Annotated in this window: 47 protein-coding genes and 1 pseudogene (2 of these 48 only partly in view); 21 read left to right on the forward strand and 27 right to left on the reverse strand. The window is 63.0% G+C overall.

Annotated elements, in window-relative coordinates; genetic code table 11:
• The 3 genes from U5A57_RS19240 to U5A57_RS19250 form a co-directional block, all read right to left on the reverse strand.
• Positions 1-340, reverse strand: partial view of a BMP family ABC transporter substrate-binding protein gene (locus U5A57_RS19240; protein ID WP_321913253.1) — the 5' end (the start) only. It extends 758 nt beyond the left edge of the window; the window shows 340 of its 1,098 coding nt (coding positions 1-340); its start codon is at positions 338-340; the stop codon falls past the left edge of the window.
• 46 nt (positions 341-386) lie between these two features.
• Positions 387-2,225: an allophanate hydrolase gene (atzF, locus tag U5A57_RS19245; RefSeq protein ID WP_321913254.1), complete on the reverse strand. Its 1,839-nt coding sequence runs from the start codon at positions 2,223-2,225 to the stop codon at positions 387-389.
• Between the two features lie 421 nt (positions 2,226-2,646).
• A complete protein-coding gene (locus tag U5A57_RS19250; RefSeq protein ID WP_321913255.1) occupies positions 2,647-3,906 on the reverse strand; it encodes a glycosyltransferase family 87 protein in 1,260 nt (419 codons plus the stop codon).
• Positions 3,907-4,303: 397 nt separating this feature from the next.
• Between U5A57_RS19250 and U5A57_RS19255 the strand changes: the two are divergent.
• The 4 genes and pseudogenes from U5A57_RS19255 to U5A57_RS19270 form a co-directional block, all read left to right on the forward strand.
• Positions 4,304-4,481, forward strand: a pseudogene (locus tag U5A57_RS19255) (integrase); the annotation flags it as partial.
• A gap of 146 nt (positions 4,482-4,627) precedes the next feature.
• Complete coding sequence (locus tag U5A57_RS19260) at positions 4,628-6,118, forward strand: transglycosylase SLT domain-containing protein (RefSeq protein WP_321913256.1); 1,491 nt, start codon at positions 4,628-4,630, stop codon at positions 6,116-6,118.
• A 294-nt stretch (positions 6,119-6,412) separates the two neighbouring features.
• Positions 6,413-10,036 carry an AAA family ATPase gene (locus U5A57_RS19265; protein WP_321913257.1) on the forward strand — a complete coding sequence of 1,208 codons (3,624 nt, stop codon included), beginning with the start codon at positions 6,413-6,415 and terminating at the stop codon, positions 10,034-10,036.
• Between the two features lie 57 nt (positions 10,037-10,093).
• On the forward strand, positions 10,094-10,351 hold the full coding sequence (locus tag U5A57_RS19270; protein WP_321913258.1) for a DUF4242 domain-containing protein: 258 nt from the start codon (positions 10,094-10,096) through the stop codon (positions 10,349-10,351).
• Between the two features lie 198 nt (positions 10,352-10,549).
• Here U5A57_RS19270 and U5A57_RS19275 read toward each other — a convergent pair whose 3' ends face one another.
• Entirely contained in the window at positions 10,550-10,852 is a 303-nt protein-coding gene (locus U5A57_RS19275) for a DUF4148 domain-containing protein (protein ID WP_321913259.1), read from the reverse strand.
• Positions 10,853-11,273: 421 nt separating this feature from the next.
• On the opposite strand from U5A57_RS19275, the gene U5A57_RS19280 reads away from it, so the two are divergent.
• Positions 11,274-13,190 (forward strand): kelch repeat-containing protein, encoded by a 1,917-nt coding sequence (locus U5A57_RS19280; RefSeq protein WP_321913260.1) that lies wholly within the window; start codon positions 11,274-11,276, stop codon positions 13,188-13,190.
• Positions 13,191-13,247: 57 nt separating this feature from the next.
• Here the strand turns inward: U5A57_RS19280 and U5A57_RS19285 are convergent, their stop codons facing one another.
• A complete protein-coding gene (locus U5A57_RS19285) occupies positions 13,248-13,994 on the reverse strand; it encodes a VC0807 family protein (protein ID WP_321913261.1) in 747 nt (248 codons plus the stop codon).
• A gap of 133 nt (positions 13,995-14,127) precedes the next feature.
• Between U5A57_RS19285 and U5A57_RS19290 the strand changes: the two genes are divergently transcribed.
• Positions 14,128-14,718 carry a cytochrome c gene (locus U5A57_RS19290; protein WP_321913262.1) on the forward strand — a complete coding sequence of 197 codons (591 nt, stop codon included), beginning with the start codon at positions 14,128-14,130 and terminating at the stop codon, positions 14,716-14,718.
• Between the two features lie 310 nt (positions 14,719-15,028).
• Here U5A57_RS19290 and U5A57_RS19295 read toward each other — a convergent pair whose 3' ends face one another.
• Positions 15,029-20,515 (reverse strand): AAA family ATPase, encoded by a 5,487-nt coding sequence (locus U5A57_RS19295; protein WP_321913263.1) that lies wholly within the window; start codon positions 20,513-20,515, stop codon positions 15,029-15,031.
• 143 nt (positions 20,516-20,658) lie between these two features.
• A complete protein-coding gene (locus tag U5A57_RS19300; protein ID WP_321913264.1) occupies positions 20,659-20,967 on the reverse strand; it encodes a DUF4148 domain-containing protein in 309 nt (102 codons plus the stop codon).
• A 272-nt stretch (positions 20,968-21,239) separates the two neighbouring features.
• Between U5A57_RS19300 and U5A57_RS19305 the strand changes: the two genes are divergently transcribed.
• Positions 21,240-21,845 (forward strand): glycine zipper 2TM domain-containing protein, encoded by a 606-nt coding sequence (locus U5A57_RS19305; protein ID WP_321913409.1) that lies wholly within the window; start codon positions 21,240-21,242, stop codon positions 21,843-21,845.
• Positions 21,846-21,887: 42 nt separating this feature from the next.
• On the opposite strand, the gene U5A57_RS19310 is transcribed toward U5A57_RS19305, so the two are convergent.
• On the reverse strand, positions 21,888-22,745 hold the full coding sequence (locus U5A57_RS19310; protein WP_321913265.1) for an oxidoreductase: 858 nt from the start codon (positions 22,743-22,745) through the stop codon (positions 21,888-21,890).
• A gap of 119 nt (positions 22,746-22,864) precedes the next feature.
• Between U5A57_RS19310 and U5A57_RS19315 the strand changes: the two genes are divergently transcribed.
• Complete coding sequence (locus U5A57_RS19315) at positions 22,865-23,836, forward strand: LysR family transcriptional regulator (protein ID WP_321913266.1); 972 nt, start codon at positions 22,865-22,867, stop codon at positions 23,834-23,836.
• A gap of 49 nt (positions 23,837-23,885) precedes the next feature.
• On the opposite strand, the gene U5A57_RS19320 is transcribed toward U5A57_RS19315, so the two are convergent.
• From U5A57_RS19320 to U5A57_RS19330, 3 genes are all read right to left on the reverse strand, one after another.
• Positions 23,886-24,605, reverse strand: coding sequence for a transposase (locus U5A57_RS19320; protein WP_321913267.1), 720 nt, complete (start codon positions 24,603-24,605; stop codon positions 23,886-23,888).
• 206 nt (positions 24,606-24,811) lie between these two features.
• Positions 24,812-25,189 (reverse strand): cupin domain-containing protein, encoded by a 378-nt coding sequence (locus U5A57_RS19325; RefSeq protein ID WP_321913268.1) that lies wholly within the window; start codon positions 25,187-25,189, stop codon positions 24,812-24,814.
• A 107-nt stretch (positions 25,190-25,296) separates the two neighbouring features.
• Complete coding sequence (locus U5A57_RS19330) at positions 25,297-26,139, reverse strand: AraC family transcriptional regulator (protein WP_321913269.1); 843 nt, start codon at positions 26,137-26,139, stop codon at positions 25,297-25,299.
• A 216-nt stretch (positions 26,140-26,355) separates the two neighbouring features.
• Between U5A57_RS19330 and tatA the strand changes: the two genes are divergently transcribed.
• Together tatA and U5A57_RS19340 are read left to right on the forward strand one after the other, a co-directional pair.
• The gene (tatA, locus tag U5A57_RS19335) at positions 26,356-26,583 is read left to right on the forward strand and encodes a Sec-independent protein translocase subunit TatA (RefSeq protein WP_321913270.1); all 228 of its coding nucleotides are present in this window, start codon (positions 26,356-26,358) and stop codon (positions 26,581-26,583) included.
• A 164-nt stretch (positions 26,584-26,747) separates the two neighbouring features.
• Positions 26,748-27,110 (forward strand): BON domain-containing protein, encoded by a 363-nt coding sequence (locus U5A57_RS19340; protein ID WP_321913271.1) that lies wholly within the window; start codon positions 26,748-26,750, stop codon positions 27,108-27,110.
• Between the two features lie 73 nt (positions 27,111-27,183).
• Here U5A57_RS19340 and U5A57_RS19345 read toward each other — a convergent pair whose 3' ends face one another.
• Both U5A57_RS19345 and U5A57_RS19350 read right to left on the reverse strand, forming a co-directional pair.
• Positions 27,184-27,504 carry a DoxX family protein gene (locus tag U5A57_RS19345; protein WP_321913272.1) on the reverse strand — a complete coding sequence of 107 codons (321 nt, stop codon included), beginning with the start codon at positions 27,502-27,504 and terminating at the stop codon, positions 27,184-27,186.
• 1 nt (position 27,505) lies between these two features.
• Positions 27,506-27,886: a DUF4267 domain-containing protein gene (locus U5A57_RS19350; protein WP_321913273.1), complete on the reverse strand. Its 381-nt coding sequence runs from the start codon at positions 27,884-27,886 to the stop codon at positions 27,506-27,508.
• A gap of 85 nt (positions 27,887-27,971) precedes the next feature.
• Here U5A57_RS19350 and U5A57_RS19355 point away from each other — a divergent pair, with 85 nt between their 5' ends.
• Positions 27,972-28,583, forward strand: a complete 612-nt coding sequence (locus tag U5A57_RS19355) for a TetR/AcrR family transcriptional regulator (RefSeq protein WP_321913274.1) — start codon at positions 27,972-27,974, stop codon at positions 28,581-28,583.
• 104 nt (positions 28,584-28,687) lie between these two features.
• Here U5A57_RS19355 and acnB read toward each other — a convergent pair whose 3' ends face one another.
• A complete protein-coding gene (gene acnB / locus U5A57_RS19360; protein WP_321913275.1) occupies positions 28,688-31,273 on the reverse strand; it encodes a bifunctional aconitate hydratase 2/2-methylisocitrate dehydratase in 2,586 nt (861 codons plus the stop codon).
• A gap of 355 nt (positions 31,274-31,628) precedes the next feature.
• Between acnB and U5A57_RS19365 the strand changes: the two genes are divergently transcribed.
• Positions 31,629-31,919, forward strand: a complete 291-nt coding sequence (locus U5A57_RS19365) for a hypothetical protein (protein WP_321913276.1) — start codon at positions 31,629-31,631, stop codon at positions 31,917-31,919.
• A 126-nt stretch (positions 31,920-32,045) separates the two neighbouring features.
• On the opposite strand, the gene U5A57_RS19370 is transcribed toward U5A57_RS19365, so the two are convergent.
• Entirely contained in the window at positions 32,046-32,837 is a 792-nt protein-coding gene (locus U5A57_RS19370) for an SDR family oxidoreductase (protein WP_321913277.1), read from the reverse strand.
• A gap of 148 nt (positions 32,838-32,985) precedes the next feature.
• Here U5A57_RS19370 and gcvA point away from each other — a divergent pair, with 148 nt between their 5' ends.
• Positions 32,986-33,954, forward strand: coding sequence for a transcriptional regulator GcvA (gene gcvA / locus U5A57_RS19375; RefSeq protein ID WP_321913278.1), 969 nt, complete (start codon positions 32,986-32,988; stop codon positions 33,952-33,954).
• Here the strand turns inward: gcvA and U5A57_RS19380 are convergent.
• Together U5A57_RS19380 and U5A57_RS19385 are read right to left on the reverse strand one after the other, a co-directional pair.
• Entirely contained in the window at positions 33,929-34,777 is an 849-nt protein-coding gene (locus tag U5A57_RS19380; protein ID WP_321913279.1) for an alpha/beta hydrolase, read from the reverse strand. The two genes, gcvA and U5A57_RS19380, sit on opposite strands and share 26 nt — an antisense overlap.
• Before the next feature lie 16 nt (positions 34,778-34,793).
• Positions 34,794-35,405, reverse strand: coding sequence for a LysE family translocator (locus tag U5A57_RS19385; RefSeq protein ID WP_415774065.1), 612 nt, complete (start codon positions 35,403-35,405; stop codon positions 34,794-34,796).
• Between the two features lie 218 nt (positions 35,406-35,623).
• Here U5A57_RS19385 and U5A57_RS19390 point away from each other — a divergent pair, with 218 nt between their 5' ends.
• Positions 35,624-36,508 (forward strand): oxaloacetate decarboxylase, encoded by an 885-nt coding sequence (locus U5A57_RS19390; protein WP_321913280.1) that lies wholly within the window; start codon positions 35,624-35,626, stop codon positions 36,506-36,508.
• Positions 36,509-36,651: 143 nt separating this feature from the next.
• Here U5A57_RS19390 and U5A57_RS19395 read toward each other — a convergent pair whose 3' ends face one another.
• The 3 genes from U5A57_RS19395 to U5A57_RS19405 form a co-directional block, all read right to left on the reverse strand.
• Positions 36,652-37,632: a helix-turn-helix domain-containing GNAT family N-acetyltransferase gene (locus U5A57_RS19395; protein ID WP_321913281.1), complete on the reverse strand. Its 981-nt coding sequence runs from the start codon at positions 37,630-37,632 to the stop codon at positions 36,652-36,654.
• A 215-nt stretch (positions 37,633-37,847) separates the two neighbouring features.
• Positions 37,848-39,152, reverse strand: a complete 1,305-nt coding sequence (locus U5A57_RS19400; protein ID WP_321913282.1) for an MFS transporter — start codon at positions 39,150-39,152, stop codon at positions 37,848-37,850.
• Positions 39,149-40,339 carry a M20 aminoacylase family protein gene (locus U5A57_RS19405; protein WP_321913283.1) on the reverse strand — a complete coding sequence of 397 codons (1,191 nt, stop codon included), beginning with the start codon at positions 40,337-40,339 and terminating at the stop codon, positions 39,149-39,151. The genes U5A57_RS19400 and U5A57_RS19405 overlap by 4 nt, the downstream gene beginning before the upstream one ends.
• 161 nt (positions 40,340-40,500) lie before the next feature.
• On the opposite strand from U5A57_RS19405, the gene U5A57_RS19410 reads away from it, so the two are divergent.
• The gene (locus U5A57_RS19410; protein WP_321913284.1) at positions 40,501-41,454 is read left to right on the forward strand and encodes a LysR family transcriptional regulator; all 954 of its coding nucleotides are present in this window, start codon (positions 40,501-40,503) and stop codon (positions 41,452-41,454) included.
• 57 nt (positions 41,455-41,511) lie between these two features.
• On the opposite strand, the gene U5A57_RS19415 is transcribed toward U5A57_RS19410, so the two are convergent.
• A complete protein-coding gene (locus tag U5A57_RS19415) occupies positions 41,512-42,219 on the reverse strand; it encodes a GntR family transcriptional regulator (protein WP_321913285.1) in 708 nt (235 codons plus the stop codon).
• Between the two features lie 163 nt (positions 42,220-42,382).
• On the opposite strand from U5A57_RS19415, the gene U5A57_RS19420 reads away from it, so the two are divergent.
• The 3 genes from U5A57_RS19420 to U5A57_RS19430 all read left to right on the forward strand — a co-directional run bounded on the left by U5A57_RS19420 (position 42,383) and on the right by U5A57_RS19430 (position 48,067).
• Positions 42,383-43,600 carry a pyridoxal-phosphate-dependent aminotransferase family protein gene (locus U5A57_RS19420; protein ID WP_321913286.1) on the forward strand — a complete coding sequence of 406 codons (1,218 nt, stop codon included), beginning with the start codon at positions 42,383-42,385 and terminating at the stop codon, positions 43,598-43,600.
• A 150-nt stretch (positions 43,601-43,750) separates the two neighbouring features.
• The gene (locus tag U5A57_RS19425; protein ID WP_321913287.1) at positions 43,751-45,037 is read left to right on the forward strand and encodes an MFS transporter; all 1,287 of its coding nucleotides are present in this window, start codon (positions 43,751-43,753) and stop codon (positions 45,035-45,037) included.
• Between the two features lie 6 nt (positions 45,038-45,043).
• On the forward strand, positions 45,044-48,067 hold the full coding sequence (locus U5A57_RS19430; protein WP_321913288.1) for an FAD-binding and (Fe-S)-binding domain-containing protein: 3,024 nt from the start codon (positions 45,044-45,046) through the stop codon (positions 48,065-48,067).
• On the opposite strand, the gene U5A57_RS19435 is transcribed toward U5A57_RS19430, so the two are convergent.
• Genes U5A57_RS19435 through U5A57_RS19445 form a run of 3 tightly spaced genes read right to left on the reverse strand, consistent with a single transcriptional unit; the run spans position 48,064 to position 51,938 of the window.
• Entirely contained in the window at positions 48,064-49,158 is a 1,095-nt protein-coding gene (locus U5A57_RS19435) for a serine hydrolase domain-containing protein (RefSeq protein ID WP_321913289.1), read from the reverse strand. The genes U5A57_RS19430 and U5A57_RS19435 overlap by 4 nt on opposite strands.
• Positions 49,159-49,198: 40 nt before the next feature.
• Positions 49,199-50,509: an MFS transporter gene (locus U5A57_RS19440; protein ID WP_321913290.1), complete on the reverse strand. Its 1,311-nt coding sequence runs from the start codon at positions 50,507-50,509 to the stop codon at positions 49,199-49,201.
• A gap of 10 nt (positions 50,510-50,519) precedes the next feature.
• Entirely contained in the window at positions 50,520-51,938 is a 1,419-nt protein-coding gene (locus U5A57_RS19445; RefSeq protein ID WP_321913291.1) for a M20 family metallopeptidase, read from the reverse strand.
• A 124-nt stretch (positions 51,939-52,062) separates the two neighbouring features.
• Here U5A57_RS19445 and U5A57_RS19450 point away from each other — a divergent pair, with 124 nt between their 5' ends.
• Positions 52,063-52,971: a LysR family transcriptional regulator gene (locus U5A57_RS19450; protein WP_321913292.1), complete on the forward strand. Its 909-nt coding sequence runs from the start codon at positions 52,063-52,065 to the stop codon at positions 52,969-52,971.
• Between the two features lie 6 nt (positions 52,972-52,977).
• Here the strand turns inward: U5A57_RS19450 and U5A57_RS19455 are convergent, their stop codons facing one another.
• The 3 genes from U5A57_RS19455 to U5A57_RS19465 form a co-directional block, all read right to left on the reverse strand.
• Positions 52,978-54,321, reverse strand: coding sequence for a type II toxin-antitoxin system HipA family toxin (locus U5A57_RS19455; protein ID WP_415764026.1), 1,344 nt, complete (start codon positions 54,319-54,321; stop codon positions 52,978-52,980).
• Entirely contained in the window at positions 54,318-54,740 is a 423-nt protein-coding gene (locus tag U5A57_RS19460) for a helix-turn-helix transcriptional regulator (RefSeq protein ID WP_321913293.1), read from the reverse strand. The genes U5A57_RS19455 and U5A57_RS19460 overlap by 4 nt, the downstream gene beginning before the upstream one ends.
• 323 nt (positions 54,741-55,063) lie before the next feature.
• Complete coding sequence (locus tag U5A57_RS19465; RefSeq protein WP_321913294.1) at positions 55,064-55,897, reverse strand: NAD(P)-dependent oxidoreductase; 834 nt, start codon at positions 55,895-55,897, stop codon at positions 55,064-55,066.
• 174 nt (positions 55,898-56,071) lie between these two features.
• On the opposite strand from U5A57_RS19465, the gene U5A57_RS19470 reads away from it, so the two are divergent.
• Positions 56,072-57,064 (forward strand): LacI family DNA-binding transcriptional regulator, encoded by a 993-nt coding sequence (locus tag U5A57_RS19470; RefSeq protein WP_321913295.1) that lies wholly within the window; start codon positions 56,072-56,074, stop codon positions 57,062-57,064.
• A 192-nt stretch (positions 57,065-57,256) separates the two neighbouring features.
• Positions 57,257-57,671, forward strand: partial view of a porin gene (locus U5A57_RS19475; protein ID WP_321913296.1) — the 5' end (the start) only. Its footprint extends 809 nt past the window's final position; 415 of the gene's 1,224 nt are visible here — the first part of the coding sequence; the start codon lies at positions 57,257-57,259; its stop codon lies beyond the right edge, outside the window.

Raw genomic sequence — 57,671 nt, forward strand, 5'->3', positions numbered from 1 at the left:
TCGGGTATTTGGCCGCCATCTTCAGCACATGCGGATCGAAATAGCCGAACGAGGTCGCGAAGATCAGCGTGGCGCCGTCCTGCTCGATCATCGCCTCCATCGTCTTTTGCGCGGCGACGGTCTCGGGCACATTCTCTTCCTCGACGACCTTCACGCCCGGCAGCTTCTTGATGACGGCTGCCGCCTGCGCCTGGGCCTGGTTGTAGCCGTAGTCGCCGCGCGAACCCACGTAGATCACGCCGACCGTGAGCGGTTCGGCGCCGAAGGCGAGGTCGAATGGAAAGGCGCTGCCAAGGGCGAGGGCGCCCGCGCCCTTGAGAAAATGACGTCGGTTTGTCATGGCTGGACTCCTCACGAATTGGATTCGTTAAATTTAGGTATGCATATCAAACGGATTTGTGTACCTCGACCGCGGTGGCGAGCCATGCGCGCCAGCCACCGAATTCGGTGATGTCGCGTGCGCCACTTCCCGGCCCGACAGCCGCAGGCTCGCAGATGAAGCCTTTGACGATCAACCCGTCGGCTGTCTGCACACTGCCGATGCCCAGCGGTGCCGGCACGCGGGCAACAAAGGCGCCGAAGGTGCGCAGCGGCACTTCCCAGAGTTCGATCTCGATGGGCTGGCCCGGCTCGTCCGGCGTACGCACCAGCGCCGGCTTGGCCGGTGTCGTGCCGGCGAGCGCATAGAGGCGGTACTGCAATGTGGTGCGGGTTGTCTGGATGAACCGCGCGCCCGCCTCGAGCAGTTGCCAGCAGAGGGGCTGCCCGCGCAGATGCGCGCCGACGACGGCGAGCGTCACCGTTGGCTCCTCGAAGGGCAGGGGTTTCGCGGCGATGCTGGCGGCGTCTTCGGCCGCGGCGTGAGGCACGAAAATCGCCTGGATCTGTGCAGCGAGTACGGCGAGCCGCTGGTCGGCCCCTGCGGGGGCGATAAGCGTGACGCCTGCCGGCAGGCCGTCCGCTCGACGCACACCGGGCACGGCAAGCGCACACAGGTCGAGCAAATTCACGAAGTTGGTGTACACGCCTAGCTGGCTGTTCGCGCCGATCGGGTCCGCGTGCACATCGTCGAAGCTCGGATGGGTGGGCGTGGTCGGCACGATGAGGACATCGATTTCCTCGAACATCGCTTCGACTTCGCGGCGTAACGCGGCGAGTGCGTATTGACCATTGAACGCATCGACGGCGCTATAGCTGTCGGCTTTGGCGATGACCTCGGCGACAACCGGATCGATATCGGCGCGATGCGCCTCGAAGAACGAACCGAGCGCGGCCCGCCGCTCTGCCACCCAGGGGCCGTCGTAGAGGAGAGCCGCGGTGCGCTGCATGGGCTCGAACGGCACGTGTACCGGCGTGAACGCAAGGCGCGTGGCAAGCGTGTCGAGCGTGGCGGCAAAGGCCTGCTGCGCCTGCGTGTCGCCGAAGAATGTCAGCGGCTCCGGCACGGCGAAGCGCAGCGCTGCATGGGGCAGCCCAAGCGATGGCACGCGGCGCGCGTAGTCATCGTGCCCGTCGTACTTGGCCATCTGCAACAGGACTTCCCAGGCGTCGCCGACGTCGTGCGCGAAGATCGACACACAGTCGAGGCTTCGGCACGCCGGAACCACGCCGCGCTTGCTCACGAGGCCCGGCGTTGGCTTCAGACCCACGAGTTCGTTGAAGCCCGCGGGTACGCGCCCCGAACCCGCAGTGTCCGTGCCGAGTGAGAACGCGACGAGCCCGGTTGCAACCGCGACCGCCGACCCCGAACTCGATCCGCCGGAGACGTATGCATCGGATTCGAACTGGCGCACCCGGCCGTAGGGCGAGCGCGTGCCGACGAGCCCCGTCGCGAACTGGTCGAGGTTCGTCTTGCCGACGAGGATGGCGCCCGCATCGAGCAGGCGGTCGACTGCAAAGGCCGACGTGCGAGGCGTGTAGGCGAAGGCGTCGCAAGCCGCAGTGGTGGGCATGCCGGCAACGTCGATGTTGTCCTTCACGGCGAACGGTACGCCGAAGAGCGGCATCCGCTCGAACACCGCAGCGCCGAGGCGCGCGTACGCTTCGTCGAGTTCGGCGGCGCGGCGGGCGAGGTCGTCCTCGCTCACACGCGACAACCAGACTTCCGGGCGCCTCGCGGCCGCGATACGGGCGATCAACGTCTCGACGACCTCGCGAGGCGTTGCGCTTTTGCGGGCATAGGAGTCGAGCAGGGCACGGACCCTGAAACGTGCGTCTTTAGACATGAGTTCAATCTTGAATACAAGTTTGAACTCAAGTTAGCAGTAACTGTGCCATCAAGCCGGTTGTTGCCTGAGGGGCTTGCGGGACAGGGGTTTCAGGGGGAAGAGGATGCCGGGCAGCGGGCGTGTGCTGAACCGGACTTGATCCGGAATGGGTCGCAAATGTGCCCGCGGTGGTGCATGCATCCCGCACATCGTGCAAGACCTTGCAAAGTCCTTCAAAGGCTGGAGAGGGGGCTCTTGCTGCACGGCTGTGGCGGTAGCGGCGATAAGCACCGCAGCGCTGGCGCGGATCAGGGCGCTGAAAACGCAAAGGCTTTGGTAATTGTGGTTCGGCTTGCCTCTTGGAGTCGCGTGTTCGCGGGAGGGCGGCCTCTCTTTGTGGGCGGGTTCCGAGGCAAGCCCGCGAAGCCAGACGAATAGCTTATGCATGCACCCTGTCCAATGCTAAGGAGATTCCCTCTAGCTCACGCTCTAAACGACACCTTCTCAAGAAGATTAACAAAAAAAGCAAGCAAACCAACGGTTCAATTGGTATCAATATTGGAAGGCCAGGACATTGAATTTTTATATAGTTATAAATCGGCATAAGCCACGCGAGCAAGAAAAGCGTTTGCTCCCATTTCAGCCAGCAGCTCCTTGCCGCCATAGAATAGAGACATAGAGAAGAAATCCCTAGCCATGTCAATTCATAGTGCCAGGCATACGGAGAGATGAGAAGAACAGACGCGGCCAGAGCGCCTGCCCGCAGGCAGCGATCTCGGGATTTTTTCCATACGTGAACTACGCCCATGATCGCGACAAGCGCGCATAACGCCCACGCGACATGTGCCATGCCTGCCGAAAATCCTGTCAACCGCAGTGCAGCCATAATACCGGGCGAGGCATGCCAATATCCCCAGCTGTTCTCAATCGTCAGATCCTGGAGTTGTCTGGAGGCCTTCCATGTAGCCATCAATGCCCCCCATCCTTCGACCGCAACACTGGTCGCCACGAGAACTATCGCGCTTGCCATTGCAACTAAAAACGCTTTCCAGGCCCGAGTGGCGGCCAACACGAATGGGAATGCCACAGCAAATTGTGGCTTGATTACCAGAAGGCCAACGCACAGTCCAGCCAAAACGGGAAACTCGCCGACCCACAAAACAGCGAGCATTGCCAAGCCACTTACCAAAAAGACATTCTGCGCCGTCAGCAAAGTTAAAAAGATTGGGGGGCTGAAAATGGCCGCGATTGCAAACTGTGAGCGGGTCAGCCCTGTCAGCCTCATGTCCGACACCCGGTAGACCGCGTAAAGCATCAATGCAAGCGTCAGGCCATCCCAAAGTGCACATGCGACCCAGAATGGGAAAAAGCCCAACGGAGTGACGATCATCAGGAAAACGGGGAGATAGCACCATGGCATATACCCGGCGCCATAAGGCATAGGACCAAAAAAATGTTCCTCGACCCAATGAAATGTACCGTAGTCGTACACGGTAAGACCCGCACCAGCCAACGCGACATGGGCGGCGGACCAGAACACGCGAAAATCACCGCCGGGCAGCAACCATTCCGATGATTGCTTGCCAGATTCGAGGACCCACTTAATATACTCCATCTGCCACAGGGCAATCGGGTAGAAACACAGTAGCGCAAAACGAACCAGGAATTTATTCGATACCCACATTTTTGCGTAATTCACCGCTCCTCCCCATTCACTCTGGCGCTTCCCGTTCGCCGGCTGCAGGTTGTCAGAACAGCGCAACTGCAATCAGGCGCCTTATGTATTCAGTGCATGTTCTCACGGCATCGCAGAAGGACAAGAGCAAAGTTCGAGCATTATTGCGGCGGATCGTTTGGTTCAGTTCTTCTAGACCTCGGCCGATTCATTGCCCCGTCTCCCCCCGGCTATTGGCCTTGTTCACTACGCACAGTGGGCGTTGCAAATTTGCTGCCTCTCTCGTCACGTTCAAATATTCCAGAACCTCGTAGCCCACTCTGTTCGGGCAAGCACATAGTTTTTACTTGCGTCCAGGAGTGCAACTGCCGTACAGGGGGCTTGATTGCGCACAGAATTGGTTGCGCGATCAAGGAAGCCGCTATTCCCGAGTCGACTGTATGTATCACCGCATGGTTCGACGCGGCAATACGCGTGAAGGGTCCCGCCGTCGGATCGCCTCCATCGGGCTTGATGATGCCGGGTACGGCACGCACGCGATGCGTCGCCCAAAAACGCCATTGATATACCGCCGAACAGGGAAACTTCGCGCGATGCAGTGACTGCCATGCTCGCCGCACGGAGGTTTGCCGCCATCAGGCGTACGTCTGCTCTTTTCCGGAAACGCGCGCATCATGAGCAATATACGTGGCCGCGCGCAGACGTCTGGACGGTCGAGAGTCGCCGCGGGGCATAGGAGGACACCATGTCTTTCGCACCTATGTTCAGGCTCATCGTCAGCCTTGTATGCGCGATCGCGCCGCTTGGAGAGGGATCGGCTGGTGCGTTGCAGCACTCGGCCCCGGCATCAGCGCTCCGGCCCACGCCCGTGCATCAGCTCAGCGTGCCCAGCATCCCGTGGCAGGGCGACTTCAATGCGATCCTCGAGCGGCGCCAGCTTCGCGTACTCGTGCCCTACAGCCGCACCCTCTATTTCATTGACAAGGGGCACGAGCGCGGACTGACCGCAGAGCTCATGCGTGACTTTGAACGCTATATCAACAAGACCTACGCGAACCGCCTTGGCAAGCGCCCTCTCACGGTGTTCCTGATTCCGACGACGCGCGACCGGCTGCTGCCTAACCTGAACGCCGGGCTGGGCGATATTGCCGCGGGCAATCTCACGGTCACCGACGAACGGTTGAAACTGGCCGACTTTTTTGTGCCACCCAACCGCAAACCGGTGCGCGAACTGGTCGTGACGGGGCCGCGCTCGCCGCGACTCGCAACGCTGGACGACATGGCCGGAAAGACAGTCCAGGTGCGGCGCTCGTCAAGCTACTATGAGAGCCTCACTGCACTCGACAGGCAACTGCGCGCGAGCGGCAAGCTTCCCTTAAAGATCGTGCTTTTGCCTGATGCGCTCGAAGATGAGGACGCACTTGAAATGCTCAACGCCGGTCTGCTGCAGATTCTGGTCGTTGACGAATGGAAGGCCAGGCTGTGGGCTCAGGTATTACCAAACATCAAGGTTCACAACGATCTTGCCGTGCGAACCGAAGGCTATACCGGCTGGGCGATGCGCAAAAACAGTCCGCAACTCCGGGACGCGATGGCGGACTTCTTTCTCAACCATGTCAAGAAGCAGAGCATCGAAGAGTATCGCCTGGAGAGGTACATGCGGCGCTTCAAGCAGATCCGCAACAACGATGAGTCTGAAGAGCTTCGGCGCTTCGAGCAGACGATCGCGATTTTCCAGACGTACGGCCGGCAATATGGCTTTGATCCACTGATGCTTGCCGCTCAGGGCTTTCAGGAGTCGCAGCTTAACCAGAGCGCCCGCAGCCGCGCTGGGGCAGTCGGCATCATGCAGATCACGCCTGCTACTGGCAGGCAGATGAACGTGGGCAACATCATGGTCACGGAGCCCAACATCCACGCTGGTGCGAAATACATGGATGAACTGATGACCCGCTATTTTCCGGACGCGCACTTCAGTGAGAATGACCGGTCGCTTTTTGCCTTCGCGAGTTACAACGCGGGCCCATCGAAGATTGCCAGAATGCGCGACGAAGCATTGAAGCGCCGGCTCGATCCGGACAGTTGGTTCAACAATGTCGAGATCGTCGTCGCCGGGAAGATCGGCATGGAGACGCCCACATACGTGCGCAATATCTATAAGTATTACGTATCGTATCGCTTGATTGCCGACGCCCAAGCCGCGCGCACGCAAGCGGTCGGGACTGTACGCAGATGAGCAGGGCCGCGCCGATGACCGCTAGCACCAGCTAGCTGCCATTGAAACACCTCTCCAATTAAACAATCGACCTTCGCACGGTGATCTACGCACGCAGAAAATAGCAGCGAAGTGGACGCGCGAGAAGACGACACTCGTCAAGTCACGAGGCGATGCAATGTTCGTCGCAACTACTTAATAAGTCCACTCGCACGCGAGCGTCCCCGCACCTGCCGCGAAGAGGTGTGAGCCGCATGGACAAGTTGCGCTACCTCGCCGATGATAAGGCTGGATGGGCATTCCAGAGATGCAGCAATGACCGACGATCTGACGACATGGTTAGCGCAGGTTGGCCTTGGCGCGCACGCTGCAAAGTTCAGGTCGCAAGGGATTGACTGGGATGTGCTCGGCGATCTTTCCGAGGCTGACCTGAAGGAGCTTGGCCTTACCCTTGGCGACCGGAAGCGGCTCGCAAAAGGACTTGCGGCGCTGACCGAAGCCCACGCACATTCGATTGTGCCGGTGGAGGCATGCAGAGCCTTGTCTTCGTCGCCGGCTTCCGAAGCCATCGATGCAGAGAGGCGGCAAATCACGGTGATGTTCGTCGACCTCATCGATTCGACAGCGCTAGCGGAGCGATTCGATCCAGAGGACATGCGACGTCTGCTAGGGGTCTACCATCAAGCTTGTGCACGCGCGATTGAAGCTCACGAAGGCCATATCGCTCACTATATCGGCGACGGCCTGGACGTCTATTTCGGCTATCCCGATTCGCACGAAGACGATGCCATACGTGCGGTGCTTGCCTCTCTCGCCGCCATAGCTGCGCTTCGTGAGGCCAACGAATTCATCGAGCCGGAGTACGGCGTGCGCCTGCAGGCGCGGATAGGGATCGAGACGGGACTTGTCGTAGTCGGCGCGATTGGCGCTGGATCTTCGCTCGTTCAGCGCTCGATCGTTGGAGAGGCGCCAATCATCGCCGCGAGGCTACAGTCGCTCGCCCCGCCCGATGCGATAGTCGTGGGACCGGCCACCCAGCGCCTGATCGAAGGATCGTTCAAGCTTGAAGACCTTGGATGCCATGAACTGAAGGGGGTCACGGGTCCGGTCCGGGTTCAACGTGTACTCGCGCAAGCGGATACGATCGACCGCTTCGAAATCAGGGCGGCCCAAGGGATCACACCGCTCATCGGCCGGACCGCGGAACTCGAGATGATCCGGCGGCGCTGGAAACAGAGTGTCGATGGCGAAATGCGCTGCGTGCTGTTGACCGGCGCGCCGGGAATCGGCAAATCTCGCGTGCTGCGGGCGCTCTGCGACGGCATGAGTGAAGATGCGCATACGATCATTTCGCTTCACTGTTCCGCGTACTATCGCAACAGCCCATTTTGGCCGGTACAACGCTGGCTTCAGCGCACGTTCGGCGTCGGCCTGGACGCTTCGAATGCATCGGATAGGGAGCGCCTGGCGGCCGGGATTGCAAGGCTCGGGGTCGATGCCGACGAGACGCTTCTTGTTCTTTCAAACTTGCTCTGGATGCCAAAAGGAGATCGCCGTCCGGCCGTTGACACCTCTTCCCCTTCCTTCAAGCGCCGGACGCTCGACGTGCTGGTGGCGATGCTCGAAGCGTCAACGCGCGTTCAGCCGGTACTTGTCGTTGTTGAAGACGCGCACTGGATCGATCCGTCATCCCTGGAGTTTGTTCGGCTTGCGGTTGAACAACTGGTGTCCGCCAGGCTAATGGTACTGGTCACCGCGCGGCCCGAGTTTGAGCCGGGATGGACTTACCCTCATCTCGTACAGATCAATCTCGATCGGCTATCGCGCCGCGATTGCGTTGCGATGATCAGGCGACTGACGGGTGGCAAACGGCTTCCGGATCTGGTACTCGATCAGATCGTCTCAAAGACGGACGGTGTGCCGCTTTTCGTCGAGGAGCTGACCAAGGCCGTGCTCCAGGGCGATCTGTTGCAGGATGCCGGCCTCAGCTACGAGTTGAAAGGCACGGCGCAGACGATCGCGATTCCGGACACGCTGCAGGGCTCGCTGCTGTCGCGGCTCGACCGGCTGGAGCCAGCAGTCAAGGAAACCGCGCAGATCGCAGCGACAGTGGGACGCGAGTTCGGCAGGAAGCTGCTTGGGTTGATTGCGTCGAGGCCGGAGGATGAACTTCAGCAAAAGCTCAATTGCCTGATCGCGGCCGAAATCATTATTCCAGCTTCAGGGAAACTCACTGGCGGGGACGCCTATTTATTCCGGCACGCATTGATCCAGGAGATTGCATACCAATCCCTGCTGCTTGCGCACCGTCGCCACTACCATGCGCTAATCGCCGCCGCTCTTGAAGAACATTATCCGGACGTCGTCGAGCGGCAACCCGAACTGATCGCTCAAAACTTCGCTGCAGCCGATCTGCCGGATCGCGCGATCGGCTATTGGCAGCAGGCCGGGCAGCGGGCACTTGCGGGTGCCGCCTACGACGAGGCGATCGCCCATGTGCGGCGCGGTCTTGAGCTGGTCAACCGCTGCTCCTGCAGCGAGCCGACTCGGTCCAGCCACCTGCTGACGCTGCTGCTGACAAGAGGCAGAGCAGAGCTCAGACTGGCGCAGCGCGAGGCGATCGCGACCTTCCGCGAGGCGGCCTGCATTGCCCGCGAACGGAAGCTGACGTCGCATCTCGTGCAGGCAGCGTTGGAGTTTGACACCGCCGAGACGTTCCTCGAAGGCTCCGGAGATGAATCGATTTCTCTGCTGGAGGAGGCGCTCACCCTGATCGGCACCGAGGAGTCGGTCGAACGTTGCCGCCTGTTGAGTCGCCTTGTTCGCACAGTTCATATGACCGGTGCACGCGAACATCGTAGTGAATTTTCGCTGGAGGTCGTCGATCTCGCCCGACGCCTGAACGATCTGCCGAGCCTGTTCGACGCATTGGCGTGCGAATTGATGCATGTCGGGGCTCTCCCGTTGCCTGCTAACCGGTTTGCGCAGCGAGAAAGCGTGTTGCTTGAGCTCAGGCAGATTGCGGAAGATCTCGGCGATGCCCATACCATCGGTCATGCGTGCGCCCGATGTCTTGCCGGCTATCTGGAGATCGGCGAGGTGGACAGTTTTGAGAGCGCGCTGGAACGGTATCGGGAGATTGCCGCCAGCGGACAGCACTTCGTCGACAAGTGGTGCGTTACGGGGGCCCAGGCAATGCGGGCCATACTCGTTGGCGACTTCGCTGAGGCGGAGCGCAAGACGCGCGACTCGTTGCAGATGGCGCAGAACGCTGACGCGAATCTCGCAACGGGCGTCTACGGCATGCAGATGTTTACGGTCCGCCGCGAACAGGGCCGGCTCGCTGAGGTAGCGCCGATCTTCAAGCGGTTTGTCGATGAGCATTCCGAGGACACTACGTGGCGGCCAGGATTCATGTTGATTTGCAATGATCTCGGCTTCGAAGCGCAGGCCCGTGACAATCTCGAACGGATCTCGGAATCGGAATCCGGTATCCCCGTGGACAGCAAGCGGCTTGTTACGTTGACCTATCTAGCTGAAGTTGCCGCGCGCCTGCGGGACGTCGAACGTGCCGAACGGATCTATGCCCTTCTCCTGCCATTCCGCGATCAGGTCGTCACGGTTCCAGTCTTTACGCTTTGCTGCGGATCTGCGGCACGGTTTCTTGGCATACTGGCCCATGCTCTCGGCGATTGGTCTGCTGCCGAACAGCATTTCGAATACGCGCTGCACATGGATGAGCGCTTGCGCGCGTGGCCCTGGCTGGCGCATGGCCGGCATGAATACGCGCTCATGCTGGCGGCGCGCAATGGCAGCGAAGATAGAGCACGAGCGCAAAATCTGCTGTCGATGGCCGCGGCCGCAGCCAAAAAACTCAAGATGTTCGCGCTCGTGGAGCGCATCGGCACCGCGCAGACAGAAGCTTGGCCCAGAAGATAGCACAGGCTGGCGCACCGTTTGACGCGCAATGATCCGCCGCTACTCAAGGAGAGTCACATGCCGCGCTTTATGATTGAACGCAATTTTGCAGAACAACTCGAGGTCACGGGAGAAAGTGCTGCAACTGTGAAAAGAATCAACGACGAGGAAGGCGTCGAGTGGCTTTTTTCGTTTCTCAGCGCCGACAAGAAGAAGACTTATTGCCTGTATGAGGCACCCAACGCCGACGCCATCCGCGCCGCCGCACGTCGGGCAAATCTGCCGGCCGATGTGATCATCGAGGTCAGCGACTTGCGGCCGGAAATGTTTACTTAGAAGGTGGGAGCACGGATGCAATGTCTGATGGCTGTCTATGCAACGACAGCATTGCCGCCAACGAAAGCTCGCAGCGGCGGCAATCCGCAAGTGGCGACCGACATTCGGCCGCCATCGCGGCGCACAGTACGACCTCCCACGCCGTCCCAACTACAGACGGCGTGCTCCACATCGCCCAGATCAATCAGACGAAAACGCTTACGACCCGCCAAAGAAAACCGGCTTCATCCCACTCGGGCTGGCCGGACGTCCCGTCTGGGACGACCCGTTCGTTGCAGGGCCATAGCCGCTGCTCTGGCCCGCAGCACTGGTCTCGTTGGCCTGCATATTGGCAGGAAAGTCGACGGTATTCGCATTCGCCGGATTGAAGCCGGCTTGTTGTAGCTGAGCGATTTCTGCTTGCACTTGCGAGCGCGTCAGCGCCCCGTCTGACTGCGCCGACGATGCAATTGGCATCGCAATAACGGCGACCGCGCAAACTGTGTGGACTAGCGGCTTCATGATTGCCCACCTCCAGGTGAGTGACTCCAGTTGATTCGGGCCGCAAACGGCCCGGACTTTCGTTCGACGTTTGCCGCACTTTATAGCGCTCAAACGTTGACGTTGTCGTTCATTTCAATCGTATGCGCGAGTGATCGTTTTGGCCTCCATCATTTGATGGAGGCCGTCCAGCGTGAAAACGAGACGCTGCCGTCTGCGCGTTCTATCGTGATGAAGTGGCTCGATAAGCCAGACTAACCCAGACGATCAATTTCGGATAACTAACCCACGGTGGCGTAAGCCAGCTCTGGACGCGAATGTCATGCTCATACGGGAGTTACTGGGCACGTTTCCTAACCAGGTCATGCCGCGCTCGCCACTATTTTTTGGCTGATTTTCGCCACACGACCTAAGCTGATAAAACCGAGCGAGGGTCGAATCCATGCATATCAGGCAAAACGTGACCTGCGCGCTGCTGCTTGCCGCGACGCTGGCTGCAGGTTGCAGCGGTGGTGGTGGAGGCGGCAACACCACGCCCGTGTCGGCGCCGGCCGGATTGACCGAACGCGACGTTGCAGTGGTCTACTCGCAGGGCGCTGAAATTGTTCCCGATACGCTCAGCATCGGCGGTGGCCCCATTACACAGTGCAGCATATCGCCGCCTTTGCCGGCGGGGCTATCGCTCGATCCTCAGACCTGCGCGATCAGCGGCACGCCAAATGGCGTTTCTCCCGACACGATTTACACGATCAACGCCAGCAATGCGGCGGGAAGCGAGTCCATCAAGGTCGAGATCGAGGTCAAGGCTGAAGTGGTCCCCCCGGAAAGCCTGAGCTACCTGAACGCCGCAGTGATCTATACGACCAACGCGGCAATCATTCCCAACACGCCGATCGCCACAGGCGGAGAAATTACCCTGTACAGCATTTCGCCGGCCCTGCCTGCGGGGCTTCAGTTCGATCCGCAAACAGGCGTCATTTCCGGCACACCGCTGGCAGTCAGTCCGCCGGCCGTCTACACGGTGACCGGCAGCAACAGTGCCGATTTTGTCGAGACTCAACTCACGATCGAGGTGCACGCAGTCACTCAGCCGCCGGCGAGCCTCAGCTATTGGGATCTCGCTCCCATCTACGTCGTGGGCCATCCAATCTCGTACGACGAGCCGCAGTCCACCGGCGATGAAATCACCTCCTTCTCGGTCTCGCCCGCGTTGCCTGCCGGATTGAGCCTGAATCCGCAGACGGGCGCGATCAGCGGGACGCCGACCACGGCGCAGCCGCCGACGACCTATACGTTTACCGGCAGCAACAGCGCTGGCAGCGTCACGGTGCAGATCGTCATCGGCATCGACGAACCGGCGACCGGAGCGTGGACACCGGCTGGTTCCATGAGTCAGGGGCGGTTCCGGCACACCGCCACGCTCCTGTCCAATGGCCAGGTCCTCGTCGCCGGGGGGCAAAGAAGACAGGTCACTGCCTCCACCGAACTGTACGATCCGGTTGCGAACACCTGGACATTGACTGGCGGCCTGAGCCAGGCGCGGCAATCCCACTCGGCGACGCTGCTCCCCAACGGCCACGTGCTCGTGGCGGGTGGATTCAAAACGGGCGTTGGCAGTGAACAGTCGTCGGCGGAGTTGTACGACCCGGCTTCCGGTAGCTGGTCGTCCACCGGCAGCATGAGCGATGCGCGTGACGCTCACACGGCCACGCTGTTACCCAACGGCCTCGTGCTCGTTGCGGGCGGCGAGGGAAAGTCGGGAACGCTGTCGTCGGCAGAGTTGTACAACCCGGCAACGGGAACCTGGTCGCCAACAGGCAGCATGGCGCAAGCGCGCTTCTCCCATACTGCGACGCTGTTGGGCAACGGTCTCGTTCTCGTCGTGGGCGGGGCGACGGATTCAGGCGTCCTGGCTTCTGCGGAACTCTACAACCCGTCAACGGGCACCTGGTCACCCACGGGTAGCATGAGTCAGGTGCGCACCAACTTCGCCACGGCGTTGCTGCCTGACGGTACGGTGCTGGCCATAGGCGGAACGGACGGAAACGTCGAACTGTCGTCGGTCGAACGGTACGTCCCCGCTGGCACATGGACACCGACTGGCAGCCTGATCCATGCGCGCGACTTCCTGAGCGCCACGTTGCTGCCCAACGGCCGCGTGCTTGCCGCCGCCGGACTGGCCGGGAGCGACCTCTACTCGGACGAGCTCTACGATCCCGCCACGGGCACCTGGACGCCGACCGCAAGCCTGAGCTGGGCGCGCGAGCAGCACACGGCCACGCTACTGGGTAACGGCAGCGTGCTCATAACCGGGGGACTCGGTCGCGGAATACTGGCTCACGCCGAACTGTTCCATTGATACGGGAATGCAGATCGCGACCGACATTTCATGCGCGCTGTCTGTCTCAAGCCGGGATCATTTCTCAAACTGGGCATGCGGTTGCTGATTCCTGATGTAGGCGCGTCGGTACAGAATCGACCAGGCCGTCAGCCCGGCATAAGCGCCATATCTGACCAAAGTGGAGAGCCGATCCACGTCGTGCCCGGCAAGGTACCCGACGATATAGACCCGAATCACGTTTTCGGCGACGAGGCCGATTCCCCAAACGGCCGTCATGAGCCGGATCGATCGCGCGAGTGCCGGGCGCGATTGCCACATTTCGTCGAATTCCCGTTCGCGTCCCTCGCGCTCTCGCGCCAGCGTCGATCTCGCGAGATAGAACACGAGTGGGCGCTTGACCAGCAAGGAGAGGAGAAAAAGCACGCCAATGAAACCACCTACCAGGGGTTCACGTGCTTCGCGCAACCATCGACCAGCAGGCGAAGTTAGCAAGGCGAGCGACAGCGCCAGGCTCGCGAGGACGATTGCGCTCAAGGCATCGAAGTGCCGAAAACGGGCGAAATCGAAAGTGATCCAGGCCAGCAACGGTATGCTCGACGCCATCAGCGCGCCGGGTGTCCCCCAGTGGGGAAGCGCTATCCGGTAAGCCAATGCAGGCAATGCCACATTGACAACGAATGCCAGAACGTACCGGGCAGAGGGGATCATCTCGAGCGCATGGACTTTGGCGAGGGCCGATACCGGCGCGAAGTGAACGTCCGAATCTCCGAGGCACCTTACCACCGACTGGTCGTTGCTGGCCGCACGGCGATGGTCGTTCAAGGTGCGGGGCGAGGGCGCTCAGGTCGGGTTGCGGGCCGACCCAAGATAACAAATCGGTAATCCACGCGTCACTTTTCGGCAAGCCGGTCTATGGAGAATTGAAGCTCCACACACGCTGCGCGATACAAACATCATGATGTTTCTTCGTACCAGAATTGCGACCGTTGTCGTGACCGTTGTGGCGCTCTTCGTCGTGCTCGGTGCCGCAGGTTTGGCCTTCATGTACTCCGGGGTGTATGACGTCTCGGCAAGCTCCAAAGACAACCCGATCGTCGCGAAGCTGCTGCACGGAACGTACGAGGCCTCGTTGCATCGGCATGCCGGTTCCGATGTCGCGCCTGGCGACTTGCTTTCATTTGAAAACATTCGTTCAGGTGCACGAATGTATGACGCAAGCTGTGCTCTCTGCCACGGTGCACCTGACCGGCCACTGAGTGCGGTTGGGCAGGGTATTCAGCCCGCCGCGCCCTCGCTGTTGTCTGCGAGCCGCCGGAATAAGCCCGCTCTGATGTTCTGGACGATCAAGCATGGCGTGAACATGACGGCCATGCCGTCGTTTGGGAAGACGCAGTCGGACGACACAATCTGGCAAGTCGCGGCCTTTATTTACGCCGAACGCGGAATTTCGAAGGATAAGTACGACCTGCTCGTCCATGGGAACGCCCAAGCCGACAGCACGGCCGCATCTCTGAAGCGCCCCATGCCCGCGCCCGATCAAAACTGACGAAGCTGTTCCGATGTGCACACCCGCCTGGCTGAATGTCTTTCCTGGGTCTATTCCATGTTGCGCGTTGTCGTGGCTCTCCAGTTTGCAGTGCAGTTGGCCGCCTGTTCAACCGCCCCGTCAACCCACTTGGCGGCGGTTGATGTCGTCGATTACGCGGGCCAGGTATGTGGCGATCAAAGCGGTCACGTAAAAATGCCTGTATGCCTTTTTCCTCGAGCGATCACGCAAATGCCCGGGCAACGCTCACAATCCGGGCTCCTAAGCGCTCGTTGACGCCGCCTGTTGGTGGCAACCGCTACAGTCGCGATCAAACGGCGGAATGCCGCGGTACCGTAAATTGAACGGCTGCGCCGCGCGGCGAGCAGTCGCTCGCCCACAGGCGACCGCCATGTGCGTCGATGATCGAGCGGCAAATTGAAAGCCCCATGCCGAGCCCGGTCTCCTTCGTGGTATAGAACGCGTTGAACGCGTTCTCGGCATTCGGGCCAAAGCCTGGGCCCGAGTCGCGCACCGTCACGATCACGCAGGCACCCTCGGCCTCGCCGGTGCTGATGTGCACGTGCCGCACGCCATCGAGGCTGCTCATCGCCTCGAGCGCATTGATGATCAGGTTCAGCAGCACCTGCTGCAGTTCCACACGGTCGCCTTCGATAACCGGCAAATCTTCCGCGAGTTGCAACGTGAGCTGGGTGCCGCTCTTGCGTGCTTCTCCCTGGACCAGTTCGGCGATCTCGCGAATCGCCTCGTTGAGGTTGACGGGTTCCTTTTTGCGTGGCGCTTTTCTGATCAGTTGCCGCAGCCGCCAGAGCACGTCCCCGGCACGGTTGGCGTCCCTGACAATCCCGCCTAGCGCTAGGCCGGCCTCGGTGAGGTTGGCAGGCTCGCGGTTCAGCCATCGCAGTGCAGCCTCGGCATAGCTCACCGTCGCGGCAATGGGCTGACTGACTTCGTGAGCGATCGAGGCCGCGAGTTGCCCCATGGTCGCAACACGGTTCGCATGGGCGAGTTCGGCCTGGATCTCGCGATAGCGTTCTTCGCTCTCGCGGATTCTCATTTCCGCCTGCTTCTGCCCGGTCAAATCGAGCACGTAAGCCACGCCCTGGTTCGGCTGTTCTTCGAATGCCGCGCCGGCGATGAGGACGGGTACGCGGCTGCCGTCTTTCCTGAAGAACTCCTTTTCGCAGGGTTGCAGCGCGCCGGTCGCCTCAAGCTCTTCCAACTCGCGTGGGACGCGCGCTTGCCATTCGGGAGGCGTCATGTCGTACCATCGGAGCCCGGCCTCCAGATCCTCACGCTCGTACTGGCACATGTGGAGAAATGAATCGTTGGCGTCGATCAGTCGTCCGTCGAGGCCCCAGATGAAAATCCCAATGAGATTGGCGTCGACGAGGCGGCGGATTTTGGCTTCGCGTTGCGCAACGTCGCGATACAAACGGGCATTCTCGAGCGAAATCGCAGCCTGCGAGGCCACCAGCTTCAGCACGGCGATCCGGGCGGGGCTGAACACACGGGCAGTGAGATGGTTCTCGAGGTAGAGCGCGCCCATGAGCTTGGCGCCGTTCATCAGCGGCAGGCACAGAATGGAGCGTGCGCGATGTTCGCGCACGTAGGGATCGGCATCGGCCTTGGGATCGGTTGCGGCGTCGTCCAGGAAGAGGTTCTCGCGCGTACGCAGGACATGGTTGAGGATCGATTCCGGCAACAACGCAGCAGTGACCGGTTCGTCGGACAGTTGCACGCGCACCCCGTCGCCGGCAATAGTGGCCTGCGCTGCGATGCGGTGATCATCCCCGTCGGAAAGGATCAGCAGACCTCGCTGCGCGCCCGCCTGTTCGATGGCCGTGCGCATGACCATCTCGATCAGCCTTTCAAGGTGGATCTCGCCTGAAGCCGCCTGCAAGACCTTGATCACGGTCGCCAGCTCGAGGTGCTCGATTGGCGCGGCTATCGTATTCGTCGGTCCGGGCACGGTCTCTTCGGTCCGCAGGTACCGATACTTTTCCTCGAGCTGCCGCGCCTTTGCGTTGGCGCCCCAGCGCAGATAGCCGTAGTGTGCGTCCTGCATGTACACACGCGCAATCTTCTGAAGGCCGCGGGCTGCATAAAAGCGCGAAGCGAGTTCGTTGGCCGTTGCTTCGACGTGCGTAAAGCCGCTTTCTTTTGCTGTTTCGATAGCCTGCTCGTAGAGCATCTCGGCGTCGACTACGCGGTTCTCGATACGGGCGATTTCGGCACCGACCAGCGCGGCATGGCTTGCGAAGTTCTCCGCGCACAGATTCGCCCAGATGCGAAGCTGGTCGTGACGGGAACTCAGTGCTTCCAGGTGCTGCGGTAGTTCGCCACACGGGATGGCGTCGCAACGGGCAGCATGCGCCAGCGCGGCATAGAGGTAGTATTCGGCCGCCTCGTTGTAGACGTACGCGGTGGTCCAGATGAGACCTTGTGCGTTCGACGCAGCCGCCATGGCTGCCTCATACTCGCCAGCTAGATAGCACTCCTGCAGTTTCCGGAGCCAGTACCATCTTGTGTTTTCAACAGGGGACTGGGGCAGGCCGGGGTCAGCGTGCAGCTGGTCAGACTGCGCGTCGTCAAGGTTGCCTGAGACGGGCGTCAAGCCCCGGAGGGTCCGGATCAACGCGAGTTTTTCTTCGATAAAGTCGACGGTGATGCCGAACTGCAGCTTCTTCGCGTGCGCAAGGCAGGACTCGACCTCGCGTTGTACGTCGGGCAGCGGGTCGCCGATGAGAAGCAGTGTCTGGACGAGGTGCGCGTACGCGACGGCGCCATATGTCAGGTCGCCGGTCCGGTGCGCCGTGTCGAACACGCAGCGCAGCTGGTCAATGCATGCCCGCACGGGTTCCACCCAGCGGGCGACATACAGCGAGTAGCACAGATACGTGCGCGTTTCATACCGTTCGAGGCCGCGCTCTTCCACGAGTTTGCAGGCGAGCCGGCCGAATTCAAAGCCGACTTTGTAGTCGCCGAAAAGCAGGACGGAAAATCTGGGCAAACGCGCGTAGGCCACGCACGAGGCATCGGCGTTGCCATGCTCGAGACTGAGATTGATTGCCTTGCACAGCGTCAGGCAGGCAAGGTTCGCATCGGTGTCGATGGCAGGCAGGACGAGGGTGGTCAGCACCTCGATGGTTGCCAGGGCGGCCACGTCGTTCATTGGCGGCAGATCGATGAGTGCTTCGATGCTCCGGTCGCCGAGCAGTGACGTGATGCGCTCGTATTCGCTGCGCGTGGTCATCTCATCCGGATGAGGCGACCACGCGATGCCTGCGTGACGAAGGAAGGCGAGGCCAACAGCGATCGCGGTGTCAGTCTGGCGAAGGAGCACGTAGATCTCCATCTGCCTGCATGCGACCTGGGCGCGTTCGGGCGGGGTCGAGGCACGCCTTGCCAGGGCCGCGAGTTGCGCTTCGGCGGCCAGCAGCTGTCCCGTGAGGATTTCGCATTCGGCCCGGTTCAACGCTAGCGTGAAGAGCAGGTCATGGCGACGCTGCCAGCAATCGTCGCCCAGTACCGCCGCGCCGGTGCTGAAATAGGCGAGCGCCGAGGTGTAGGCCGTCGACGCCCTGGCGCGCTGGCCGGCGAGCAGGTTGAGTTCGGCCAGTTGCTCGCGTTCGTCCTGGTCGCCGATCAGCACGGCCCCGCGATTGAGTTGCCCCACGATCTCGAAGATCGCCTCCTCGCGCTTGTCGTCCGGCGTCTGCGCGATGAGCAGCCGGCCGATGCGCAGATGGGCGTCGGCGCGCGATGCCTCCGGGATCAGCGAATAGGCGGCTTGATGGACCCGGTCATGAACGAAGGCGTAAGCGCCGTCGAGCCGCACGGCCAGTTCCTGGCGAACCGCCTCCCACAACACGGCATGAACCTGCGTCTCCTGCATGCCGAGCACAGCCGAGAGGGTGGCGATGTCCGCGACGTTCCCGAGGCAGGCAAGCTGCTGCAGCGCGTGCTGCGTTGCGCACGGCAGGCGGGTCAGCTTGCCGGCCATCAGGTCCACGATGTTGTCGGTGTAACCCTTCGCGTGGATGCGCTCGGTATCCCAGCGCCACTGCCGCGCATCAGGGTCGAACGTCAATAGATCGCCTTCGGCCAGCGCATGCAGGAACTGGATGACGAAGAACGGATTGCCGCCGGTCTTGTCACGCACGAGGTGCGCCAGAGGCTCGATCGATTCGGGCGCACAGTGGAGCGCATCGGCGATCAGACGCCCGATGTGCGCACGGTTGAGCGGCGCGAGCCGGATTTCCGCTATCTTCGCGCCCGCGTTCCGGACGGCCTGAAGCCTGAGCGTCAGCGCATGGGTGGCATCCACCTCGTTGTCGCGGTAGGCGCCAATGACCATCAGGTAGCGCAGGTCCGGCTGGCACAGCAGATCCGCGAGCAGGTCCAGTGTCGCTGCATCGAGCCACTGCAGGTCGTCGAGAAAAAGCGCCAGCGGATGATCGGCCTGGGCGAATACGCCGATGAAGCGCCGGAACACCTGCAGGAAGCGCTGTTTCGCCTGCTGTGGTTCAAGTTTCGGAACGGGGGGCGGCTCGCCGATGATGAGCTTCAGTTCAGGGATCAGGTCGCTCACGAGGGCCGCATTCTGCGCCAGCGCCTCGAGCAATGCGGTGCGCCAGCGGGTCAGCTCCGCTTCGGACTTGCCCAGAAGCATGCGCACCAGCCCCTGGAACGCCTGAACAAGCGTGGCGTAGGGGATATCGCGCTTGTACTGGTCGAACTTGCCGGACGCAAACAATCCACGTGGCGGCACGAGTATCTTGTGCAGCTCATTGACCACCGACGATTTGCCGATGCCCGAATAACCGGAAACGAGCACCAGTTCCGGCATGCCGTTCTCGAGAATACGGGCGAACGTGGTGACGAGGGAATCGACTTCGCGCTCGCGCCCGTAAAGCCGCTCGGGAATCATCAGCCGGCCAGGGGCGCCGTGTTCGTCCAGTGCGAAGTCGTCGATGTGACGGTGACGCTGCCAGTGGGCGAGGCAACGCCGCAGATCGTGCTCGACACCGGCGGCACTCTGGTAGCGCTCCTCGGCGGTCTTCGCGAGCAGCTTCATGACGATGCGCGAGATGGCTGTGGGGACGGCATCCGCGCGCGTGTGCGGCGGCAACGGCGTTCTTGCGATATGGCAGTGCACCCATTCCATGGCGTCGCTGGCGGCAAACGGCAGGGCGCCCGTGAGCATCTGGTAGAACGTGACACCGAGCGAATACAGATCGCTGCGCGAATCGGCCGAGCGATTCATCCGGCCAGTCTGCTCGGGCGCCATGTAGGCGAGCGTTCCGGCGATGGTTTCGGGGGGCTCCGGTGCATGCCGCTCGCGTGGCAGGCGCGAGGCCAGGCCAAATCCGGCGAGCCGTGGCCGCCCATCGGCGCAATGCACGAAGATGTGCGCGGGCTTGAGGTCCTTGTGGACGAGGCCCCGCTGATGCAGCTTGCCGAGCGCGGCGGCAATGCCAATGGCGAGTTCGAGGAAATACCCGGTCTCGAGCGGCGCGCCAAGCAGCCTTGCAAGCGGCTCGCCGCCGGGGTCGTCGAACGACAACAAGGCCTGACCGCCTTCGCGCACCAGTCTTTGCGGGCGCACTGCCCATTCGCCATCAAGCTCGTCTCTGAGCCCGAACTCGCGGGCAAGACGCTCGAGACTCGCGGGCGAGGGCTGCTCTGCGGCGAGCCGCGCATGCAATACAGCCTGGCCAGCTAGCGTCGAGGACGGTTCCCTCCAGAAGATACGTTCCCCGTCGTCCCACAGAATATTTGCCTTTTTATCCATCGACGCTGCAATGCGATTATCTATTACGGATAGCATACACATTCTTCGTCGTGGCGCAATTCGCGATACAAATGGCTGCGCGCGCAACGTATTACGTCATGGTGTGCATAGTCTCGCGACGGAAGTCGTTGGATCGCGTCATCTCATCCAGGATGAAACGGCGGGCACTCCGTGTTGAACCAATCGTCGACCCGGCGCTGCGCCGCCTCCAGATCCTCGGGATAGTAGGGGTCGTTCCATGGTGACGGGTTGTAGCCCGCTTTTCTCAGAGCTGCGAGTTCGCTCTGGTGTTGCGCCATCGTCGCAGGCGCGTTGCGTTTAAGCGCGGCAAGGTCGCGGCACTGCGTTGGGCTCAGATGCGGCCCGCTTTGCGGCATGCCGCCGGCGGTACAGGCGGTCAACAGGAGCGCCAACGCGGTCAGCGCAGGGCGCAATGTTGGGAAGCGATTCATAGCACGTCTCCACGCGTGTGATGGGCGCAACGCTAGCGGCGCGATGCGACGGGCGCGCGTGACTTACGCGTTCATCTTGCCTTAGGCCACTCGGCGGACCCGGCGCAGTACGAAGTGAAGAAAGCGCCCGCGCCGTTCACCCAGCAACGGACTTTACACGTTGTTACCGTCGCGCAGCGCCCGTTTGTACGCGCTTTCCGTATACTGCCGCGCTTGTCGCCTTCCTCTTTACGCTTGTCGTGCCCGGCGCGGCGGCAATGCGAACCACACTTGTGATGCCCATGTTCTCTACCAGGTCCGTTCTCACTGCCGCGCTTGTCGCCGCAGCAAGTCTCTCGTTGTCGGCATGCGTTGCCCCGGGATACACGCCGTACGGCGCACAGCAAGGCTACCAGGCCCAGTACAGCCAGCCTGCTTATGCACAACCGGGCACCGTGCAGCAACCCGCCTACGTACCGCCGCCCGCGCCGCAACAGCCGTATGACACGCAAAGCAACGGCCAGTACGGTTCGCAGTACAACTCGCAATACGGCAACCAATATGGCACGCAGTACGGCACGATCTCGAGGATTCAGCCCTTGAGTAGCGCGACCGGCGCATCGGGCATCGCCGGGGCCGTGGTCGGCGCATTGGCTGGTGGCGTGCTCGGCAATCAGATCGGCGGCGGCCACGGCCGCGATGCCGCTACTGTCATCGGCGCGCTGGGCGGCGCTTATGCGGGCAACCAGATCGGTCAGCAGATGGGCCAGCCCGCAGGATTCCAGATCGACGTGCAACTGAGCGACGGCTCCACCCGCGCGTTCAACGTGCCGACGCCCGGCGACCTGCGCCCGGGCGACCGCGTGCAGGTCAACGGCAGCCAGCTTGCGCGCTACTGATTCCGCCTGCTGTCGCTGAGCGGTCCTACCCGGGCGCGCCAGTCATGCAGCGAAATCGGTCGACGCAGACAGGTCCTTCCACGTTTGCGTTTCCTGCGTCACATAAGCATTTTTCGCAGCGATGGCGGCCAGGGTGTCCGTACCGAGCGGAAGGCGCAGCGGCGGGTTAGCCGCGTCGACGAGCGTGATCAATGCGGCAGCAAGCTTCGTCGGGTCGCCGGGCTGATTGTGATTCATTTGCTCGGCCTTGCGGCGAACCGCGCCCGAGGTTTCGTCGTAATCGGCGATCACGTCGGGCGCCACGACCAGCGAGGACGCATCGAGAAAGTCCGTGCGGAAATACCCCGGCTCGACAACGGTTGCGTGAATGCCCAGCGGTTTCAGTTCGGCATGCAATGCTTCCGTAATGCCTTCGACGGCGAACTTCGTCGACGAGTACACGCCGAATCCGGCCGCGGCCCGATAGCCGCCAATCGATGAAATATTGATCACGTGACCCGCGCGGTTTGCGCGCATCGTCGGCAACACAGCGCGCGTGACGTTCAGCAGTCCGAATACATTCGTGTCGTACATGCGGCGCACGTCCTTGTCGGCGGATTCTTCGATCGCACCGAGCAGACCGAAGCCGGCGTTGTTGACCAGCACATCGACGCGGCCGAATTGCTCGAGCGCCAACTGCACTGCCTGCTTGGCCTGGGCCTCGTTGGTCACGTCGAGCGCAACCGGCAGCAACGCAGCCGACTCGCCCAGACGCTCAACGATAGCCTGCACGTTACGTCCGGCGGCCACGACAGCATTGCCGTTTGCGAGCGCTGCTTCGGCAATCAATGCGCCAATGCCTCGCGAAGCGCCGGTGATGAACCATACGCGTTTGAAGCCACCTTGTTGAGCGTCAGCCATGATGTCTCTCCTACGTGTGTGATGAGGTGACGCCATGGTAAGCGCGACGATTGACACGAACTAGCCGTATATTGCTGGAGTGATAATCAACGTTTGTTTGCGAATCGGGGGTTCCGGAAATGAACGAAATTCGTGCGATCACCACTTTCGTGCGGGCCGCGGCGCTCGGAAGCCTGCGCGGCGCGGCGGTCGATCAAGGCATCTCGCCGCAGGCCGCGAGCCATGCGGTGATGCAATTGGAGAAGGAGCTGGGCGTGCGGCTCTTTCATCGGACCACCCGCAAGTTGAGCTTGACTGAGGAGGGCCAGCGGCTTCTCCACAGCGTGGAGCCGGCGCTCGCCATTCTGGCGTCTGCGCTCGACGAGGCCCGGCGTTCGCAAGAGGATGTGGCAGGCATGCTGCGCGTGAGCGCGCCGCGAGCATTCGGGCTCCCGGTCCTGTGGCCGTACTTCGAGGAATTCCAGAAGCGCTACCAGAACGTGCAACTCGAAGTGCAATTCGACGATCAATTCACGGATCTCGTGACCGACCGCTCCGACGTGGGATTTCGCGGTGGGCCGCCGCCTTCGGGTGGGTCGATCGCACGCCGGCTGGTGCCGATTCAGCTGATCGTGTGCGCTTCGCCGGAATATATCGAGCGCAATGGCGCGCCGCGCACGATTGAGGAACTCGCTCAACATCGCTGCACCGGGTACCGCCGCGCAAACACGGGAAAGCTTGCGCAGTGGCAGTTCCGTATCGGCGACGAAATCGTCTATCGCGACGTGCCCGCCGCCATTTGCGTGAACGATACGGAACTGGAAACGCAGGCTGTGCTTTCGGGGCTCGGCATCGGGCAGTTGGGCAGCTTTAACGCCACGACGCATATTCGCAGCGGCCGGCTCATTCCGTTATTGATGGAGCACACCACCGAATACGGCACGATTTACATCTACTATAAGCATCGAACTGAACAATCGCTGCGCGTGAAGACGTTCATCGACTTCATGGTCGAGCGCATGGCCGGCAACCCGGACTTCTTTCTCGATGCGTCCGAACTTCGCGCTGCGCAGCAGCCTCAGCACAAGCGTGCTGCGAAGCGGCGTGGATAGTCGCCAGGCATTGCACCTCCCAAACGAGCAAGGTTTCCTGGCTTCTTCCTTAGTTGCCTTCGTGCGCAAAGGCGCCTGCCGCGCGAACCTTGGGCGGGCGGTCGCGCAGCAGTAGCGGCGTCAATCGCCGGTTGGCTGTCTGCGCCGCCCACTCGCAATACGCGGCGCTGCCGAGCACCCAACCCTTGAGCGTGGACTGCATCAGATTATCGACCTCGCGCTCATCAAGAGGCTGTGCGCCCAAATCGCGATATGACTCGTAGCGCTCGAACGGCGTATTGCCGAGCGCGCGATAGAGCGGATGTTCCTTGATGAAGCGATCGACGCGCAGCCCGACGTGGTGCGAGTAGCTCGACCACGCGTAGTTTCCCGGTTCGGCCGCGAGGCCAGCGCGCACCGGCGCATGATCGATGACCTGGCTTGCGAGCAGGAAATAGCGGTCGGGCTCGATCACGGTTGCGTGGTACCCGCCACGCCACACCGTACCGCGGCGTCCATGGCGGCGGTTGAAAGTTTCGACATAGCGACGGCTGACCGCCTGCATCGCCATGGCCACGCTCGACTCGTATGAAGGCGTGACGAGGAACTGCACCGCGTCGGGCATGAGTACCCACGCGTGGACTGCCAGATCGGCAACGCGCGCGGCGTCCGCCAGGCAGGCGAGAAAGTAAAGATAGTCTCCTTCGTCGAGAAATGCGGGCCCTGTGAGCCCCTGCAAGATAACGTGCTGCGGTTGTTCTGGGACGTAGTGCCGTGCGAGCCGTGTCATGCTGAATTAACCGGAAATCCGATAGGAGAAAGCGATCCGATTGGGGATCGGACGCTCGGGCGTTGTGTAACGTGAATACACGATCAAATTCTAGGGGTGGCGAGCGCGCCTCCGCGTTGCGAACAAGCCTTTTTTCTGGCCTCAGTTCACTGATTTGACGATTGCAAACGGCGTTTTTTATGCCGTCGCTGAATAGCAGCGAGACATCACGCGTTCCCAGTAGGAACGATTCCCGTTGCCTCGACCATCAGGATCACCGTTTTCTCTGGCGCTCGCGGGCGATGCAGCAGGCCTTTACGTACGACAAAAGCGTGTCCCGGACTCAACTCCACAACGCGGTCCTCAAGATCAATCAGAAAGCGTCCGCTCACGACATAAAAGAACTCGTCCTCTGCGTCATGTTTGTGCCAGTGATATTCGCCTTGCACGACGCCCAGCCGAACCACCGACTGATTCACTTCACAGAGCGTCTGGTTGTACCAGGGATGGGTGTTCGCCGCCACGAGGGCAGGAATGTCGATGATTTCGCCGAATGAGTGGAGGACGTTAATACGGGTCAGATACGGAAAGGCATCGGTGCTCACATCAATCTCCATGAACGCTGGTTCGTGCGCGGGTTCGTGCGCGGGTTCGTATGGAACATGCGAGCCACTCTAGGCGATAGGCGTTCTGTGGGTCTTGCACCGGAGCGTCAGTCTTTGGTACGGGAGCGATGTTCGAGCAACTGCGCGCGGTACGCGCCGGGTGTCAGACCCATCCGGCGACGAAAGACGCGCGTAAAGTGGCTTTGGTCGGTGAAGCCGGCGGCCTGGGCGATGGCTGCGAGCGAATCGTGGCCACGGGTCAATTGATCGCAGGCGAAGTCAAGCCGAAGCTGGCGCACGTACTCACCCACCGTGCAGCCAAAGTGCTTGCGGAATTCACGTGCGAGATGGTCGGCGCAAACATGGTTGTCCGAAGCAATTTCATCCAGCGTCAACGACTCGCGAAAGCGATCGTGCAGCAATGCCTCCACGCGGCCGAGCCATCGACGCGAACCGACAACCGTTGCCGCACGCGGGACGGACCGCTCGCACGCTGCAAGAAGTTCGAGTACCAGACCTTCCACGGCCAACGGCGTAGCCGAATCCTGCTCGCGGCACTCGCGCACCAGGCGGCGCATGAACGACAGCGGTGTTCCGCTGGCAAAGTCATCGGGACGATCGAGAACCCGTGTGCGGCCACCAAGCCGCTGCAGCCACGCGGGCGAAAACTCGAGATGGAGTGCCCGTCCGCCGGACCCGTACCAACAATTTGCATGCGGTACGCCCGCGGGGAAAAACGTCAGTGACATCGGGCCGTCCTCGCCACGGCGTGTCGGCCAGGATCGTGTACCGCGGCCGTCCAGCACGAAACAGAAAAACGGATTCACATGTTCGTGCTGCGGGATGATCAGATCCGTTGCGAAATGCGTCTCCACGACCGAGATGCCGTCATCGCCGTATTGCAGGGTGGTGGTGCCGAAGTAGTCGCCCGGTTCAAGTACCCTCAGCATGGGACGGCTCCCAAAGAAACGTTGCAGTCGATATTACACACTTCGATTTGTATTGGAGTGTATCTGCAGTGTGCGTCGGTACAGGTGTCTACAAAACGACCGGTCCACGAAATGACTGGGATACATCCTCGCGTTCCAATAGCGCGTAGCGGGCCGCAAGGTTCATGTTATTGGTCGCGAGCGAAGCGCGCGACGGGAAAGTGAGGGATTTCAGTTATGGGTTCATTGAGCATTTGGCACTGGATGATCGTTCTCCTAATCGTGGCACTAATTTTCGGTACGAAGAAGCTACGAAACATTGGCGGCGATCTGGGCGGTGCGGTGAAGGGATTCAAGGAGGGCATGGCGCAAAGCGAAACGCCCGAAACGCCGCGTGAATTGCCGCGCAGCGGCGCGGTCGACATGGAAGCAAAGGACGTGAAGCGTTCACGCGATTACAGCTAACCATTAGCGTTTTAGTCTGATCCAGCGGTAGAACGGGGTAAAACGGACGACGAACGAGCGGGAAAATTCGGCCATTTTGCGCGCCGCCGGAGCAAGTGTGCGCATGGAGGTGCAATATGGATTGCGGCCGCTGCATCTCTGCGCGGCAACGACAGGAGGAGGTCATGAAATCGAACCTGCGATACGCCTTGTGTGCGTTTTTTCTGTTGACCGCTGCTGGGATCGCTCAAGCCCAGTCGGCGAGTGCGCCAATGGACGCGTCGATGGCGCCGTCCACGACGCAGGCAGCGCCCAGCGCGACGAAGTCGGACCGCGCACTCGCCCGTGCTGTGCGGCGTGCGTTGTCCAGAGCGCAAGGGTTCAACGTTTCCGGCGTTTTCGTTCGCGCGCGTAGCGGCGCCGTGACGCTGAGCGGAACGGTTCGCACTGGCGATCAGATCCGCCAGGCGGAAGAGGTTACGCGTTCGGTGCAGGGCGTCACTTCGGTATCGAACAAGCTAACGCTCTTTCACGGCGGGAACGGTTGAATACACCGCGGTGGCAAACAGGCAGGACATCCGGTTCGTGCGCTGATTGCACGGGACGCAATCGGCGCACAGTTCACGTCGATAGGCCTGCAAGCGTGATTACGGCGACAAAGACACCAAGCGGCACCAGATGCGTGAAGTCGCGGTGACGCAGAACAGTCAAAACCGCAGCCGCAATGATTAGCGCCCCAAGCGCCAGGCCAGCCATGCGACTGGCGGGAAGCGCAATCAGCAGGGCGCACGTCACTTCCAGTGTGCCGGTCAACCGGCCCCACCAGCGCGGGTAACCCCACCGGGCGAAATCGCTTTGCGCCGCGGGCGTGCCGATCGCGTTGAAGACGCCCGCGCCAAAGAAGCCGGCAACGAGAAGCCAGATCGAAAGCGTATGGATCATCTCAGCGCCCGCCCATCAGCAGCGAAATTGCCGTGAAGACCATCACCGCGGCTGTCGCGCCGTGCATGCCGAAGGCGCTTTTGGCGGAGCCTTTCGCCGCCAGAATGACCAGCATGTCGCCCGCAGGGATGCAGGCTTGCGCGAGCAGGAGGATGCCGATCGCCAGAGGCGTGCCCCACACCATGAACGCGAGCACCGCCAATCCCGACGCAATGTCGCGCACGCCCTTGAGGCGAAGCCACCAGGCCATGTTGGCGCCCTTTTCGGGAAGCGGCAGGCCGAAACTGCGTGTCGCAGTCCTTGGCCTCACAAGATATAGGGTTCCGATCACGATAATCGCGACGGCGAGGAACAGCGCTAGTCCAATCGAAAGCGGATGCATCGCGTAGTCCTATGCTTCGGGGTATAGTGGAAGAATATAATCTAGCATTGCTAGAATTTCAAGCTTCCGTATCATCGCGAGGCATGTGGACCATCGCAGTCAGGGAGACGAAAAGTTGAGTATCGCGGAGCGCAAAGGCAGGCAACGGGCAGAGCGCGAGTCGCGCATCGTCGCGGCAGCGCGGTTGATCGCTGAGCGCGAAGGCTGGGATGCCGTAACGGTTCGCCGCCTCGCCGAAGAGATTGAATATAGCCAGCCGGTTCTCTACTCGCATTTCGAGAACAGGGATGCAATCGTGGCTGCGGTTGCCGTCGAGGGTTTCCAGGAGCTTGCCGTCGCGCTTCAGGACGCAGCGCGTGGATCGACCGGGCAACAGAACGCCCTCGAAAATGTCGCCATGGCCTATCTCGGCTTTGCCGTGCGTTGTCCTGCACTCTACGAGGCCATGTTTACGCTGCCGACGAATCTGCTGTTTGCTGAGGCCGAGACGCGGCCAGAACTGCGCGCGGGTTTCGAAGCGCTTGCATCGGTCGTCGCGCCGTTTTGCACCGATGTCGAGGACGTGACCGAGACGTTTTGGGCCGCCCTGCATGGGCTCGCGGAACTCGAACGTTCAGGACGAATCCGCCCCGGCGCGCGGGCTGCACGCATCATGTGGATGGTTCGGGCAGTTGTCGTTGCCGGTAATCCTCGCTGAAATAAAAAATGGCGCCGCAGGCATTGAGCCTGCGGCGCCATTGCGTGGCGCTACGGTGGGGCGCTACAACGACAAAACCCCCGCACCGTACCCCAACATCACACTTACATCGTCACCGTATCGGCGACTTCCTTGAAGTCTTCGATCTTGTCGAAGTTCATGTACTGATAGATCTTGTCGCCGTTGGCGTTGAGCACGCCCATGTCGGCCATGTACTCTTCCTTGGTCGGGATCTTGCCCAGACGCGAGCAGATCGCAGCCAGTTCCGCCGAGCCGAGGTACACGTTCGTGTTCTTGCCCAGACGGTTCGGGAAGTTACGCGTCGAGGTCGACATGACCGTTGCGCCTTCGCGCACCTGTGCCTGGTTACCCATGCACAGCGAGCAGCCCGGCATTTCGGTACGCGCACCCGCCGTGCCGAACACGCCGTAGTGGCCTTCCTCGGTCAGCTGCTTCTGGTCCATCTTGGTCGGCGGCGCGACCCACAGCTTGACCGGAATGTCACGCTTGCCTTCGAGCAGCTTCGACGCGGCACGGAAGTGACCAATGTTGGTCATGCACGAACCGATGAACACTTCGTCGATCTTGGCGCCGGCCACGTCCGACAGCGTCTTCACGTCGTCCGGATCGTTCGGGCAGGCCACGATCGGCTCGTGAATGTCGGCCAGATCGATTTCGATGACGGCAGCGTACTCGGCGTCCGCATCCGGTTGCAGCAATTGCGGGTCGGCGAGCCACGCTTCCATCGCCTTGATACGGCGCTGGAGGCTGCGCGGGTCCTGGTAGCCCTGGGCGATCATCCACTTCAGCAGCGTGATGTTGCTGTTGAGGTATTCGATGATCGGTTCCTTGTTCAGGTGCACCGTGCAACCGGCGGCCGAACGCTCAGCCGATGCATCCGACAGTTCGAACGCTTGCTCGACCTTCAGGTCGGGCAGGCCTTCGATTTCGAGAATGCGGCCCGAGAAAATGTTCTTCTTGCCTTGCTTGGCGACCGTCAGCGTGCCTTGCTTGATGGCCCACAGCGGGATCGCGTTGACGAGGTCACGCAGGGTCACGCCCGGCTGCATCTTGCCCTTGAAGCGCACGAGCACCGATTCCGGCATGTCCAGCGGCATCGTGCCGGTGGCGGCGGCGAAGGCGACCAGACCCGAACCTGCCGGGAAGCTGATACCGATCGGGAAGCGCGTGTGCGAGTCGCCGCCGGTGCCGACGGTGTCGGGCAGCAGCATGCGGTTCAGCCACGAGTGGATCACGCCGTCGCCCGGACGCAGCGCGATACCGCCGCGCGTGCTGATGAAGTTCGGCAGCGTCTGGTGCGTCTTGACGTCAACCGGCTTCGGATAGGCTGCCGTGTGGCAGAACGACTGCATGACGAGGTCGGCCGAGAAGCCGAGGCACGCGAGGTCCTTCAGTTCGTCGCGCGTCATCGGGCCCGTGGTGTCCTGCGAGCCCACCGAGGTCATCTTCGGTTCGCAGTACGTGCCCGGGCGCACGCCCTGGCCTTCCGGCAGACCGCACGCGCGGCCAACCATCTTCTGCGCGAGCGAGAAGCCCTTGCCGCTGTCGGCCGGCTGCTGCGGCAGGCGGAACAGCGTCGACGGGGCCAGACCCAGCGCTTCACGCGCCTTGGCGGTCAGGCCGCGGCCGATGATCAGCGGAATGCGGCCGCCGGCGCGCACTTCGTCGAACAGCACGTCGGACTTGACCTGGAATTCGGAGATAACTTCGCCGTTCTTCAGTGCCTTGCCTTCGTACGGACGCAGTTCGACGACGTCGCCCATTTCCATCTTCGACACGTCGAGTTCGATCGGCAGCGCGCCGGCGTCTTCCATCGTGTTGTAGAAGATCGGAGCGATCTTGCCGCCGAGGCACACGCCGCCAAAGCGCTTGTTCGGGATGAAGGGGATGTCTTCACCCGTGAACCACAGCACCGAGTTGGTGGCCGACTTGCGCGAGGAGCCGGTGCCGACCACGTCGCCCACGTAGGCGACCAGGTGACCCTTTTCCTTCAGCGATTCGATGAACTTGATCGGGCCGCGCTTGCCGTCTTCTTCCGGAGTGATGCCGGGGCGCGCGTTCTTCAGCATGGCGAGCGCGTGCATCGGGATGTCCGGGCGGGTGGTGGCGTCCGGGGCCGGCGAGAGGTCGTCGGTGTTGGTTTCGCCCGTCACCTTGAACACGGTGATGGTCAGGCTTTGCGGCACTTCCGGACGGCTCGTGAACCATTCGGCGTCGGCCCAGCTTTGCAGCACGGCCTTGGCGTTGGCGTTGCCCTTGTCGGCCAGTTCCTTGACGTCGTGGAACTGGTCGAACATCAGCAGGGTTTTCTTCAGCGACTCGGCGGCCACCTTGCCCACTTCGGCGTCGGCCAGCAGCTCGATCAGCGGGGCGATGTTGTAGCCGCCCAGCATCGTGCCGAGCAGTTCGGTGGCGCGAGCGCGCGAGATCAGCGCGCAGGCGGTTTCGCCCTTGGCCACGGCGGCGAGGAAGCCAGCCTTCACGCGGGCAGCTTCGTCAACGCCTGCGGGCACGCGGTTCGTGATCAGGTCGACCAGCGTTTGCTCTTCGCCCGCGGGCGGGTTTGCCAGCAGTTCCACCAGTTCGGCGGTCTGCTGAGCCGTGAGAGGCAGGGGGGGAATGCCGAGCGCGGCGCGTGCGGCTACGTGAGCGCGATAGTTTTCAAGCATTGGGGGACCTACTGGTATTGCGTTTGAAGGCGAAGGCTTTTCGGGCACTTCGATGCTTTTCCAGGCACTGCTTTGAGCGCAATTTTAATTGGAATGCCGTCTAACGTCAAATGTCTTATGTCTTATATAAGAGTTGGGCTAGACCCCAATGACGGCGTGGAAAAGCCTGCGATTTTGTCGGAGAGCTTGCGGCCGGACGCTTTGCAAAGCTTTCGATTCGCTTTCTTAACGGGAGCAATCACCGCCTGCTGCGCGCAGCAGGGCCCGGCATGCTCCATGCATCGACGTAGGTGTGCGCGCGAGGCGTGAGGAAAACGGCTTGCGCGCTCCGAACCGGCAAAGGAGGCAGTCGATCATGAAGTCAACCCCACGCTACGAAGTGAATGTTTGCGGCGGCGATTTCCAGCATGTGAGGGAATGCTTTCGTGCATGGAAAACGGAAACGCTCATCTACCGCCAGGACCAGAAGATGTTCGAGGGCCGCAATGAGGTGCGGCCGCTGGCCAGGCGCGAGTACGAGAACACGGAGCAGGCGCGCAAGGCGCTGCAAAACGCTTGCAGCCCGCACGATCGCTACGCGCTGGCGGCCGAAGTGAGCAACGGCGAGCGCGACATGTGGATCGTGATGGCGGCTTATCGGGAATGAACGATGGGCGCGCCTCGGCGCGAGCCGGGGCGCGCCGGTGCGAGGCTGAAAGAGGGGAGCGGGGTAGAAAAATTACAAGCGCGGCGCGCGGCAATTGCAATTGCCGCGCACGAGAGCGGGATCAGATCAGGCGTGGCGGCCGGCCATCACGCCGCCGTCCACGGGCAGCACGGTGCCCGTGATCCACGAAGCGTGAGGCGAGGCGAGAAAGAGCATGGCCTCGGCAACATCCGCGGGCTGACCATTGCGCCCGAGCGGATGAAACGCGTTGAACCCCGGCAGCGTTTTGCTGACCTCGTCCTCGGTCATGAAGGTGCGATAGACCGGCGTTTCCACGACGCCCGGCGCGACGGTATTGATGCGGATATGCGCGGGCGCGAGTTCGATGGCGAGATTGCGCGTGAGCGCATGCACGCCCGCATTCGCCGCCGAATAGGCCGCGGAAGGCGTGGCGCCGATGGCCTGCAGCGCCCAGAGCGAACCTGTTTGCACGATGGCGCCGCCGCCGCGTTCGAGCATGGCTTTGGCAGCGGCCTGCGCCATGAAGAACTTGCCCTTGAGGATCGTGTCGAGAAAGCCGTCGTATTCGGCCTCGGTTACGTCGAGAAACGCTTTGGGCCGGAAAATGCCGGCGTTGTTGATGAGAATGTCGACGCCGCCGAACGCCTCGGTTGCGAGGTCCACCAGCGCAACCGCGGTGGCGGGCAGCGCGATGTCGCCGGCATGAAAGCGCACGCTCGCGCCCGAAGGGTCGATTTGCGCAGCCGCTTCACGCAACTTCGCCTCGTCGCGCCCGCCGATGACGACGCGCGCGCCGCCCGTCACGAGGCGCGCGGCGACTTCCTTGCCGATGCCGGAGCCGCCGCCGGTAACAATGGCGACCTTGGACGCAAAATCAAAAGAAAAACTATGGGTCATGGTGGACTCCTCGAAGTCACGGAATGGAGGGCGACGCTGGCGCAATGGAACCCATCTGCCGCTACGTCTACAGCGCCCATTCTGTTCCCGTGCTCATGCGGCCACAAATCAGATATTCTGTGCCTCATTGATAGAAAAACTTTAGATCATGAAGACGCCGGTCTACCTCAACGCCATGCGTGCATTCGAAGCGAGCGCGCGGCATCAGAGCTTTTCTGCCGCGGCGGCCGAGTTGAATGTGACGCCTGCCGCCGTTGGCCAGCTCGTGCGCAGTCTCGAAGACTGGCTCGGCACGCCTCTGTTCGTACGCGGCAGCGGCGGACGCGCGCGGCTGGTGGCGACGGAAGTGGCCGAGCGCGCGCTGCCCGACATCCGCGCGGGGTTCGATCGCTTGAGCCTGGGGCTGGAACGCTTGAAGGAAGGATCGGCGAACGGTGTGCTGACGGTCACGGTGAGCCCGGCGTTCGCCGCCAAATGGCTCCTGCCGCGCATCGACCGCTTTCAGGCCGCGTGGCCGGACACCGACGTGCGTCTGGACACGAGCCTGAAACTGCTCGACTTCGTTGCGCAGGGCGTCGATATCGGCGTGCGCTATGGGGCGGGCGCGTGGCCGGGGCTTGCTGCCGAAAAGCTCATGGACGAGGAGATTTACCCCGTCTGTTCGCCTGCCGTGCGCCGCGCCGGCAAATGGCGCGCACCGCGCGATCTCACCCGCGCGCCGCTCATTCACGATCTCTCGGTTGACAGCCATGCGGGCTTTGCTTCGTGGCAGGCGTGGTTCGGGAGCGTGGGCGTGACGCTCGCACCAGCCAGCCGCGGCATGAAGATCAACAACTCGGCTGCGGTGCTGCAAGCCGCGATAGAGGGCCACGGCGTCGCGCTCGCGCGCAGCGTCATGGTGCGCGACGATCTGGCGGCTGGCCGGCTCGTGCGTCTCTTTCCGGAAGTCACCTTGACATCGGCGCTGGCGTATTACGTGGTCTATCGGCCCGAATGCGCGAGTCTGCCTCGCCTCGTGGCGTTTCGTGATTGGCTGAAGGACGAGGCGCGACGCGGTGCGCAAGCGTCGCCAACGCGTGTTCGCGGCGCACTCAAGGCGCCAGCATCCACGAAGTGATGTCATGCACGACTTCGCTTTCGATGCCGTTGAAACCGTGATACGCAAGCGCCCCGCACGCCTCGCCGCGTGAAGTACCACCGGAGACGAGCGTCAACGTCGTTCTTGGCGATTGCGTGAGCTTTTGCATGAGCGCGTCCGTTCCGGACACCGGACAGAGCTTGCAGGCGTCGTCCTTGTTGTGCACTACGAGCACGGGAATCTTGAGCGCGGCGAGGTTCATGCAGGTGACCGGGTCGCCGCCCCGGTTTTCGCGCAGGATGGTCGAGGTGAGCACGATGCCGTCGGGGCCCGCGCCGGGGTTTGCGTTTGAATTTGCGTTCGAATTTGCGCTATTGGCGAGCGCAATGGCGATGGCCGCCACCGACTGCGTGCCGCGACTCGTGCCGACGAGCCAGACCGGCACGTGTAGTTGTGCGCGCAACCATGCAATCACGGCGCGCGCGTCCTCGGCGTGTTCGGGCGTGAGGCGAAAGCCGTCCAGGTAGGGCGGCGACTGCCGGTCGCTCGGTGCGTCGACGACCGCCACGGCAACGCCGTCGTCAACGAACAGCGTGCGGGTACGCACGAGAAAGTTGTTGGCGCCCCAGCCGAAGTTTCCCTGCGGGTCCAGTTGCAGGCCGCCATGCCCGCCTGCGTAAAGAATCGCAACTGCCTTCGGCGCCTCCGGCGTGATGAAAAGAAAGCGCTGGGTGACGCCGGGCCGCGTTGGAATGTCGACGACCCTGGGCGCGCTTTGCGCGTGGGCCAGCAAGGACAACACTGCGAGCGCGAACGTCAGCAGCGACGCACGCAGCCATTGTGAAGCGATGCGCGCGCCCATCAGTGCGCGGGCTAGCTCAGCGCCCTGCGAGCATGCGCCCGCCGAGCCCGATCAGCACAACGCCCACTACCGAGTCGAGCGCGGCTTTGCGCCGAACGAGGAACTGTCGCACTGAGGGATGCGAGGCGAGCAGGGCCATCGTGCAATACCAGGCGCACGAGATGAGAATGGCGATCACGACGACGGCCGCCTCGAGCCAACGCGGCGCGGCGGCGGGCACCATCAACGCGAAGATGCTGCCGTAGAACGCAATGGCCTTGGGATTCGTCATGCTGACGACATAGCCTTTTTTCGCGGCCGCCCAACCCGATGCGCCCGCCTGCGTCGAGACCTCCAGGGGTTGGCGCGCGGTGAGGAGCATCTTCGCGCCGAGCCAGATGAGATAGGCCGCGCCCGCGACGCGCAGCCCGGTGCCGATCCACGCGACATGAGCGACGATCAGGCTCAAGCCCGCGATGGCGATCCACGCCCATGTGCCTGAAGCGGCGGCGAGGCCCAGGCCGGTCGCGAGACCCGCGCGGCGCGAAGCCACCGCCGTCGAGGTGACGATGACGAAGTTCGGCCCCGGGCTGGCGACGCTCAGAAGCAGCACGCCCGAAAGCGCGAGCAGGACATTGAAATAGTTCACGATGGCAGGTTCCGCGGCAGGTTCGATGCGCGTTCAATCGACGCGTCGATCAGTTCGTCATGATACTCCGCGCGACTCCGTGGTTCGGCGCAGTTGCCTTCAGCTGAGGTATTGTTTTGTTTGGCTTGGGCTGGGCTTCTGCCGCTTGGCCTACGTCGTGCGAATGTCTGAGCCATCTGAAAACCGACTGATCGAATCAACTGAACGGAGCCATCGCCATGACCACTTCCACTGCCGCACGCCGCGCCGCCTTCCGCGCCAAGGTCAACGAACGCCGCGGCCTGCTCGTGCCGGGCGCCTTCAACGCCATGAGCGCCCGCGTGATCGAGGACGCCGGCTTCGAGGCGCTCTACCTCACGGGTGCGGGCGTGACCAACATGTCGTTCGGCCTGCCCGATCTCGGTTTCGTCGGGCTCTCCGACATTGCCGAGCACACGGCGCGCGTGCGCGACGCCGTCAACCTGCCGCTCATCGTCGACGCCGACACGGGCTTCGGCAACGCGCTGAACGTGCGCCAGACCGTGCGCACGCTCGAGCGCAGCGGCGCCGACGCGATCCAGTTCGAAGACCAGATCATGCCGAAGAAGTGCGGCCACTTCGCCAACAAGGAAGTGATCGGCGCAAGCGAGATGGTCGGCAAGATCCGCGCGGCCGTGGACGCGCGCGAAGACGGCAACCTGCTCATCATGGCGCGCACCGACGCGGCCGCCGTGCACGGCATTGAAGACGCGATTGCGCGCGGCCATGCGTTTATCGAGGCGGGCGCGGACATTCTCTTTATCGAAGCCACGGAAAAGCTCGAGGACATCGAGCGCCTGCCGAAGCTCATCGACGCCCCGCAGCTCATCAACATCGTGATTGGCGGCAAGACGCCGGTGCAGTCGCGCGAAGCGTTGGCGAGCCTCGGCTACGCGCTGGTGCTGTACGCGAACGCGGCACTGCAAGGCGCGGTGGTCGGCATGCAGCGGGCGCTCGGGCAATTGCGCGCGAACGGCCGTCTCGACGAAGACGCGAATATCGTCGCGCCGTTCGCCGAGCGTCAACGTCTCGTGAACAAGCCGCTCTTCGACCGGCTCGATCGCGAGTACGCACCGAAGGACTGAACGCCCACACCCCGGCATTTTGAGGAACAAGAGGAGGAGACACGCATGTCGAATGAAGCGGACTCTGCGCGGCGATTTCGCTGATCGTGTCTCTGCGCATGCCCGAAACGCGCGGGCGCCGGGCAGCGTCCGCGTAATGCCAGTTAGCGGGCGCGGCGCCTCACGAAGCGCTGCTCCGTGACCTTCGTGCCCCACTGGCTTCCTTCGAGTTCCTCCGCCAGCTCGAAGCCGAACGACTCGTATAGATGCCGCGCGGCGTCGAGGCCCTTGAAGGTCCACAGGTAAGTCTCGGCGTAGTGCGCATCGACGAACTGCATCGCGCTCGTCATCATCTGCCTGCCAATTCCGGTGCCGCGCAGCGAGTCGTCCACAATGAACCAGCGCAGATGCGCGACGCCTGCGTTGCCGTGCTCGTTTCCGTCGATGGCAAGCGAAGCCAGTATGCGATCGCGCTCCACCGCGAGCCACAGCGCACGGCCTTCGGCGGGCAACGCGCCGGCGAATTCGGCCAACTCCGTCGCTACCTTCTTTTCGAAGTAAGCGCCAAAGCCCCAGTTCGCTGCGTAGAACCGCGCGTGCAGACTCGCAATGTCGCCAATACAGCCGGGGCGGTAGCCTTCCACGACCTGTACGCCCACTGTCGACGCGGTCGTGCTTTCCTCGTTGGGGTTGTCGTGCGCGAGCGCGTCGGCGTAGAGCGCGAGCGCGCGCACGAGCGCCTGTTGATCGGCGGGAACCAGCCGCCGCAGCGCGTTGGAAACCTGGTCCGTGGCGAAGCGGTCGATCTTTGCGCGCAACTTTTGGCCCGCCGCGCTCAGGCTCAGTTCGGAGGAGCGCGCGTCGTCGTCGGCGGTCTTGCGTTTGACGAGACCGGCCGCCTCGAGCCGCGCAACCTGGCGGCTCGTGTTCGACTTGTCGAGCCGCAGGATATCGCCCAACGCCCGCGCGTTGATGCCAGGCTGCGCGCCGATCTCGATGATGGCGTGCACGGCGGAAGGGGCGAGATCGCTGTCTGCGAGCGTCGTGCGCATGAAGCCCAGTTCGCGCACGAGCCGCCGCGAGAACTCGCGCAGCTCGAGAATGGTCGTCTCGCGGGGCTGGGCGGGCACGTCGACAAAATCCATGAGAGTCTCCGCTATGGTCTTCTTGCGATTGGTTGCGAGTCGCAACCATTAGAGGCCAATATAGGCGGCCATGAAGGATAACGCAAGTTCGGAGCGCTGGCGGGAAATTGCCGTTCGACCCTTCAGTCGTTCAGGCTTCAGAAGCGAAAGGGCGGGCGACGCAATCCGCGTTCGCCCGCCCTTTTTTCAAAGCGGCGTTCTTGTGGGTCGACCGTTCAGTCGATTACCTTGTTGCCGGTTTCCTCGAACAAGGAAACGGCGATGAGCGAAATCAGCACGCAGCCGATCATGTACCACGCGGGCGCCATCTTGTTGCCCGTGACATGGATGAGCCAGCCGGCCACGAGTTGAGCCGTGCCGCCGAACACCGACACCGCAATCGCGTACGCGCTCGACATATAGCCTGCGCGCAGATGCTTCGGAAAGTTTTCCGGCATCAACGCGTAAGCGGGCGCGGAGCCCATCGTGTAGCAGAGCATGAGCACGATGAGCGCGCCGAGCACGACCGGCAGCGAAGGAAAGTGCGTCATGAGCCAGAACGCCGGGTAGAGCAGCAGGATCAGCGCGACGCGACCGATCACCGTGAGCGGTTTGCGGCGGCCCATGCGGTCCGACCACGCGCCGTAGATCGGGCACATCACGAGCGAGATCGTGCTGGACGCCACGCCCGCGAGGATCGACATCTTCGGTGGCAGTCCCAGGTACTGGATGCAGTAGGTCGGCATGTAGTACATCATCACGTACGTCGACACCGACATGCCCATGACCGCGAAGATCGTGAGGAACCAGTTGCGCACGTACAGGCCGCGCTTCGGGTCGTTGCGGTCCGCGACCACGCGCTGTGCGGGCGGCTCCTCGCGAATGTGCCGGCGCAGATAGATGCCGACTGGCGCGATGAGCGTGCCGAGCAGAAACGGAATGCGCCAGCCCCAGCTATGCATCGTCTCTGCGGAGAGCAGAAAGCCAAGGCTTGCCGCAAGACCCGAGCCGAGCAGCGCCGCCGCGCCCTGGCTGGCAAGCTGCCAGCTTGCGCGAAAGCCGCGGCTCGCTTGTCCGCCCATTTCGAGCAGCGTGGCCGTTGCCGCGCCGAATTCGCCGCCTTGCGCGAAGCCCTGCACGAGGCGGGCGAGGACGATGAGCAGCGGCGCAGCGATACCGATCTGCGCATAAGTGGGCGCAAGACCGATGGACGCGGAACCCACCGCCATCAGCAGGATGGTGAGCGTGAGCGCCGGCTTGCGGCCCGCGCGGTCGGCGTAGCGGCCGAGCACGATGCCGCCGAGCGGGCGCATGACGAAGCCCACGGCGAACACCGCGAACGCGAGCAGCAGCGACGTGACCTGGCTGTCGGCCGGAAAGAACTGATGGCCGATCGTCAGCGCGAAATAGCTGTAGACCGTGAAGTCGAAGAATTCGAGCAGGTTGCCGATCACCGCCGCGAGAACGATCTTGCGCTGGTAGCCAGGGGAGAGTGCGACTTCGTCGGTTGTTTTCAGAAGCGGTTCAGTGGCGGCGTTCATGCACGGTCCTTGCTGAGGAAGCGTTCGACGAGACGCGTCCAGAACGCAGCGCCAATGGTCAAGTTCTCGTCGTTGAAGTCGTAGCGCGCGTTGTGCAGCATCGGCCGGCCTTCGCCATTGCCAAGGCGTACGAAACAACCGGGGCGCTGCTGCAGGTAGTACGCGAAGTCTTCGCTACCCGCGATCGGCGGGAATGGCGCGATGACGTGCTCCGGCCCGACCAGTTCCTCGGCCACCTGGCGGGCAAATTCGGTTTCGGCTTCGCTGTTGATGAGCACCGGATAGCCGCGGATAAAGTCGATGTCCACCTTCGCGCCGTAGCTTTGCGCCTGCGCCTCGACGAGCGCGCGGATGCGGGCTTCGAGCGTCGCGCGCACTTCGGGCGAGAACGAGCGCACGCTCATTTCGAGCACGGCGTCTTCGGGAATCACATTCGGCGCATGGCCCGAACGGAACGCGCCAACGGTCACGACCGCGGCTTCGTTCGGGTCGACGTTGCGCGACACCACCGACTGCAAGGCCATTACGATGCTGCTGCCCACGAGCACCGGGTCCACGGCCAGATGCGGGCGCGCCGCGTGGCCGCCCTTGCCGTGAACGCGCAGCTTGACGGTGTCGCAAGCGGCCATGAGCGGGCCTGCGCGAAAGCCGAACGTGCCGGTGGGCACGCCCGGATGATTGTGCAGGCCGAAGATCGCTTCGCAGGGGAAGCGATCGAACAGGCCGTCGGCGATCATGCGCTCGGCGCCGCTGTCCGAGCCGGCTTCCTCGGCGGGCTGGAAGATCAGGTGGACCGTGCCGTCGAAGTTGCGCGTTTTGGCGAGCTGGCGCGCCGCGCCGAGCAGGACCGCGGTGTGGCCGTCGTGGCCGCATGCGTGCATCTTGCCCGCGTGCACGCTTGCATAGTCGAGGCCGGTCAGCTCCTGGATCGGCAGGGCGTCCATGTCGGCGCGTACGCCTACCGTGCGCGCGCTCGTGCCCGCCTTGAGCGACGCCACCACACCGTGGCCGCCCACGTGGCGCGTGACTTCGTAGCCCCAGGCCGCGAGCTTGTCCGCGACGAAGCGCGATGTGTCGGCTTCCTCGTACGAGAGTTCAGGGTGCTTGTGGAGGTGATGACGGATTTCGTCGAGTTCCGAACGGGCTTCGGCCAGGTCGGCGATTTCGCAGTAGTGGTGCTCGCTCACGGGGACTCCTTATTGGAATTGGTTTGGGCAAAAGCCGAAGGCCGAGTATTGCATCGACGAAAAACTCGACCCATGACGGAAAAGCGCCGAAAATGTTGACTTTAAGTCAACGGTTGATTGTCGCGGCGCAGCAAGGCAATGCGCGCAAAAGGAGCCACGCAGTGCGGGGAAAAGCAGATCGGGAAGATGCGGCGCGAGGCGCGATTGACGATATCGGCGAGCGGCCGTTGCGCTATCTGGCCGAAATCGCGAGTGCGGGCGGCGTGCGCATGGCCGCCGAGGCGCTGGGCGTCAACGCATCGGTCATCAGCCGCCAGGTGGCGGCGCTGGAGCGGCGGCTGCGCTTTTCGCTGATCGAGCGGCGCGGCCGCAACGTGGCCGTGACCGAGATCGGTCAGGTGCTCGTGGATCACTATCGCGACGGCCAGCGCCGCCAGCGCGATCTGGCCGCGCGGCTGGAGGAGTACCGGCACCTGAGGCGCGGGCGCGTGGCGCTAGGCGTGGGCGAGGGCTTCATCGGCAATCTGATCGCGCGAGCGCTGCAGCGATTTTCGATGACGTACCCCGACATTCTCGTGGAGATTCGCTCGGGGCCGACGCCGGTCGTGCTCTCGCTCGTGCGCGACGACGTGGTCGATATCGGCCTCTGCACGCGCACCTCCGACGACCCCGCGATGCGCATTCATCCGTTTGCGTCGCGGCCGCTTTGCGCGCTCGTCGCGCCCTCGCACCGCTTTGCGAAGTTGCAGAAGGTGGCGCCCGCCGAACTCGCCGGCGAGCGACTGATCTTCATGACCGAGTCGTTCGGCGTGCAGCACTTCGTGCAGTCGCTGTTCGACGACGCGCGCCTGAATGTGATGCCCGCCTATCGCGTGGATCTTTTCAATACGGCGCAGACGCTCGCGGCCGCCGGGCTCGGTGTGGCATTCATGTCGTCGATCACGGCGCGCCGCGGCATCGATCTGGGCGAACTGGTGGCCGTGCCGATCGATCATCCGATTGCAGCGGGCTTTTCAAGCCAGATGGTCACGCGCGTGGGCCGCAGGCTCTCGCCCGCGGCGGATCACCTGAGGAAGCAGCTTGCGCAGAGTTTTCTGGAGTCGGCGGAGAAGTAACGGCGTGTCGTTGCGTGCGCAACGGATCGGGTCGGTAGCGGCTCGGTTGCCGATCTATTATTCCTGCGCCGAAGGCGCATCCCCAATCCTCAACACCGCGTCGCGCTTGGCTAGCAAATGCTGCCGCAAGATCGCCGCGAGCCGCTTGCCGTCGCGCGCGTCGAGCGCTTCGAGCATTTCGCCGTGCTCATGAATCGCGCGATCCCACTTCGGGGTCTCGAAGTTCGAGCGAAACCGCAGCGCCTGCAAGCGGCGGTTCACGGCGATATACGTTTGCCGCAGCGCCGAATTGCGCGCCGCTTCGTTGATCTTGTCGTGAATCGCCTGATTGCGGCTGTAGTAACCGGCCAGATCGTTCTGCGCGCGGCAGGCGAGCATGGCGTAGTGCAGCGCCTTGATCTCGGCGATCTCGGCCGCGGTGATCCGCTCGCAAGCCAGTTCGCCTGAAAACGCTTCGAGCCCGCTCATGAGTTCGAAGGTCTCGCGCAGTTCCGCCTCCGACATCTTCGAGACCGAAGCGCCGCGATTCGGCGAAATCTCGATCAAGCCTTCGGACGCGAGCACCTTCAGCGCTTCGCGCAACGGCGTGCGCGAAATGCCCAGGGTTTCGCACAGTTCGCGTTCATTGAGCTTGCGGCCGGGCTCGAGCACGCCTTCCACGATGAACCGCCGCAGATGATCGACGACGGTGTCATGGAGTTGCTGGCGCGGAATAGGCGGCAGTTCCGGGCTAACGGCGACGGGGTTCAGGTTCGGGTTTTGCATGCAAAAGGCATTTCCATCGATTTTCAGCGAATTCTAGCCCAAGGACAGGACCCCAAAGAAGCACGCCGTGATTGGGGTAAACCACGTCGGAATTCTCTGTCTACGTAAGGGCTGACTGGATTATAGTTTTTTGCATGCAAAATTCAAAAACAGGAGCGATTGCATGTTGAAGCTCGATTTCCATCCCGCTGGTCGTCACTTCCTGCAGATTCCCGGCCCGAGCCCGGTGCCTGATCGCATCCTGCGCGCGATGAGCTATCCGACCATCGACCATCGCGGCCCCGAGTTCGGCGTGCTCGGGCTCAAGGTGCTGGACGGCATCAAGAAGATCTTCAAGACCCAGCAGCCGGTGGTGATCTATCCGGCCTCCGGCACCGGCGCCTGGGAGGCCGCGCTCACCAACACGCTGAGCCCCGGCGACACGGTGCTGATGTATGAAACGGGTCATTTCGCGACGTTATGGAAGCAGATGGCCGAGCGCCTTGGCCTGAAGCCGGAGTTTCTCGGCCTGCCTGGCATTGAAGGCTGGCGGCGCGGCGTGCAGCCCGACATGATCGAAAAGCATCTGCGCGAAGATGCGCAGCACACGATCAAGGCCGTTTGCGTGGTGCACAACGAAACGTCGACCGGCGTGACCTCCGACATCGCCGCGGTGCGCCGCGCGATCGACGCCGCCGGGCACCCGGCGCTGCTGCTCGTCGACACGATTTCGGGCCTTGCGAGCGCGGACTACCGGCACGACGAGTGGGGCGTGGACGTGACCGTCTCCGGCTCGCAGAAGGGCCTCATGCTGCCGCCGGGCATCAGCTTCAATGCGGTTTCGGCGAAGGCGCTGGCGGCCAGCGAGCAGGCAAAGCTGCCGCGCAGCTTCTGGGGCTGGACCGAGATCATCGAGATGAACAAGAGCGGCTACTGGCCGTACACGCCCAACACGAACCTGCTCTACGGCCTTTCCGAAGCGCTCGACATGCTGCAGGACGAAGGGCTCGACAACGTATTCGCGCGGCATCAGCGCCTGGGTGAAGCGTGCCGGCGCGCGGTGCGCGCGTGGGGCCTCGAAATCCAGTGCGTCGACCCCGCCGTCTACAGCCCGGTGCTCACGGGCGTGATGATGCCCGAAGGCGTGGACGCGGATGCGGTTCGCAAGATCATCTACGAGCGCTTCGATCTTTCGCTCGGTACGGGCCTTGGCAAGGTCAAGGGGCGCATGTTCCGCATCGGGCACCTGGGCGACTGCAACGATCTCACGCTGCTGGCCGCGTTGGCCGGCTGCGAGATGGGCCTGCGCATTGCGAGCGTGCCCTTGAGGGACAGCGGCTTGCCGGCGGCGATGGAATATCTGGCGGCGCAGCCCAATGTGGTTTCGCTGAAAGCAGCCTGAAGCAGGCGTTTTTCTCACATAAGACGCACATGCCGCGCACGGGGCGCGGCATGACAGGCTGATTTCCTATGTTGTCCCAGGTTGTTCCCATGCCGGACGCCCCTGCAAGAAGGGCGAAGCGGCCGATAGAACCAGCAACGGAGACAGACGATGAAACGGTATCGATTGACGAGCGCGAGCAGCATCGTGCTGATCATGCTCTGCATCATGTACTTCATCACCTACCTCGATCGTGTGAACGTGAGCACGGCGGCGGCGGGCTTCGGCAAGGAGTTCCAGCTATCGCACACCGAAGTAGGGCTGGTTTTTTCGGCGTTTGCGTATCCGTATCTGCTGTTTCAGATCATTGGCGGCTGGGTGAGCGACCGCTTCGGCGCGCGCCGCACGCTGCTTTTCTGCGGCGCTGTGTGGGGCGTGGCCACGGTGCTCACGGGCATGGCGGGCGGCCTCGCCTCACTGCTCGCCGCGCGTCTTTTGCTCGGTTTCGGTGAGGGCGCAACGTTTCCCGCCTCGACCTCGGCCATGTCGCGCTGGGTCGCAAAAGAGCGGCGCGGCTTCGCGCAGGGCATCACGCACTCCGCGTCGCGCATCGGCAATGCGGTGGCGCCCGCAGTCGTGGTGCTCGTGATGGCGCGCTACGGCTGGCGCGAATCGTTCTACGTTTGCGGCGCGCTCAGCCTGCTGTGGGTGGTGGTGTGGGCGTTCACGTTCACCGAGCACCCGAAGGATCACCCGCGCATTACCGAGGCCGAACTCGCCATTTTGCCGCCGCCCAAGCCGCGCGTGACTGGCCTGCCGTGGATGGCGCTCTTCAAGCGCATGATTCCGGTGACGATCGTCTACTTCTGCTACGGCTGGACGCTGTGGCTTTTCCTGAGCTGGATTCCGCAATACTTCCTGCACAACTATCACCTGCAGCTGGGCAAGTCGGCGATCTTCGCCTCGGTGGTGTTCCTCGCGGGCGTGGTGGGCGACACGCTCGGCGGCCTCGTGACCGACTGGCTCCTCAAGCGTACCGGCAACCTCAAGCGCGCGCGCAGCTGGATGGTCTCGGTATGCATGCTCATCACGTTGATCGTGCTGGTGCCGCTGATGTTCGTGCACGATCCCGTTATTTCGATGACATGCCTCGCGGCGGGTTTCTTCTTCGCCGAAATGACCATCGGCCCGATGTGGGCGATCCCCATGGACATCGCACCGGAATTCTCCGGAACGGCGAGCGGCATGATGAACACGGGCTCGGCATTGGCCGCGATCATCTCGCCCGTGGTGGGCGGCTTTCTGATCGACCACTTCGGCAACTGGGATCTGCCGTTCGTGGGCAGCATGGTGCTGATGGGGTGCGGCGTGATTCTCGCGTTCCGCATGCAGCCCGAGAGCCGCTTCGAGCTGGGCAAGCAGGCTGAAGCGCCCACAGGTTCTCATCAGGGAGTGTGACCGGCAATGGAAGGCGCACGCACCTCTGGCATGCTGGTCAAGCCGATTCATCTGGTTCCCTCGAGCGCGGGCCATGGCTCGCCGCTCGCGCGTCGCCTGCGCGAAGCCGTGCGCGGCGACGTGTTCTTCGACGCCGCGAGCCGCGGCCGCTACGCAACCGACGCCTCGATCTACCAGATCACGCCCATTGGCGTGGTGGTGCCGCGCGATCAGCACGACCTGCGCGCCGCGCTGGAAGTGGCGCGCATCGAGCATGCGCCGGTGCTGGCGCGTGGCGCGGGTACGAGCCAGTGCGGCCAGACGGTGGGCGAAGCGCTCGTGATCGACACGTCGAAGTGGCTCAACAACATCGTCGATTTCGATGCCGAAGCGCGTACGGTAACAGTCGAGCCGGGCGTCGTGCTCGATCATCTGAATGCCTGGCTCAAGCCGCACGGGCTGTGGTTTCCCGTAGACGTTTCGACGGCCGCGCAGTGCACGATCGGCGGCATGGCGGGCAACAATTCGTGCGGCTCGCGCTCGATCGAGTACGGCAACATGGTGCACAACGTGCTCGGCATCGACGCGATTCTCGCGGACGGCAGCGAGGCCCGTTTCCAGTCGTTGAAGAAGCCGCAGGAAGGCGCGCGCCTCGCGGCGCTGCTTGAAGGCGTGCAGCGCATCGCCACGCGCGAGCGCGGCGAGATTGCCGAACGCATACCGAAGGTGTTGCGCCGCGTGGCCGGCTACAACATCGACCTGTTCGACTGCCAGAACCCGCTCGCCTATACCGACGACGGCGTGGCGAATCTCGCGCATCTGCTCGTAGGCTCCGAAGGCACGCTCGCCTTCAGCCGGCAGATCACGCTGAAGCTCGCGCCGCTGCCCGCGCACAAAACGCTGGGCGTAGTGAGCTTTCCGACCTTCTGGCAGGCAATGGACTCGGCGCAGCACATCGTCAAGCTCAAGCCGACTGCGGTGGAACTGGTCGATCGCACGATGATCGAACTCGCGCTTGGCAACCCCGGCTTCAAGCCGGTGATCGAAAAGGCGCTGGTGGGCAGGCCCGATGCGATCCTGCTGGTCGAATTCGCCGGCGACAATCGTGACGATCAGGTGCGCCGCCTCGATGGTCTCGTCGAACTGATGGGCGACCTCGGCCTGCCGGACTCGGTTGTGAGGATGACCGACGCGAACGAGCAAAAGGCGCTGTGGGAAGTGCGCAAGGCCGGCCTGAACATCATGATGAGCATGAAGGGCGACGGCAAGCCGGTCTCGTTCATCGAAGACTGCGCGGTGCCGCTCGAACATCTCGCGGAGTACACGAGCCGCCTGACCGAAATCTTTCATCAGCACGGCACCGAGGGCACATGGTACGCGCACGCGAGCGTCGGCACGCTGCACGTGCGCCCGATTCTCGACATGCGCCGCGACGGCGCAGCGAAAATGCGTGCGATAGGCGAAGCGGCCGCCGAACTCGTGCGCGAGTACAAGGGCGCGTTTTCGGGCGAGCACGGCGACGGCCTGTGCCGCGGCGAATGGATTGCCTGGCAGTACGGACCGAAGATCAACCAGGCGTTCACGGAGATCAAGCAGCTATTCGACCCCGAGAATCGCTTCAATTCCGACAAGATCGTGCGCCCGCCGAAGATGGACGACGCAAAGCTGTTCCGCTTCGCGCCGGGATATCGCGAGCGCCAGATGCGGCCGATGCTCGACTGGTCGGCGTGGGACGCGAAGCGCGATCCGCTAACGGGCGTTGAAACGCCGCCCGGCAGCGGCGACGACTTGACTGGCGGCCTCGCGAAAGCCGTGGAGATGTGCAACAACAACGGCCACTGCCGCAAGTTCGACGCGGGCACGATGTGCCCGAGCTATCGCGTGACGAAAGACGAGAAGCACGTGACACGCGGCCGCGCGAACACGTTGCGGCTCGCAATCTCGGGGCAGTTGGGCGAGGACGGGCTCGCGAGCGACGAAGTCAAGGACACGCTCGACCTGTGCGTGTCGTGCAAGGGCTGCAAGCGCGACTGCCCGACCGGCGTGGACATGGCGAAGCTGAAGATCGAGGCGCGCGCGGCGTGGAATACGAAGCACGGCCTGAAGCTGCGCGAGAAGATGATCGCGTTCTTGCCGCGCTATGCGCGTCGTGCAGCAAAAGCGGGCGGCCTGGCGGCGGCCGGCGAGCGCATTCCTTTGGTCAATGCATGGGTGAAGCGCGCGCTCGGTCTCGCGCCGCAACGCTCGCTGCCGCAGTTCAGGCGGTCATTCCTTGCGGAGGTTGCAGCCACAAAGCCGGATGCTGCAGCGGCCACCAAAGAGGTCGTGCTGTTCGTCGATACCTTCAACGACAACTTCGAGCCGGAAAACGCGCGCGCCGCGAAGCGGGTGCTCGAAGCGGCCGGCTATTTCGTGCACTACAACGTGCGTGGCGAAGAACGTCCGCTGTGCTGTGGCCGCACGTTCCTCGCAGCGGGTCTGGTGGACGAGGCGAAGCGCGAGGCGCGGCGGCTACTCGATATGCTCATGCCGTTCGTCGCGCGTGGCGTTTCGATTGTCGGGCTCGAACCCTCGTGCCTGCTCTCGATGCGCGACGAGTTCCTGCAATACGGCTACGGCGACGAGGCCCGCGAACTTTCGGCCGCGGCATTCCTGTTCGAAGAATTCCTCGTGCGCGAGAAAGGCGCTGGCCGATTCGATCTGGCCTTGCATCCGCTCGCCGCGCCGCGTGCGTGGGTGCACGGGCACTGTCACCAGAAAGCGTTCGACGCCTTCCGGCCCGTGCTCACTGTGCTGGGCTGGATTCCGGGGCTGGAGGTGAAGCCGATCGAATCGTCATGCTGCGGGATGGCAGGAAGCTTCGGATACGAAGCCGAGCACTACGAAGCATCACTGGCGATGGCCGAGCTTTCGCTGTTGCCCGCCGTGCGCCAGGCAGATCGCACCGATCTCGTCGTGGCGGACGGCACGAGTTGCCGCCACCAGATCCACGACGGCGCGAACGCCACGGCGCTGCACGTGGCGAGAGTGCTGGAAATGGCGATTAGCTAACTTGCGAGTGTGCTCGTGCCATGGCGCGAGCACACGGCATCTACGGCGTGCAGCATCTTGCCGAAGAATGCATCGGCGAATTGCGAGTCGAGCCAGCGCACGATCAGCGCGATTTTGCGCTCGGGCTCGATCCACATGAAGGAGCTGCCCGCGCCTACGCCAAAATAACTCGACTCGGGCACGCTCGGAAACACGCGCCGCTCTGTATTGAGCCACACCAGCGAGCCATAGAACGGCGCGAGCGGGCAGGGCGTGCGCATGCGCGCGATCCATTCGCTCGAAAGCACGCGGCGGCCCGAGGCCATGCCATCGTCGAGCAGCATCTGCGCGACCTTCAACTGATCGTTGGCGCTCACCGACATGCCGCCGCCCCAATGCGAGCCGCCGGGCACCGATTGCACCCGTTTGCCGCCCAGATCGATCCATGCGTCGTCGTAGCCGACCCATTGCCAGTTCTCGCTTGCGCCAACGGGCCGCATGATCGTCTCGCGAAATACTTCGGGTAACGAACGACCGAACAGATGCAGCAGCGCGAGCGAGAGCTGGTTGATGCGCACGTCGTTGTATTCCCAATACGCGCCGGGCGCCTGCAACGGGCGCAATTCGCCTTTCTTTCCGTTGGGCGGCTTGCCGAAGGTGACGGCGCGATAGTGATCGGCCTGATCGGAAAGGCCGAAGCACTTGCCTTGCCACTCGCTCGTCTGTTGCAGCAGGTGCGTCCACGTCACGGTCGCATTGTGGTCGTCGTCGAAGCCGATGCCGGGCACGCGCACGCGTACAGGCTCATCGGGATCGGGCAAGAGGCCCTGATCGTGGGCGACGCCCGCAAGTAACGCCAGATACGTCTTCGCAATGCTGAAGGTCAGGTCCGGCCGATCAGGTTCGCCCCATTGCGCGAGCGGGCGGCCACCCACGGCAATGGCGCCGGACACAGGGCCGCGGTCGTGGATAGGGCCGAGCAAGCGGTTCCACGGCGGCGGGTCGTTCACGTGCACGCCGAAGTTGCCATCGGCGTGGCGGTCCCATGCCGATTCGTGATCGACGGAAAACTGAATGGCGTCCTGAACTTCTTGCGGCAAATCGTGTGACATACGTGCGTATTTCCCTTTCGTGTTCCTGTATGGCGCCGGTTCAACGGGCGCCCAGCTGTATGCGCGCCCAGATCAGCGTAGCGAGGCTCAACACGGCGGCGAACATCAGCCAGAGTCCCGGCGCGAGATTATTGCCCGTCGCCGCAATGAGCGAGGCCACGGCCAGCGGCGTGAAGCCGCCGAACACGGTCGTGCCGACGTTGTAGGCGAGCGCCATGCCCGTGGTGCGCGTGCGGGTGGGGAAGAAGCTTGCCATGAGCGCCGGAATCGAGGCGAAATACACGACCTTCAGCACCGCGACCCAGATCACGGCGGCCAGCAGCGTGGAGAGCGACGGATACGCGTTGATGAGCATGAACGCCGGATAGACGGTGAGCAGGAACAGCACGCCCGCCACGAACATGATGCGCGTGCGGCCCACCTTGTCCGACCAGTGGCCCACAATGGGTGTGAGCACGATGGCGATCAGGCCGGCCACGAGCGTGGCGATAAAGCCCGACGAAGGCGCGAGGCCGAGCTGGCGCGCGGCATACGTCGGCATATAGAGGAGCACGTACTGCGCCGACGTCGTCAGTATCAGCACGCCGATCGACGCAATCACTTGTGCCTTTTGCGTGGCGAACAATTCGCGCACGGGCGACTCGGCTTTCTCGACGCGCTCGAATTCGGGCGTTTCGTCCATGCGTTTGCGGATATAGAGACCCACGGGCCCAATTAGCACACCGAACAGGAATGGAACGCGCCAGCCCCAGCTTTCGAGCTGCGGCTGCGTGAGCGCGCCCGTGAGCACGGCGCCGAACAAGGAGACGAGCAGCGTGCTCGCACCCTGGCTCGAGAACTGCCAGCTCGACATGAAGCCGCTGCGCTGCGGCGCGTGCTCGACCAGGAAGGCGGTCGAACTGCCGAACTCGCCGCCCGCCGAAAAGCCTTGCAGCAGGCGCGACGCAAAAATGCCAATGGGTGCGAGTATGCCGATCGTCGCGTAGGTGGGCATGAGCGCGACCATGCCGGTGCCGATCGTCATCATCGCAATGGAGAGCGTGAGCGACGCCTTGCGGCCCTTACGGTCGCTGTACGAGCCGAGCACGAGCGCGCCGAACGGCCGCGCGAGGTATGAGAGCGCGAATGTGCCGAGTGTCAGCAGCAACGATATCGTCGCGTTGTGAACGGGGAAGAAGAGCTTGGAGAGCGTCGTGGCGAAGTAGCCATACGCGAGCAGGTCGTAGAACTCGAGCGCGTTGCCGATCGAAGTCGCGATGATGAGCCGCGAGACGTTCTTGCCCGAAGTGCTTCGCGTGGGCTCCGACCAGGGCTCGCTGCCGTGATGCGCGGGAAGGGAATCGATGCTCATTGCGACGTCCTCATGCAAGCGTTGTTGGATGCGGTGCGGGGTTGGACGCACCGGCTTCTCTTGCGCCGAGGTCCCAGAAAAGGCCAGCCATGATGCGCAGCCCGTCGCGCACGACCGGGCCGAGCAGGTGCTCGTTCGGTGCGTGCTGCGAGCAGCCTGGATACGAATGCGGCACCCACAGCGTGGGCATGCCGAGCACGTCGGCGAATACGTCGTTGGGGAGCGTCCCGCCCAGGTTCGGCAACAGCACGGGTTCGGCTCCCGTGGTTTCGCGCAGCGAGCGCAGCGCCCATTGCACCCACGCGTTGTCGGGATCGACACGCGTGGCCGGCGCGCCGCGCTCCACGTCGAGTTCGATCATGCCGAAGCCGTGCGCGTCGAGGTGCGCGCGCACGATGCGTTCGAGGTTTTGCCAGTCTGTGCCGACGACGAAGCGAATCTGCATGTAAGCGATCGCGTGCGGCGGAATTGCGTTCACGGGCTTTTCGGGGTTGCCGGTGCGAAACGCGAGCACTTCGAGATTGTTCCAGCCGAACACGCGCTCGGTGGACGTGAGGCCCGGCTCGCCGTAGTCGCGATCGACCTCGGGCTCACCCGGATTGCCGCCCACACGAATATCGGCAAGCGCGCGGCGTACGGATTCCGGAATGGGGGGCGGGCGCAGACCTTCTACGAGAATCTTGCCGTTCGCGTCGACCATCGAGGCGATCGCGTTTGCGAGCACGACGCCCGGATTGCGCAGGAGGCCGCCCCAGTTGCCCGAATGGTGGCCACCTTCACGCAGCGTCAGTTCGAGCTTGAAATTGACGAGGCCGCGCGAGCCGAGAAAGATCGTCGGGCGGTGCGCGCTCAGGCGCGGGCCGTCGGAGGCGATCAGCACGTCGGCGGCGAGTTCGTCGCGTAGGTGCGTGCACAGTTCGTGCAGGCCCGGCGAGCCGACTTCTTCGCCCGTTTCGAACAGCAGCTTGAGGTTGAAGCCAAGCTTGCCGCCGCGCGCGTCGAGCACGGCCTTGAGCGCCGCGAGATTGATGCTGTGCTGGCCTTTGTTGTCGGCGGTGCCACGGCCGTACCAGCGCTCGCCGTCGACGGTCACGTCCCACGGCGTGAGGCCCGTGCGCCATTGCGCGTCGTAGCCGCGCACCACGTCGCCGTGGCCGTAGCTGAGCACGGTGGGCAGCGCATCGTCTTCGTGGCGATGCGCAATCAGGAACGGGCCCGCGCCTTGGGCGGGATTCTCGACGACACGGCAGGTGAAACCCCAATCGACAAGGAGCGGCGTGAGTTCCTCGTCCAGATAGCCGCGCAGGCGCTCGCCGCTTTCCGGCTCCTGGCTCTCGGTGCGATACGCCACGCGGCGGCGCAGGTCGTTCAGGAAGTGGCCTGAATCGTATTGACCGGCTGCGGTTTGAATAGCGGTGTCACGGGTCAACTCACGTCCCCCTGTTTTTAAGGCCGTCGAGCGATCCTGCAGTCGCCGATATTTCTTCACAATTACAATATTTGTGATTTATCTTTGCCGAAACGGCAAAGCGAACGAGACCGCGCTCATCGACATGGACAACACCGCACTGCGCTATTTTCTGGAAGTGGCCCGCAGCGGCTCGCTGAGCAAGGCGTCCGAACGGCTTTACGTGGCCGTTTCGGCGCTCAGCCGCCAGATCAGCCGGCTCGAAGAGGAACTCGGCACGCCGTTATTCGAGCGGCGGCCGCGTGGCATGGTGCTGAGCGAGGCGGGGCGCATGCTCGCCGAGCACGCGCGGCGCAGCCTGCTCGAAACGGATCGCGTGGTCGGCGAGATTCGGGGCTTAAGCGAGGGTGGCCGCGCGACCATACGCGTTGCGAGTTCCGAAGGCCTCGCGCCGGATTTTCTGCCCCAGGTTTTCGCGCACTTCCTCCGGACCTGGCCGCAAACGCATTTTCAGCTGGACGTGTCGGCGCCTTCTGTTGCAACGCAGCGCGTGAGAGAAGGTACGGCCGATATCGCGCTGTGCTTCAGCCTCGCGCCGGAGAAAGAAATTGCCGTGCACTATTCGCAGCGCGCACCGATATTTGCGCTCATGCGGCACGATCATCCGCTGGCGGCGCGCGAGTCGCTTTCGTTGCGCGACTTGATGCCGTGGCCGGTTGCCATGAACAACCAGGGCGTAACGATCCGCCAGCTCATCGACATTGCGTGCAGCCTCGAAGGGTTGATCTTCGAGCCGGTGTTCGTCAGCAACTATCATGTCGCACTGCAAAGATTCGTACGCCTGACCGATGCCGTGACGTTCACCGGTTTTCTAACCGTGCGCGGCCGTCTCGAGGTGGAGGGCCTTGCCGCCGTGACGCTCTCGAACCCGGAGTTGCATCAGCGCACACTGCAGATCCAGACGATGGCGGGCCGCACGCTGCCGCAGACCATGCAGGCTTTTCTCGACCTGCTCACGCGCGCGATCGACGACGAGGATTTCGCCTGCGGGTGATTGCGCTTAATTCGTGAGCCCGGCGGTAAGCCGCGCGGCGAGCCTGCGCATGCCGGCGAAAACGGCGTCGGCTACGTCTTCCGGAAAACCGGCGGGAATCTGCGCCGAGACGGCTTCGATCACGCGCGGCGTTTGCGCCGCCACCTGCGCGAGCATCGCTTCGACTTCCGGCGCTGCGTATCCCACGCGCTGGCCCTGCGCGATCCAGTGCCGGGGATAGATCTCCTCGACGCGATAGTGCCGGTTGCGCCCGCGCACGGCCATCGCGAGGCTCACGCGCTGCGGCGCAATATGATTGCGGCCCCGGCCGACGACAGGATGCGCGCTGAGCACGTCGTAGAGCGGTGTAGCGGCGTACTCGCTGCCGGGCAGCAGTGCGATGCTGTAGTTCTTCGCGTGGCCGTCCGTTGCCGCGAGCAGCCAGAAGACGATTTGCGTGACGAAGAAGTGGCGGCGGTCGGCCGTGGCCTGCGCGGAGCCGTCCAGCACTTGCATGATCGCGTCGATGCCCGGGCCGCCGTCGGTTTCGTATTTGGCGAGCCCGGACGTGCCCGTGGCCTGGCACAGGTCCTCCTGCGGCAGGCGCACGATCCATTTGCCGTCGCTGGCAAGACGCCGGTCGAATCGCTCCACGACCAATGCCTTCATATCCTCGAATTGCGCGATTTCGCAGGGCGCGACGGGCAAGCCGTAGGCCGCGATGATTTGCGTGCACAGCCACTCGTTTTCCACCGAGGTACGCATGTCGGCGCGCATGTTGCCGACGAGCCCGAGCGGCAGCTTCAGGATATGCGTGGTCGGCGTGCTGCCTTCGGGAAGCAGCCACTGGCCGCCATGCCATAGCAGCGCGGTCTTTTCCTGCGCCCCGGCGATGGAAAGCCGCAGGCTGTCCACGGAGTCGTGCTCGCCCGCGTGCGGCGTGGCGGTGGTTTCGCGCAGCAGTTGTGCGATGTCGCCTTCGCTCAGCGCTCGCCCCTTGATGCTCCTGAGGCTCGCGGGCGCAACGCCAGCGGGGAGAATCTGCAGCGCGCCCACGCAATCGCGGCCGAGCGCGGCGAGCAACTCGAACGGCGAGGTACCGCCCGTCTGGTAGCGCGCGGCGATACGCCTGCGAATGCGGTCGCTGTCCGGCAGCAGATTGTCGAAATAGTCCGCGACGATCTGGCCGCGGTAGGGCTGGTTGCCGGGCGTGAACGGCAGCGAGAGCGAGAGGGGGCGGCCTTGCGGGTCGTCGAGCCAGCTGTCGAGATACACGAGGCGCTCGTTGCCGCGCGCGCTCTCCCAGGAGCCCACGGGCAGGCCGTTCATCCACAGGTCGAGCCGGTTGGGTAGACGGGGGCGTGCGCTCACCAGTTCTCTCTCGGTTTGCGGCGCGTGGCGGACTGGCGCGGCGGGACTTCGGCCGCCTGCGTGGTGCGGGTGCGCGTGCGGGTGCTTTCCCGGGTGCTTTTGCGGGCGGCCGGCGGCTTGGCCGCGCTCGGCATCCTGGCTGTAGCCGCGGGAGCTTTGGCCGGGCGGGGCGCGGCTTTCGCCGCGACCGGCGCAGCCTTGGCTTCGGGCGCGCCGAACTTGATTTCGACGTCGACGAGCCGCAGAACCCGAACGAGCCGCTCGACGCTCGCCGCTTCGGGATTCGCCTCGAACGCGGCATAGCTTTGCTGCGAGATGCCGAGCCGCGCGGCCATGTCTTTCTGGGTGAGGCCGGCTTTCTTGCGGAAGCCGACGAGAATCGGGCGCAGTTGACTCAGGGTCTTGAGAGGGTAGTCCACGGCAACTCCGGGCGGCTAGATGCGGATGCAAACGGAAGCAACGGCCGATGCAAACGGAAACGCGCGGCGCAGTGGAATACAGTCTATACGTTGTAAAGCAAAAATACAAACCATAGGCTGTAATTTGAAAATACAGCCTGTAGGTTGTATCTGGTGCCAGGAGAGTGCGGCAGCGGGTGAGTGACGACGATCAGGTTGCCATGCAAAGCTGCAACTAACTGTCCAGCGCGGCGTGATCCCACCCAGCCGCTTCGCGGCCAAGGCGGTCTGCCTTCAGGTTATCGAGCCGGTTCTCCAGCATGCACAGCAGACCGGGCGCCCGCTTAGCCCTCGGCGCCTTGCATCGGCTCGCCAAGCACGAACGGTCCGCCCTGATACTGCTGCGCGGCGTCGCCAGGTTCGGCGTTCGGCGCGGTCGCCGGGAAGCGCTCGGCGTACGCCGCCGAACTGTCGCGCGGCCGGTAGCCGAGAAAACCCGCCTTGCCGTTGTCCCACCAGCTTGCCGGGTTGTCCGACACGCCATACACGACAGCATGACCCACGCGGTTGGTGAACAACGAGCAGCGCACGAGTTCGATGAAGTCGCGATAGCTCAGGAACGTGACGAGCATGCGCGCGTTCTTCGGTTCTTCGAACGACGAACCAATGCGCAGACATACCGTTTCCATGCCGAAGCGATCGAAGTAATAGCGCGACAGCGATTCGCCGAAGCATTTCGTCACGCCGTACAAGCTGTCCGGCCGGTGCGCGGCGTCGGTATCGAGCACGCTCGTGACCGGATGGAAGCCCGTGACGTGATTGGAGCTCGCGTAGACGATGCGCTTGATGCCGTGCTTGCGCGCGGCTTCGTAAAGGTTGTACGTGCCGCGAATGTTGGCTTCGAGCAGGTCGTCGAATGGCGCGTCGATGGAAATGCCGCCCAGATGCACGATCGCATCCACGCCTTCCACAAGCTGCATGACCGCCTCGCGATCCGAGAGGTCGACGCGGTGCGTTTCCTCGTGCGCCGCCGCCTCGCCCAGTTCCGTGATGTCGCTCACGCGAACGACGTCGGCCCAGTTCGCGAGCGCGCCGCGCAACTGACGGCCCAGATTGCCGCCCGCGCCGGTAAGAAGAAGGCGGCCGAACGGTTTGGCGGAAATTGAGTGTTGCGACATCAGGGCTCCCTGGGAATTATTTTGATATTGATGGACGCATGGAAAACGTTTTCCGAATATAGCCACCGGAAATCGTAGCGTCAATGGAGGAATACCTGCTCCGAATACGGGGTTCACCCCAGGTCCGTTTCTGCGACAATGCTCGCCGTCGATCATCCCTGGCGCTGCCAACCTATGAAAAGTGGTTCCCCGACGATTCGCGATGTCGCCGCGATGGCCGGCGTCTCGGTCGCGACGGTATCGAAGTACGTGAACGGCACGCAACGCTTTTCGCCGGCGGTGGAAGCGAAGGTCAAGGACGCCATCGAGGTGCTCGGCTACCGCTCCAATCCGCTTGCGCGCTCAATGATCACGGGGCGCACGCGCACCATCGGCGTTGCCATTCTGGACATCGCGAACCCGCACTTCACGAACGTGGTCAAGGGCGCGAACCGCGTCGCGCTTCAGCACGACTACACGCTGCTTCTCGTGGACGCCGAAGAAAATCTCGCGCGCGAGCGCTCGCTCATCGAAGCGCTTTCGCCGCGCGTGGACGGCCTGATCGTCAGCTCGCGCGCGTCCGAGGAGATCGCCAGGTGGACGATGAATCTGGGTAAGCCGGTCGTCATGCTCAGGACCGTGCGCGGCCTCGACATTCCCACCGTCGGCTTCGACAACCGGCTCGCGACTTCCATGATGGTGCGTCATTTGCTCAATCTCGGGCACCGCCACGTGGCCTACCTCGGCTTCGCCGCGGCGACCATCAACGACGAGCGGATTGCCGGCGCAACCGAGGCGCTGGCCGAAGCCGGCCTCACGCTCGACGTGTACGAGACCCACGCGCCGACCGCCCAGGCAGGCGAGCAAGCCTGCTCGCGGGTGATGCTGGGCCCGAAGCGCCCGCAGGCGGTGATCTGCTACAACGACCTCATCGCGCTTGGCTTCATGAAGGAAGCGAAGTCACTCGGCTTTCGCATACCGCAGGATGTCTCGGTCGCGGGCATCGACAACGTGCCCTATGGCGAATACGTGGAGCCGCGCCTGACCACGATCGACGGGCAAAGCGAGCGTATGGGCGAACTGGCCATGCAAAAGCTCATTGACGTCCTCGCAGGCCGCGCGGATGTCGAGCAGGTCGTGCTCGAACCCCGCCTCGTTGTGCGCGACTCGACCGCTCCCTGCCGCTGATTCCCTGATCTGCGAAGTACCCGCTCGCTGGCCGTTCTTCAACGGCCAGCGGCCTCGTCACGCGTGCCCAGGGCACGCACTTTCGCACTGCCGCTCCGCGTAACTACCTACTAGCCATTTCGAAAGGAACGCATTAAATTTAAGAAAACGTTTTCCAGAAGTGACACATAAAGAACAAAAGGAGATCGGAGAATGCCGGAGAATACGCGCCGTTTGAAGTGCGCCGTCGTCGGGGTGGCGATTGCAGGTGCTGCGCCTGCCTTTGCGCAAAGCAGTGTCACGCTCTACGGTATCGTCGATACGGGCATCGGCTGGCAGTCGAGTCAAACGACGCTCGGTTCGACCTCGGGCGGCCGTTCGGCGGTCAAGATGATCAACGGCGTGTGGGCCGGCAGCCGCTTCGGCCTGAAGGGCGCCGAAGACCTGGGCGGCGGCACGAAGGCCATTTTCCAGCTCGAGCAAGGCTTCAACAGCGCAACCGGCGCGCAATCGACGAGCGGGCTCATGTTCAGCCGGCAAGCGTTCGTGGGCGTGACCAATCCCACCTACGGTTCGCTCACGGCGGGCCGCCAGTACGCTTCGTACTACCAGATGCTTTCGCCGTACA

Origin of the sequence: Paraburkholderia sp. J11-2, assembly GCF_905220185.1 — a bacterium.
GTDB lineage: Bacteria > Pseudomonadota > Gammaproteobacteria > Burkholderiales > Burkholderiaceae > Paraburkholderia.

Excerpts from the sequence above, each read along its gene's own strand:
- atzF (WP_321913254.1), bottom strand. The coding sequence starts at position 2,225 with ATGTCTAAAGACGCACGTTTCAGGGTCCGTGCCCTGCTCGACTCCTAT.
- U5A57_RS19260 (WP_321913256.1), top strand. The coding sequence starts at position 4,628 with ATGTCTTTCGCACCTATGTTCAGGCTCATCGTCAGCCTTGTATGCGCG.
- U5A57_RS19265 (WP_321913257.1), top strand. The coding sequence starts at position 6,413 with ATGACCGACGATCTGACGACATGGTTAGCGCAGGTTGGCCTTGGCGCG.
- U5A57_RS19270 (WP_321913258.1), top strand. The coding sequence starts at position 10,094 with ATGCCGCGCTTTATGATTGAACGCAATTTTGCAGAACAACTCGAGGTC.
- U5A57_RS19275 (WP_321913259.1), bottom strand. The coding sequence starts at position 10,852 with ATGAAGCCGCTAGTCCACACAGTTTGCGCGGTCGCCGTTATTGCGATG.
- U5A57_RS19280 (WP_321913260.1), top strand. The coding sequence starts at position 11,274 with ATGCATATCAGGCAAAACGTGACCTGCGCGCTGCTGCTTGCCGCGACG.
- U5A57_RS19290 (WP_321913262.1), top strand. The coding sequence starts at position 14,128 with ATGATGTTTCTTCGTACCAGAATTGCGACCGTTGTCGTGACCGTTGTG.
- U5A57_RS19295 (WP_321913263.1), bottom strand. The coding sequence starts at position 20,515 with ATGGATAAAAAGGCAAATATTCTGTGGGACGACGGGGAACGTATCTTC.
- U5A57_RS19300 (WP_321913264.1), bottom strand. The coding sequence starts at position 20,967 with ATGAATCGCTTCCCAACATTGCGCCCTGCGCTGACCGCGTTGGCGCTC.
- U5A57_RS19310 (WP_321913265.1), bottom strand. The coding sequence starts at position 22,745 with ATGGCTGACGCTCAACAAGGTGGCTTCAAACGCGTATGGTTCATCACC.
- U5A57_RS19315 (WP_321913266.1), top strand. The coding sequence starts at position 22,865 with ATGAACGAAATTCGTGCGATCACCACTTTCGTGCGGGCCGCGGCGCTC.
- U5A57_RS19320 (WP_321913267.1), bottom strand. The coding sequence starts at position 24,605 with ATGACACGGCTCGCACGGCACTACGTCCCAGAACAACCGCAGCACGTT.
- U5A57_RS19330 (WP_321913269.1), bottom strand. The coding sequence starts at position 26,139 with ATGCTGAGGGTACTTGAACCGGGCGACTACTTCGGCACCACCACCCTG.
- tatA (WP_321913270.1), top strand. The coding sequence starts at position 26,356 with ATGGGTTCATTGAGCATTTGGCACTGGATGATCGTTCTCCTAATCGTG.
- U5A57_RS19340 (WP_321913271.1), top strand. The coding sequence starts at position 26,748 with ATGAAATCGAACCTGCGATACGCCTTGTGTGCGTTTTTTCTGTTGACC.
- U5A57_RS19345 (WP_321913272.1), bottom strand. The coding sequence starts at position 27,504 with ATGATCCATACGCTTTCGATCTGGCTTCTCGTTGCCGGCTTCTTTGGC.
- U5A57_RS19350 (WP_321913273.1), bottom strand. The coding sequence starts at position 27,886 with ATGCATCCGCTTTCGATTGGACTAGCGCTGTTCCTCGCCGTCGCGATT.
- acnB (WP_321913275.1), bottom strand. The coding sequence starts at position 31,273 with ATGCTTGAAAACTATCGCGCTCACGTAGCCGCACGCGCCGCGCTCGGC.
- U5A57_RS19365 (WP_321913276.1), top strand. The coding sequence starts at position 31,629 with ATGAAGTCAACCCCACGCTACGAAGTGAATGTTTGCGGCGGCGATTTC.
- U5A57_RS19370 (WP_321913277.1), bottom strand. The coding sequence starts at position 32,837 with ATGACCCATAGTTTTTCTTTTGATTTTGCGTCCAAGGTCGCCATTGTT.
- gcvA (WP_321913278.1), top strand. The coding sequence starts at position 32,986 with ATGAAGACGCCGGTCTACCTCAACGCCATGCGTGCATTCGAAGCGAGC.
- U5A57_RS19380 (WP_321913279.1), bottom strand. The coding sequence starts at position 34,777 with ATGGGCGCGCGCATCGCTTCACAATGGCTGCGTGCGTCGCTGCTGACG.
- U5A57_RS19390 (WP_321913280.1), top strand. The coding sequence starts at position 35,624 with ATGACCACTTCCACTGCCGCACGCCGCGCCGCCTTCCGCGCCAAGGTC.
- U5A57_RS19395 (WP_321913281.1), bottom strand. The coding sequence starts at position 37,632 with ATGGATTTTGTCGACGTGCCCGCCCAGCCCCGCGAGACGACCATTCTC.
- U5A57_RS19400 (WP_321913282.1), bottom strand. The coding sequence starts at position 39,152 with ATGAACGCCGCCACTGAACCGCTTCTGAAAACAACCGACGAAGTCGCA.
- U5A57_RS19415 (WP_321913285.1), bottom strand. The coding sequence starts at position 42,219 with ATGCAAAACCCGAACCTGAACCCCGTCGCCGTTAGCCCGGAACTGCCG.
- U5A57_RS19420 (WP_321913286.1), top strand. The coding sequence starts at position 42,383 with ATGTTGAAGCTCGATTTCCATCCCGCTGGTCGTCACTTCCTGCAGATT.
- U5A57_RS19425 (WP_321913287.1), top strand. The coding sequence starts at position 43,751 with ATGAAACGGTATCGATTGACGAGCGCGAGCAGCATCGTGCTGATCATG.
- U5A57_RS19430 (WP_321913288.1), top strand. The coding sequence starts at position 45,044 with ATGGAAGGCGCACGCACCTCTGGCATGCTGGTCAAGCCGATTCATCTG.
- U5A57_RS19435 (WP_321913289.1), bottom strand. The coding sequence starts at position 49,158 with ATGTCACACGATTTGCCGCAAGAAGTTCAGGACGCCATTCAGTTTTCC.
- U5A57_RS19440 (WP_321913290.1), bottom strand. The coding sequence starts at position 50,509 with ATGAGCATCGATTCCCTTCCCGCGCATCACGGCAGCGAGCCCTGGTCG.
- U5A57_RS19450 (WP_321913292.1), top strand. The coding sequence starts at position 52,063 with ATGGACAACACCGCACTGCGCTATTTTCTGGAAGTGGCCCGCAGCGGC.
- U5A57_RS19465 (WP_321913294.1), bottom strand. The coding sequence starts at position 55,897 with ATGTCGCAACACTCAATTTCCGCCAAACCGTTCGGCCGCCTTCTTCTT.
- U5A57_RS19470 (WP_321913295.1), top strand. The coding sequence starts at position 56,072 with ATGAAAAGTGGTTCCCCGACGATTCGCGATGTCGCCGCGATGGCCGGC.